We start from the raw sequence: 45,764 nt of genomic DNA, 5'->3' as shown, positions 1-45,764 counted from the left end.
GGGGGGCGGGTGGCGTCCCCGGCCGCCACCCGCCCTGTACACGAGAGGCAGTCATGCTGGTCATCGAGATACTGCAGGTCGTGGTCACCATCGCCGTCCTGGTGCTGGTGACCGAGAAGGAGGCGGCGAGACCCCTCCTGCTGTGCACCGCCGTGGGCTTCGGCACGGGCCAGGTCGTCACCGCGCTGGACGGGTCGCTGGCCGACAGTTTCTTCCGGCTCTTCGTCGCCGTGTTCGCCACGCTCGCCGTCGAACGGTGGAGGACGCGTCGCGAGGCGCCGGTCTGGGCCGCCGGGGGCCTCGCGCTGGTCTGCGGCCTCGTCCTGGGCTGGGTGGCCTGACGCCCTACGCGGTGAGCGGGCGCACCTCTCCCCGGACGTGCACCTGGTCACCGCCGCGCAGTTCGAAGCGGTCCCCGTCCGCCGCGTACGTCACCGTCCCCGGCAGCCGCACCGGCGCCCTGAACCGCGCCGTCACCGTGGCGCGCTGGGGTGTGCCGTGCGCGGCCAGGCAGCGGGCCACCGTCCACATGCCGTGCGCGATGGGCCGCCTGAAGCCGAACAGGCGGGCGGTGAGCGGGTGCAGGTGGATGGGGTTGCGGTCGCCGGATACGGCCGCGTAGCGGCGGCCGACGTCCCCGGCAAGGTGCCACTCGGCGACCGCGGGCAGCGCCGCGGGATCGTCCCCGGCCGGTCCGGGCGCCGGGCGCGTGGTGCGGTGCCGGGCCAGATACGTGCTCGTCGACTCCCATACGAGGTCCCCGCCGGCCCGCGCCTCGGTCACCACCGTGGCCTCGGTGCCGCGCCGGTGCGGCGCCAGTCCGGCGACGTGCACGGCGAGTTCGTACTCCCCGGTGGCCGGCATGGGCCGGTGCCGGGTGATCTCGATCGACGTGTGGACGAGTCCGAGCAGCGGCAGCGGGAAGCCCCGGTCGCTCATCAGCCGCATGGCCAGCGGGAAGCCCAGGACGTGCGGATAGGTCGGCGGCAGCGCGTCGGCGCCGGTCGCGAAGCCGCACACCCTCTCGTACGCCGCGAGCCGCGCGAGGTCGACGCGCAGGGCGGGCAGGACGAGCCGGGTGCGCGGGAACTCCGCGTCGGGGCTCGGGCGTTTGAAGGGTGACAGCAGGGCGCCCCGGGCGAACAGGGGCGGCAGGGAGGGAGAGCCGGTGAGGACGGTCGACATCACGCCCCCAGCAGGCTCTGGCCGCATACGCGCACGATCTGGCCGTTGACCGCGCCCGAGCCCGGGTGCGTGAGCCAGGCGGTGGTCTCGGCGACGTCGGCGGGCAGCCCGCCCTGCGCGAGCGAGTTCATCCGGCGCCCCGCCTCCCGGATGAACAGGGGGATCGCGGCCGTCATCTTCGTCTCGATGAACCCGGGCGCGACCGCGTTCACGGTCACCCCGTGCTCGGCCAGCGCCCGCGGGGCGAGGGAGCGGACCAGGCCGACGACGCCCGCCTTGCTGGCGCCGTAGTTGGTCTGCCCGGCGTTCCCGGCGAGCCCCGCGATCGAGGCGGTGGCGACGATCCGGCCGCCCGGGCGCAGGGTGCCCCGCGACAGCAGCGCGTCCGTCGTGCGCAGCACGCTCGCCAGGTTGACGTCGAGGACCGAACTCCAGCGCTCGGCGGGCATGTTGACCAGCCGCCGGTCGCGGGTGACGCCCGCGTTGTGGATCAGCACGTCCAGGCCGTCGGGGAGGGCGGCGGCGATCCGCTCGCCGGCGTCGGCGGCGGTGATGTCCAGCGCGAGGGCGCTGCCGCCCAGGCGCTCGGCGACCCGCTCGGCGTCCTGCCGGGCCTGCGGCACGTCGAGGACGACCACCCGGGCGCCGTCCCTGGCCAGCGTCTCGGCGACCGCCTCGCCGATGCCGCGCGCGGCGCCGGTGACCAGGGCGGTGCGGCCGGCGAGGGGACGGTCCGGGTCGGCCGGGACTGCGGGGGCCCCGGGGACCTCGGGCGCCGTGCCGACCTCGACGACCTGGCCGCTGACGTAGGCCGACTTGGGGGAGAGGAGGAAGGACAGGGTGGACTCGGCCGCCGAAGCGTCCGTCAGCCGGAGCAGGTTGACGGTCCGGCCGCGCCCGATCTCCTTGCCGAGCGAGCGTGTGAACCCCTCCAACGCCTGCTGCGCCGCGGCCTGGTGGTGGTCGGCGGCGTCCAGGGGCGCGCCGAGGACGACGACCCGGCCGCTGCTCGCGACCGACCGCACCACCGGGTGCAGGGCCGCGTGCACCTCGGCGAGCGTGTCGACGTCCCGTACGCCGGTGGCGTCGAGGACGACGGCGGCGGGGGCGTCCTGGCCGGGGGTCAGACCGGTGCGGGCGAGGACGGGCGCGAGGTCGAGGTCGGACTTGCCGGCGGTGAGGTGCAGCAGGGGGCCGTCCAGCGTGGGTCGCTCGGGCGACCAGCGGCGCAGGGGGGCCGGCTGTGGCAGCCCGAGGCGACCGGTCAGGAAGCGGCCCGGTGCGGTGCCGGTGAAGCGCAGATAGCGGTCGGCCATGTCCATCTCCCCGCTCGGGTCCCATGTACTGACTCTGGAGTAAGGTTACCGGAGGTAATCCTATGTCACGGGTGAGGAGCAGGTGAAGATGAGCCCCCTTGAGCCCCCTCGGACGCGTCGCGTGGCGGTCATCGGCGGCGCCCGCATCCCGTTCGCCCGCTCCGACGGCCCGTACGCCACCGCGTCCAACCAGGAGATGCTGACGGCCGCCCTGGACGGACTGGTCGAGCGGTACGGGTTGCAGGAGCCGGGCGCGGTGGGCGAGTTCGTGGCCGGCGCGGTCCTCAAGCACGCCCGCGACTTCAACCTGGCGCGCGAGACGGTCCTCGGTTCGAAGCTGGACGCGCGCACCCCGGCGTACGACATCCAGCAGGCCTGCGGCACCGGGCTGCAGGCCGTCATCGCCGCCGCCAACAAGATCGCCCTCGGCCAGACCGACGCGGCCATCGCCGGCGGCGCCGACACCGCGAGCGACGCGCCGCTGGGTGTCAACGACGAGCTGCGCCGGGTGCTGCTGGAGGCGCGGCGGGCGAAGTCGCTCGGCGGCAGGCTCCGGGCGCTGGCGAAGGTGCGGCCCGGGCACCTGGTCCCCGACATCCCACGCAACGCCGAGCCGCGCACCGGTCTGTCGATGGGCGAGCACGCGGCGGTCACCGCCCGGGCCTGGGGCGTGAGCCGCGAGGCGCAGGACGAACTGGCGGCCACCAGCCACCAGCGGCTGGCGGCGGCCTACGAACGCGGCTTCTTCCAGGACCTGGTGGTGCCCTTCCGGGGGCTGGCCCGCGACCAGAACCTGCGGCCGGGCTCGACGGTGGAGAAACTCGCCACGCTCAAGCCGGTGTTCGGACTGGACGCGCCCGACCCGACGATGACCGCGGGCAACTCGACGCCGCTGACCGACGGGGCGGCGACCGTGCTGCTGGCCTCGGAGGAGTGGGCCGAGGCGCGCGGACTAAAGCCGCTGGCGTTCCTGACGGCGTACGAGACGGCGGCCGTCGACTTCGTGCACGGCGATGTCGCGGGCGGCGAGGACGGGTTGCTGATGGCACCGGCGTACGCGGTGCCGCGCATGCTGGAGCGGGCCGGGCTCGGGCTGGACGACTTCGACCTGCTCGAAGTGCACGAGGCGTTCGCCTCCCAGGTGCTGGCCACGCTCGCCGCCTGGGAGAAGCGGGGCCTGGCGCCGGTGGACCGGGCCCGCCTGAACGTGGCCGGCTCCTCCCTCGCCACGGGCCACCCCTTCGCCGCGACCGGCGCGCGGATCGTGGCGACGCTGGCGAAGCTGCTGGCCGAACGCGGCGGACCGGGCCGCGGGCTGATCTCCGTCTGCGCGGCGGGCGGGCAGGGAGTGACGGCGATCCTGGAGCGGGCCTGAACGGCCGCGGCCCGGACGGCGGGCCGGACCTGAGCGATCCTCACGTAACCTCCGAGGTTGCACAGGCCCGGCTCCGGACCACCGCCGAACCCGCACCAACCCCCCACGAGGGCGCCGTACGATCACCGTCCTAACCCGCGGTAACTCTCCAGCCGCACACCGCCGGTGAACGTCTCGGTACGCACTGCACGTACCAACCAGCAGAGCGCGATCGAGCTGCACGCCTCAGGAGCTGCCCATGTCTCTGTCCTACCCGTCCGCGTACGACTACGACGGCGTGCCCCAGCTCGTGGAACCCGAGATCCGGCGGCTGGACGGAGAGGTGCGCGAGGCGTCGGTCCCGCCGCTCGTCCCGCCGCCGGCCTACGGCTCGCTGGCCGACCTGCCGTTCGACAACGCGGACGCGGCGCCCGACGCGCGGGTGCTCAGCCGCCGTACGCAGGACGGGCGGTGGCGGGACGTCACGGCGGCCGAGTTCGCCCAGGAGGTGCTGGCCCTCGCCAGGGGGCTGATCTCGGAGGGGCTGATGCCCGGCGACCGCATCGCCGTCATGGCGCGGACGATCTACGAGTGGACGCTGCTGGACTTCGCCGCCTGGGCCGCCGGGCTGGTCACCGTCCCGATCTACCCCACCTCCTCCGTCTTCCAGACCCGCTGGATCCTCCAGGACTCCGGCGCGGTGGCCCTGGTGACGGAGACCGCGGGCCAGGCCGCGGCGCTCGGCCCGGAGCTGAGCCACCTGCCCGACCTGCGGCACATGTGGATCGTCGAGAAGGGCCACCTGGACCGGCTGGCGGAGCTCGGCGGGCCGGTGCCGGAGCAGGAGGTCGGCGTGCGGCGCGGCATGCTGGTCCCGGACACGCTCGCCACGATCATCTACACCTCGGGCACCACCGGCCGCCCCAAGGGCTGCGTCATCACCCACGGCAACTTCCTCGCCGAGGTCGACAACGCAGTCGAACTGCTCTACCCCATCTTCAAGTCCAAGGCATCGGAGGACCTGGCCACCCTGCTCTTCCTGCCGATGTCGCACGTCTTCGGCCGCATGGTGGCGATCGCCTGCGTGCGCGCCCGGGTGCGCCTGGGTCACGCGCCGAGCCTCCAGGCCGACGACCTGCTCGCCGACCTGGCCGCCTTCCGGCCGACCTTCCTGCTGGTCATCCCGTACATGCTGGAGAAGGTCTACAACAACGCCCGGGCCAAGGCGGAGAGCGGCGGCCGGGTGAGCGTCTTCGACCGCGCCGCGAACGTCGCCGTCCGCTACGGCGAGGCGGTGGAGGCCCGCCACGCCGGCACCGGCTCCGGCCCGAGCGCGGCCCTGAAGGCGGCCCGCACCTTCTACGACCCGCTCGTCTACCGCCGTATCCGCAACGCCATGGGCGGCCGCATCCGGCACATCATCTCCGGCGGCTCCCCCCTCGGCCGCCGTCTCGCGGCCTTTTACGCCGGCGCGGGCCTGGAGATCTACGAGGGGTACGGCCTGACGGAGTCCACCGGCGCGGCCACCGTCACCCCGCCGCTCAAGCCCCGTCTGGACACCGTCGGCTGGCCGCTGCCCGGCACCAAGGTGCGGATCGCGGCCGACGGCGAGATCCTGCTCCAGGGCGGCCAGGTCTTCCGCGGCTACTGGGAACCGCACGGCGGCGGGGTCACCCCGGCCTCCTCCGACGGCTGGTTCGCGACCGGCGACATCGGGCGGCTGGACGACGAGGGCTATCTGACCATCACCGGCCGCAAGAAGGAGATCATCATCACGGCGGGCGGCAAGAACATGGCCCCCGCCCCGCTGGAGAACTGGCTGCGCCAGCACCCGCTGATCTCCCAGGTCATGGTCGTGGGCGACCGCCGCCCCTACATCGGCGCCCTGATCACCCTCGACCCGGACGGCATCACCCACTGGCGCCGGATGAACGGCAAGCACCCGGTCCCGGCCGAACTCCTGGTGGACGACGAGGAGTTGCGGGCGGTACTGCAAAGGGCCGTGGACGAGGCCAACAAGCTGGTCTCGCGCCCGGAGTCCATCCGCCGCTTCGCCGTCCTGCCCCGCGACTTCACGGAGGAGGAGGGCCATCTGACCCCCTCGATGAAGCTCCGGCGCGAGATCGTGATGCGGGACTTCGCGGCGGAGGTGGAGGCGCTCTACGAGCGGTGAGGGTGGCGTCCCGAAATCGAAACGTTTGCGTTTCGCTCCGGAACTGGCCTAGTTTGCTGTACGAAACGGTTTCGGACCGATGTGGGGAGTACCACCGTGGAAGCCATTCCGGCTGCCGCCGTTCAGGCCGCACCGCCCGGCCGGCCGCATGCCTCGCCCAAGCACCGCTGGTGGGCACTGGCCGTGATAGGCCTCGCCCAGCTGATGGTCGTCCTCGACGCCACCATCGTGAACATCGCGCTGCCCTCCGCCCAGCAGGACCTGGGCTTCGACAACAACGGCCGGCAGTGGATCGTCACCGCCTACTCCCTGGCCTTCGGCAGCCTGCTGCTGCTCGGCGGCAGACTGGCCGACCTCTTCGGCCGCAAGACCACCTTCGTCGTCGGCATCGTCGGCTTCGCCGCCGCCTCCGCGGTGGGCGGCGCCGCGGACGGCTTCGCCATGCTGGTCGTCGCGCGCGCCGTGCAGGGCCTGTTCGGCGCGCTGCTCGCGCCGGCCGCGCTCTCCCTGCTGACCACGACGTTCACCGAACCCAAGGAACGTGCCCGGGCGTTCGGCGTGTTCGGCGCCATCGCCGGCTCCGGCGCCGCCGTCGGCCTGGTCCTCGGCGGTCTGCTCACCGAGTACCTCGACTGGCGCTGGACGCTGTACGTCAACGACGCCATCGCCGTCCCCGCGCTGATCGGCGCCGCCGTCTTCATCGGCCGCTCCGTCCCGGCCGAGCGGCCCAGGCTGGACGTCTTCGGAGCGGTCCTGGTCTCCGGCGGCCTGTTCGGCATCGTCTACGGCTTCGCCAACGCCGAGACGCACGACTGGGGCAACTGGATGACCTGGGGCTTCCTCGCCGGGGGCGGGGTGCTGCTGGTGGCGTTCTTCCTCTGGCAGACCCGCGCGAAGCATCCCGTGCTGCCGCTGCGCGTGCTGGCCGACCGCGACCGCGCCGCCGCCCTGTCGACGGTGCTCATCTCCTCCGCCGGCATGTTCGGCGTCTTTCTCTTCCTGACCTACTACCTCCAGGCGACGCTGGGCTACTCGCCGGTGAAGAACGGCGTGGCGTTCCTGCCGATGGTGGGCGCGCTGATGGTGATGGCGCAGCTGTCCACCAACGTCCTGGTGCCGAGGATCGGCCCGAAGACCGTCGTACCCGTCGGCATGCTGCTGGCCGTGGGCGGCATGGTCTGGCTCACCCGCCTGGAACTGGACAGCAGTTACGCCCCGCACGTCCTGCCGCCGCTGCTGCTGATGGGCGCCGGGCTCGGCATGTCGATGCCCGCGGCGATGAGCTACGCCACCCTGGGCGTGGCGGCGGCCGACCAGGGCGTGGCCTCGGCCGCGCTGAACACCACGCAGCAGGTGGGCGGTTCGATCAGCACCGCGCTGCTGAACACCCTGGCGGCCGACGCCGCCACCGACTACGCGCGGCACCACATGACCGACCCGCTGGTCAAGGCGAAGGCGGCGCTGCACAGTTACGCGGTCGCGTACTGGTGGTCGGCCGGCTTCTTCGCCGCGGCCGTGATCGCGACGGCGCTGCTGTTCCGGACCCGGAAGGCGAGGACGGCGGAGGCGGAGGCGGCAAGTGCCGGGGACACCGGAGCCGGCACCGCGACCGCAGCCGACGGAACCACTGGGGGCGCGCGGGCCGGTGCGGGTGCCGGGGCTGTGCAGGCCAGCGAGGATGCCGGGACTGTGCGAGCCGGTGCGGGTGCCGAGACTGTGCGGACCGGCGAGGGTGCCGGGGCTGTGCGGGCCGGCGAGGGTGCCGGGGCTGTGCGGGGCGGCGAGGATGCCGAGACTGTGCGGGTCGCCGAGGATGCCGGGGCTGTGCGGGCCGGTGAGGGTGCCGGGGGCGATGGCGGGATGCGGGGGCGGGGCGGGAGCCCGGCCGCCGGTGTTACCGCGGGGGCCGTCGAGTCGCGGTCGCCCCAGGGGACGAGCCCGGCCCTCGGCGCCCGACCCGCCCTGCACGGGCAGGTGCGCGATGTGCTCGGCGCCCCCGTCGCCCGCGCCGCGCTCACCCTGCTGGACCCGGCGGGGCACCAGGTCGCCCGCGCCCTCTCCGGCGAGGACGGCGGCTACGCGGTGGACACCCCCGCGCGCGGCAGCCTCGTCCTCATCGGCTCGGCGCCCGGTCACCAGCCGCAGGTCGCCACGCTCACCCTGACCGACACGCCCCTCTCCCACGACCTCGTGCTGCCGGCCGGTGCGGGCGGACTGGCCGGCACCGTGCGGGGCGGGAACGGCGAGGCGCTGGCCGGGGCGCTGGTGGTGGCCACCGACGCACACGGCGACGTGACGGCGTCCGCCACCACCGCCGAGGACGGCGGGTACCGGCTCGGCGACCTGCCGCCCGGCGACTACACCCTCGGCGTCAGCGCGCCCGGTCACCGCCCGGCCGCCGTGACGGCGACCGTCTCCACCGACACCGCCTCCGTCGACATCCGGCTGCGGGTGGCGGCGACCCTGCGCGGCAGGGTCCGCGCGCAGGACGGGCGCGCGCTGGAGGACGCCCTGGTGACGCTGGTCGACGCGGCCGGCAACGTCGTCGGCACGCGCACCACGAGCGTCGACGGCAGCTACTGCTTCACCGATCTCTCCAGTGAGCAGTACACCGTGATCGCCAGCGGGTACCCGCCGGTGGCCACGCCGGTCACGGTCGACGGCAGCCGGGAGGGCGTGGACGTGCTGCTCGGTCACAAGGAGGCGTGATCCGCGCACACCGCATGCACACAACCGGCGTCCGCCGTCCGGGACTTCCCGGAGACGGACGCCGTTTGTGTGGATTGTGGGCTTGTTACGACAACTTCTTGACGTGACACACGGCTGCCGCTTGGCTGTCGGCAACTCGGGGCGCGACGCGGCTCCCTGGTTCGGAAGGTCCCTGCACGTGACACCTCGTACCACCCACAGGACGGCTGCGCGCCACCTCGCCACGGTCCTGACCGCCCTCTCCTCGGCCCTGTCGCTCACCGCCTGCGGCGCGCTCGACGCGGTGGGCGGCGGCGACGGCTCCGCGAGCCCGAAGGAGGGCGACGACATCACCGTCGGCCTGCTCCTGCCCGACAAGGACACCGCCCGCTTCGAGAGGTTCGACCGCCCCCTGATCGAGCAGGAGGTCGCCGCCCTCACCCACGGCAAGGGGAAGGTCGACTACGCCAACGCCGAGGCCAGTACGGCCAAGCAGAGCGCGCAGTTCCGGCAGATGATCGACGACAAGGTGGACGTCGTCCTCGTCGACGCGCTGGACGCCGAGGCCATCGCGCCGGACGTGCGCGCGGCCAAGGCCGCCGGCATCCCGGTCATCGCCTACGACCGGCTGGCGCAGGGGCCGGTGAGCGCGTACGTCTCCCACGACAACGAACTGGTCGGCGAGGTGCAGGGCCGCGCCATCCCACATGAAGGACGCCATCCGGTCCGTCGGGCTGAACGGCATCGCCGCCGTCTACTCGGCCAACGACGGGATGGCCGGCGCCGTCATCGACGCGCTCAAGCAGGCCGGGGCGACCAGGCTGCCGCCGGTGACCGGGCAGGACGCCAACCTGGACGCGGTGCAGCGGGTGGTGGCCGGGGAGCAGTACATGACCGTGTACAAGTCCTTCCGGGAGGAGGCCACCAACGCCGCGCAGATCGCGGTCGCGCTGGTGCAGGGCAAGGACCTGGAGTTCGACGCGCTGACGGAGGACACGGTCGACAGCCCGACCGAGAAGAACATCCCCTCGATGCTGGTCCCCGTGGTCGCCCTCACGAAGACCAACATCGAGGCCACGGTGATCAAGGACGGCGTCTACACGGTCCGGCAGATCTGCACCCCGGCGTACGCGACGGCCTGCGCGGAGACCGGCCTGGAGTGAGGCGGGGACCCGATCCGGCCGGAGGCGCCGCCAGGTACCGCCAGGTATAGCTGGGTACAGCTAGGTGCCGGTGGCCGTCGGGGCGTGGCACTCCGTCACCGTGTCGGCGAACGCGCGGGCCGGCGGGCTGAGGGCGTCCCAGCGGCGCACCGCCCAGCCGACGGGCAGGGGGCGCAGGGCGGGGACCGGGATCAGGCGGAGGGCGCCGGTGCCGGGGACCGGCAGCCCCGGGAGCGAGGGGACGACCGCCCGGCCCACGCCGAGCTCCGCCAGCAGGAGCGCCGTGTCCCAGTCGGCGACGCTCGGCTCGTAGGCGAACCGCAGCCCCAACTCCTCGCACGCGGCCTCCAGACGGGCCGCCGACGCGGAGTTCGGGGGCAACCGGATCAGCCGTACGTCCGCCAGCTCCGCGGCCTCCAGCCGCTGCCGCCCGGCCCACGGATCGTCCGCCCGCACCGCCAGCACCCACGGCAGCTCCACCACCGCCCGCTGCTCGATGCCCCGCACCGGCGGCCCCAGCGTGATCCACGCCAGATCCAGCGTCCCGTCGGCGAGCGCGTCGAAGCTGCCCCGGCCCGAACTGACCGTACGGAACTCCAGGGTGACCGCCGGATACCGCTGCCGGTACGCCACCACCGCGTCCGACATGAAGTGCCGTACGGTCGTCGCCCCCGTCGCCACCCGCACGAACCCGCCGGCCCCGTCGACCAGGTCCCGCAACTGCCGTACCGCGAGGTCCAGTCCGGCGATCCCCTCGGCCGCCGCCCCCTCCAGCACCCGCCCGGCCCGCGTCGGCACCACCCCGCGCGGCTGCCGCTCCAGCAACGCGACCCCGGTCTCCCGCTCCAGCCGCCGCACGTGCTGGCTCACCGCCGACTGGGAACAGCCCAGGTCCCGGGCCACCGCGCTCAGACTGCCGGCCCGGCACACGGCGACGAACACACGCAGATCATCCAGGGTCACAACACCCAAGCTAACACTTGGAGTTGGGCGTAAATCCCAAGGATTGACTGCGCCGAGCGGACGTACGACGATCCTCCCCAGGGCCCCACGGGCGGCAACCCGCTCCACCTTCCCCGCCGGATCCGGACCGGCAGGGACGACGCGGCAGCGGGTGCCGACCCACATCCCCCCGAAGGGACGTCACCGTGCCGCGGACCACCACCCCCACCCACCAAGCCACCGCGTTCCTGCGCGAGTTGGGCGCCGACCGGATCCCGCACCCCGGAGGCACGCTCCTCGCCCACCTCGACCGCGTACGCGACCGGCTCACCGCCTGGAACGCCCGCCCCGCCCTCCGGCTGGCCGGCCTGTGCCACGCCGCGTACGGCACCGACGGCTTCCCGGCCGCCCTGCTCTCCCTCGACCGCCGCACCGAACTGGCCGCCGTGATCGGCCCGGAGGCCGAGGAGCTCGTGTACTTCTACGCGAGCTGCGACCGCAGGGCCACCTACCCGGACTTCGCCACCCCCGGCTCCCGCTTCCGCGACCGCTTCACCGGGCGGACCCTCACCCCGCCCGCCCACCTGCGCCGGGACTTCGCCGAGCTCACCGCCGCCAACGAACTCGACCTCGCCCACCGCAACCGCGACTTCCGCGCCCAGTGGGGCCCCGAACTCCTCGCCCTCTTCACCCGTTTCCGGCCGCTGCTGAGCGAGGCCGCCTGGCAGGACTGCCTGACCGTCCTGGAGTCCCGGCCGGCGCACGGTTCTTGACTTCACAAGACCCCTGCGCGACATTCCGGTCCCCCTTGTCCCCGTCCGGTCGAAGGGACCCGACATGTCCACCAGCGCCGACCCCGCGAGACGCACCGGCACACCCACCCGCAGACAGGTCCTCGGCACCACGGCGGCCGCCGCCACCGGCGTCGCCCTCACCGGCGGCCGGGCCTCCGCCGCCACCCCGCCCCTCCTGGGCACCTACGACGTGGTCGTCATCGGCTCCGGCGCCGCCGGCATGACCGCCGCCCTCACCGCGGCCAAGCGCGGCCTCGGGGTCGTCGTCGTGGAGAAGGCGCCCACCTTCGGCGGATCCGCCGCCCGCTCCGGGGCCGGGATCTGGATCCCCAACAACCCCGTGATCCTCACCGCGGGCGTCCCGGACACACCCGCCAAGGCCGCCGCCTACCTCGCCGCCGTGGTCGGCGCGGACGTGCCGGCGGCCCGGCAGAGCGCCTTCCTCGCCCACGGGCCCGCCATGATCTCCTTCGTGATGGCCGCCAGCCCGCTGCGCTTCCGCTGGATGGAGGGCTACAGCGACTACTACCCCGAGCTCCCGGGCGGTCTGCCGGGCGGCCGCTCCATCGAGCCCGACCAGCTCGACGGCAACCTCCTCGGCGCCGAACTCGCCCACCTCAACCCGCCGTACCTGCCGGTCCCGGCCGGGATGGTCGTCTTCAGCGCCGACTACAAGTGGCTCGCCCTGGCCGCCGTGAGCGTCAAGGGCGCCGCCGTCGCCGCCGAGTGCCTGGCGCGGGGCACGAAGGCGGCCGTGCTCGGGCAGCGGCCGCTGACCATGGGCCAGTCGCTGGCGGCCGGGCTGCGCAAGGGGCTGCAGGACGCGGGGGTGCCCGTATGGCTGAGCACCCCGCTGACCGACCTGTACGTCGAGAGCGGCGCCGTCACCGGGGCCGTGGTCACCCGCGACGGCAGCGCCGGCCTCGTCCGCGCCCGGCGCGCGGTGATCGTCGGCTCCGGCGGCTTCGAGCACGACGCCGCCATGCGGGCGCAGTACCAGCGGCAGCCCGTCGGGACGGAGTGGACGGTCGGCGCGAAGGAGAACACCGGCGACGGCATCCGGGCGGGGCAGCAGGCGGGCGCGGCGCTCGCCCTCATGGACGACGCCTGGTGGGGCCCGGCCATTCCGCTGCCGGACCAGCCGTACTTCTGCCTCGCCGAACGCACCCTGCCCGGCGGCCTGATCGTCAACCAGGCCGGCGCCCGCTTCGTCGACGAGGCCGCGCCCTACAGCGACGTCGTGCACACCATGTACGACCGCGACCCCACCGACCCCGACATCCCGGCGTGGCTGATCGTCGACCAGAACTACCGCAACCGGTACCTCTTCAAGGACGTCGCGCCGACGCTCGCCTTCCCCGACGACTGGTACACCTCCAGGGCCGCCTACAAGGCGTGGACCCTGGACGCCCTCGCCGGCTCCATCGGCGTGCCGGCGGCGGCCCTGCGGGCGACGGTCGACCGCTTCAACTCTCTTGCCCTGAAAGGCACGGACACGGACTTCGGGCGCGGGACCAGTGCCTACGACCACTACTACACGGACCCCGCCGTCCTCCCCAACTCCTGCCTGGCCCCCCTCTGGCTGCCCCCCTTCCACGCCTTCCGCATCGTCCCGGGCGACCTGGGCACGAAGGGCGGCCTGGTGACGGACGCCCGCGCCCGGGTACTGCGCCCCGACGGCACCCCGATCCCGGGCCTGTACGCCGCCGGAAACGCCAGCGCGGCGGTGATGGGCCACAGCTACGCGGGCGCGGGCTCGACCATCGGCCCGGCGATGACGTTCGGCTACATCGCGGCCCTGGACGCGGCGGGCGTCCTCTAACGGCACTCGAAGCCCTTCAGCGGCGCTCGGTCCGGCCCGTCACGCCGGTGCCGGCGGACCGGATGCCCGCTGAGCTGTCGCTCATGCCCGGCGCACGATGAGCGCGGCCTGGCGGGTCGTCTCGTTGGCGTAGGGTTCGCGCACCGTACGGGAGACGGGCGCGAACCCGGCCTCCGCCAGCAACCCGGCCATCCGCTCCGGCCGCCACCGCCGAAAGTCCAGCACCACCGGATGCCCGAAGGGCTCTTCGAGCCGCCGGGGCTCGTCGCCGACCTGGAAGGCGAGGAGCAGATGCCCACCGGGCGCGAGCACCCGCCGGAACTCCGCGAAGAGGGACGGGAGTTCGTCCACAGGGGTGTGGATGGACGAGTACCAGGACACCACCCCGGCGAGCGACCCGTCCGGCAGGTCCAGCTCCAGCATCGACCCCTGCACGAACCGCAGGTGCGGATTCTCCCGGCGGGCGATCGCGAGCATCGACTCGGACAGGTCCAGGCCGAAGACGGACAGCCCGAGGGAGGCGAGGTGCCCCGTGATCCGCCCGGGCCCGCAGCCCAGATCGCCCACCTCCCCGCCCGCGCCCACGAGTTCGGCGAACGCGGCCATCACCGCCCGGTCCAGGGGCTTGGCGGAGATCTCCTCGTCGAACATCTCGGCGTAGTCCTCGGCGATGGCGTCGTAGAAGGTGCGGGTAGCGGTCAGGAAGTCGGTGTCCCTCATGGGGGCGGACCCTAGCCGCCGCCGCTGACAACCCGCAGAAGCGCCGCGGTGGCGGCCGCGCCCAGGACCACCGCCGCGAACGGCGCCCGGCGCCAGGCCAGTACGCCGCCCACCAGCACCCCGGCCGGGCGCTCCCAGCCCGCGAAGCCCCCGCCCTCGGTCAGCGCGCCCGTCGCCAGCAGGGCGACCAGCAGCACGACCGCCCCGGCCGACAGCAACTCCCGTACCCGGGCGGGAAGCTCCACCCGCCCGTGCAGCGCGGGTCCCACCAGCCGGAAGGCGTACGTGCCGACGGCCAGGGCCAGGATCACGGCGACCGTGGCGCTCACGCCGGGACCTCCTTGCGGCCGTACAGTGCCAGCCCCGCCAGCGCCACCAGCACCGGCACCCCCGCCGGGACCACGGGGCTGACCGCCAGTGCCAGGGCCGCGCCGAGCAGCGCGCACCGCCGTGTCCGCGCATCCGCCCGCACCGCCGGCAGGACCAGTGCCACCAGCACCGCGGGGAAGGCCGCGTCCAGCCCGTAGGCCGCCGTGTCGCCGAGCGCGCCGCCGGCCACCGCTCCGGCGAGGACGCCGACGTTCCAGGCCACGAACAGGCCGATGCCCGAGACCCAGAACGCGGCCCGGCGCCGTACGGGATCGCTCTGGGCGAGGGCGAAGGCCACGCTCTCGTCGGTGACCAGATGGGCGCCGGCCAGACGGGCGAGACGCCCCCGGCCGAGCGTGTCGGCGATCGCGAGGCCGAAGGCGGCCGTACGGGTGTTGAGCAGCAGCCCCGTGGCCGCCGCGGCGACCGGACCGCCCCCGGCGAGCAGCACGCCGACCGCGCTGAACTGGGCGGAGCCGGCGTAGACGACGAGCGACATGAGCACCGGCGCCCACACCGGCAGCCCGCCGGCGACGGCGATCGCGCCGAAGGAGACGCCGACGACACCGCCGGCCACCCAGATGAGGGAGGCGTCGCGGACCAGTTCGCCGTAGGGGACAGGGGGCGTTCGCTCTGCCGTACGCATGTTCTCTATACTGGACAGTAGTTGCCGCGTTCGTCAAGGCGAACGATCGTACTTCTGGAGCGAACGACATGTCCGACGCAGCGCCCGCCCGGCTCCCCCTCGACTGGATCGCCGCCTCCCTGCGCCGCGAACGCACCCGCGCGGGGCTGTCGCTGTCGGAGCTGGCCAAACGGGCCGGAATCGCGAAGTCGACGCTGTCCCAGCTGGAGGCGGCGAGCGGGAACCCGAGCGTGGAGACGCTGTGGGCGCTGGGCGTGGCGCTCGGGGTGCCGTTCAGCACACTGGTGGAGCCGCCCGTGCCCGCCGTACGGGTGATCCGGGCCGGCCAGGGGCCCTCCGTGGCCTCGGAGAAGGCCGACTACGCGGCCACACTGCTGTCCGCCAGCCCGCCCGGGGCGCGGCGTGACATCTACCACCTGCGGGCCGAGCCGGGGGCCGTACGGGAGTCCGAGCCGCACATTCCGGGCACGGTCGAGCACCTGATCGTGAGCACGGGGCGGGTGAAGGCCGGGCCGGCGGGGAAGGCGGTGGAACTGAACCCCGGGGACTACATGACCTACCGCGGAGACGTGCCGCACTCGTACGAGGCGCTGGCGCCCGGGACGACGTTCGTGCTGGTCATGCAGCACGTGTGAGGCCGGCAGGGTCCTGGACAGGGCAGGAGCCCCGTCGCCTTGCGGCGCGGGGCTCCTTGGGTACTGCATCCGTTCCGGATCAGAGCTTTGGGCTCGTGACCTCGTGACTCAGATGGCGGTGACGTTCTCCGCCTGCGGGCCCTTCGGGCCCTGGGTCACGTCGAAGGAGACCTGCTGGTTCTCCTCCAGCGAACGGAAGCCGTTCGCGTTGATCGCGGAGTAGTGGACGAAGACGTCGGGGCCGCCGCCTTCCTGGGCGATGAATCCAAAGCCCTTTTCGGCGTTGAACCACTTCACGGTTCCGGTAGCCATAAGCCCTCCTTGGGCCCAAAGGGTTGCCCTGCTCCAGAACCCTGCAAGTGTGAAAACAAGATGCCGCACAACTGCATACGTCTGAAAACGACTAGAGCCCGCGGTCACATGCTCCGCAGGCTCTGTACTGCAAGGGAAACCAAACTGCAACTTGCGGCGAGCCTAGCACGCGGGCAGCCGAAAGCAATAGAGGTCAAGATCACGTCACTCGGACGTTTGAAGATCGAAGAGGGGTTGACCCGGGGGTCGGAGTCCGCAGCCTACCCCACGGGGTCTAGTGTCGCGATGTGGACAATTCTCGCACCCGGCCGCGCGTCGGCCACATCCAGTTCCTCAACTGCCTGCCCCTGTACTGGGGGCTCGCGAGAACGGGCACGCTCCTCGACTTCGAGCTGACGAAGGACACCCCGGAGAAGCTCAGCGAGCAGCTGGTGCAGGGAGACCTCGACATCGGGCCCATCACCCTCGTCGAGTTCCTCAAGAACGCGGACGACCTGGTCGCCTTCCCCGACATCGCCGTCGGCTGCGACGGCCCGGTCATGTCCTGCGTGATCGTCTCGCAGGTCCCGCTGGAGCGGCTGGACGGCCGCCGGGTCGCCCTCGGCTCCACCTCGCGCACGTCCGTGCGGCTGGCCCAGCTCCTGCTCGCCGACCGTTTCGGCGTCCAGCCGGACTACTACACGTGCCCGCCCGACCTCAGCCTGATGATGCAGGAGGCGGAGGCGGCGGTGCTGATCGGCGACGCGGCGCTGCGGGCGAACCTGCTGGACGGCCCGCGCTACGGGCTGGACGTGCACGACCTCGGCACGCTCTGGAAGGAGTGGACCGGCCTGCCGTTCGTGTTCGCGGTGTGGGCGGCGCGACGGGAGTACGCCGAGCGCGAGCCGGTCATCACCCGGCGCGTCCACGAGGCCTTCCTCGCCTCCCGCAACCTCTCCCTGGAGGAGGTCGGCAAGGTCGCCGAGCAGGCGGCCCGCTGGGAGGCCTTCGACGAGAAGGTCCTGGAGCGCTACTTCACCACCCTCGACTTCCGCTTCGGGGCTCCGCAACTGGCGGCGGTGGCGGAGTTCGCCCGCCGCGTCGGCCCGACGACGGGCTTCCCGGCGGACGTGAAGGTGGAACTGCTGGGGGCGTGACGACGGGACGCCGCCGCTCGGCAGGGGGACGGATCTCCTCCGGCCGTAAGGGGGAGCGCGGAACTGCTCCGGCCGTAACCTGCATCTGACAGGTACGGGGGTACGGCGGGTACGGGGGAGGGGGATCCGCTCATGCAGCCGCTCGCGGGTGACGAACCCACCGTCGTGGGGCCCTACCGCCTGCTCGGCCGGCTCGGCTCGGGCGGGATGGGCCGGGTCTACCTGGGCCGCAGCGCGGGCGGCCGCACGGTCGCCGTCAAGATCGTGCACCCGCACTTCGCCCTGGACGAGGAGTTCCGCGCCCGCTTCCGCCGCGAGGTCGAGGCGGCGCGCAGGGTGGGCGGCGCGTGGACGGCGCCGGTCCTGGACGCCGACCCGGAGGCACCGGTCCCCTGGGTGGCCACGGCGTACGCGGCCGGCCCCTCCCTGACGGCGGCGATCGCGGACGGCGGCCCGCTGCCGGCGCATTCGGTACGGGCGCTGGGCGCGGGCCTCGCGGAGGCGCTGGCGGCGGTGCACGAACTCGGCCTGGTCCACCGGGACGTGAAGCCGTCGAACGTCCTGCTGACCCTGGACGGCCCCCTCCTGATCGACTTCGGCATCGCGCGGGCCACCGACGGCACGGCGTCCCTCACCTCCACCGGCGTCTCGGTCGGCTCGCCCGGCTACATGTCGCCGGAGCAGATCCTCGGCCAGGGCGTGACCGGGGCGGCGGACGTGTTCTCGCTCGGCGCGGTGCTGGCGTTCGCGGCGACGGGCCGGCCGCCGTTCCCCGGCGACTCGTCGGCGGCGCTCCTGTACAAGGTGGTCCACGAGGAGCCCGAACTCGACGCCCTCAGCGGTGAGTTGCGGGAGCTGACGGAGGCGTGCCTGGCCAAGGACCCCACGGCACGGCCGACCCCCGGCGAGGTGAGCCGACGGCTGGCTCCGCAAGGCGCGGCGCGGCTGGTCGCGGGCGGGTGGCTGCCGGGGCCGCTGGTGGAACAGGTCAGCCGGAGTGCCGTACAACTGCTCAACCTGGAAGCGGGGGAGGCGGTTTCGGGGCCGGTGGGGTTCAGCGGGGTGTCGGTGACGGAGGGGGAGTTCGGGCCGGGGGTGGGGGAGTTGGGACCGGGGGCGGGGGTGGGGGAGTTCGGGCCGGGGGTGGGGAAGCTTGGACCGGCGGCAGGTGAGTTTGCGCCGGGGGTGGGGGAGTTCGGGCCGGGTCGCTCGGCAGGCGCTCCGGCGGCAGGTGAGTTTGCGCCGGGGGTGGGGGAGTTCGGGCCGGGTCGCTCGGCAGGCGCTCCGGCGGCAGGTGAGTTTGGGCCGGAGGCTGGGGAGTTCGGACCGGATCGCTTGCCAGACGCCCCGATGGCCGGTGAGTTCGGGCCGGCGCCCGTGATGGGCGCGCCGACGGTCGTCCCCGAGGCCCCCGAACCCCGTGACGCACCGCCCGTGCAGGACGACCGCCCCGGCAGAGTGTCCGTGTCCGTGGCGGCGACCTCCGCGCCGGGGGACGGCGGGCGCGGACGGCGCCTGAGCTGCACGGTCGTCCTGGCCGTCGCGGGCGCGCTGGCCGCGGTGACCGTCGGCTCGGTGCTGCTCTTCGACCTGCTGCCGGGCGGGGGCGACGACACGAGCGCGGGGGGCGGCGACACGGGCTCGTACGCGACGCCGTCCACGGCCCCCTCGACGACGCCGGCGCCCGGCACCGGGACCGCCGTCCCCGCCTCCTACCTCGGCACCTGGGAAGGCCAGGGCCTCGCCCTCGACGGCACCCTCCCGGTGGGCACCTTCCGGCTGACCGTCCACCGGGCGGACGTCGGCGAGGAACTGGGCCGACTCCGGCAGACCGACCAACTCGGCGGCGTCTGCAACGACGTCCTCACCGTCAAGTCGGTGACACCCCGGCAGATCGTCGCCACGTCGACGGGCGCCGAGTCCAACCACGAGGGCTGCAACCCGACCCCGCACACGGTGCGGTTGTCACGGGTCGGGGACGACCTGAAGTACGCGTCGGACAGCGAGGCGGAGGGGCGGCCTATGGCTCGGATGTCGAAGGTGAAGTAGACCGGCCCGGGCCGTACTTGATCAGAACGGCGATCAGTGCGGCGGTCATGACGACGGTGGCGAGCAGACCGACGATCCACACGTACGGGTAGTTCTGCTGCACCCAGCAGGGACTGCCCCGGCTGCCGCAGCCGCTGAACCCGTGCTTGGACGGCACGACCGAGAAGATCACCCCCGCCACCAGGTATCCGACCGCCAGACCGGGCAGCGACGCTGCCGCCCGGCCCAGTGAGCGGATCCTGCTCCGCTTCCATTCCATCCGCGCCAGCGGAGCCGCGAAGGCCACGAAGACCAGCGGCGCGACGGCACCGACGGACCCGGCGAAGGCGTAGGGTCCGCCGGGCCAGGACACGGCCAGGTCGCCCCAGATGTCGTAGCCCCACGTCATCGCGACGGCGGCCACCGGCAGGATGACGGCGAGGAAGCCCAGCGGGAACAGCAGGCATCCGAGCATCCAGCCCCGGTCCTTCTTGGGCTTCCCGCCTCCCGGCCGCCCCGGCAGGTGCGCGTACCGCAACCCCGCCGGCGCCGCCTTCGGCCGCTTCGGCCTGGCCGATCCCCCGCTCATGTCTCTCCCCCGTACCTACTGCTACAGCGGCGTCGTGACCGTGACGTGCTCGCCGCCGCCCAGGTGCAGCATGCCCTTGCCCGGGGTGACGGAGCCGCCGACCATGCTGCGGTTGGTGCGGATGCCGATCAGTTCGCCCGCCGAACTGTCCTGCGGGGACAGCAGGATGCCCCGGCGGGCCTTCTTCATGTCGACCTGCCAGCCGGAGAAGCCGTCGCAGATCTCCTCCTCGTCACCGGCGATGACGACGGCCAGACCCTCCTCGGCACCCCGCTCGACGATGCGCTTGAAGACGTCCTCGGCGTCGCAGTCGTCCAGCACCTCCGCGTCGTCGACCAGGACGACGACCGGCTGCTCGGTGCTCGCCGAGCCGACCAGCTCCTCCATCTCGTCCTCGTCGATGTCACGGCCGGTGAAGACCTTCAACACTCCGTCCTGGCCTTCCAGTTCACGCAAAGGCGACGGGCGGGGGGCGGCGAGGACCAGGCGAACGCCCTGTGCGAGGTAGGAGCGGGCGAAGTTGAGCAGGACGGTGCTGCGTCCGGACTTGGCGGGGCCGCCGACCACGAACGTCGGGATGCCCTGGCCGAGGTCGGGGCCGAACGCGGTGAGCTCGTCGCCGCCGACGCCCACCAGGGCCCACAGCCGGGAGGCGCTGACCGCGGGGTCGCGCATCGCCCAGGCGTCGGCGAAGGAGATCCGGCTCGGCAGGACGTCGACGCGGAAGGGGCGGCGCGAGCGCGGCACGGCGGCGTCCCGCGCGGCCGCCGCGTCGCCGATCGCGACGAGCGCGGCCGCCTGCCGCTGGCCGCTGGTGTCCTCGGCGAGCAGCGCGAACTGCGTCTCGGTCGCCGTCTCGCTGCGGAAACCACGCCCGGGCGGGATCTCCTCGGGAACCTTGCGCGCGTTGATGTCCAGCATCGAGAAGTCGCTGCGGTCCGCGAGACGCAGACCGTACTTGTCCTCGGTGAGCGAGGAGATCCGGCCCGTCAGCAGCTGACGGTCACCGGTGATCACCAGGTGGATGCCGACGCTCGCGCCCTCACGCATCAGCGCCATCAACTGGTCGGTGAGATCGCCGTGGTTGTACTCGCCCAGCGTGGGCAGCCAGCCCTCCCAGCGGTCGAGCAGCACCACGAGGTGCGGCAGCCGCTCGTCCTCCGGCGCCGAGGCGCGCTGCTCGCCGATGTCGGCGTACCCCTTGTCGGCCAGTAGGTCCTGGCGCCGGGTGAGTTCACCGGTCAGGCGGCTGAACAACCGCACCACACGCTCCAGTTGGTTGCGGCTGACGACCGCGCCGCAGTGCGGCAGCCGGGTCAGCGCGTTGAGCGCGCCGTTGCCGCAGTCGATGCCGTACAGGTGGACGTCGGCGCAGGACAGCGTGCGGGCCAGCGAACCGGCGATCGTCCGCAGCACCTGGGAGCGGCCGCTGCGCGGGGCGCCGGCGACGAGGAGATGCCCGAAGGTGGCGAAGTCCACGGCCACCGGACGCCGGGCCTGGTCGGCCGGCAGGTCGGCCACACCGTACGGGGCGGCCGGCAGCGCTCCCTCGCCGCGCACCGCCGGGATGTCGTCCAGCAGCAGCGTCTCCTCCAGGGCGGGCAGCCACGGGGAGTGCTGGGCGGGGATGCCGAGCGCCTGGTTGGCCTCCCGGACGGCGTCCACGAGCACCTTGAGGTCGGTGATCTCGTCGTCCTCGCGCGCCTCGGACTTGGGCTTGGTGAGCGCGGCTCGGCCCAGGTCCTGCCAGGTCAGCGGACCGGCCCAGGGGGCGAGCGTGGCCGGATCGGCGGCACCGGGGCGCCGGCCGCCGACGCGGCCGGACTGGAAGGGGATGAGCGAGGCGTGCCCGAGCCGGACGTAGGCGCGACCCGGTGTGCTCTTGGCGATGTGCCCGGCGTCCGGGGCGTCGATGACGTCCGTCGACTCGCCGGCGTCCGTCACGCGCAGCGCGATACGGAGGTTGGTGTTGGCGCGGATCTCGGGGGAGACGACACCGGAGGGCCGCTGGGTGGCGAGGAGCAGGTGGATGCCGAGGGACCGGCCTCGCTGGGCGATGTTCACCAACCCCGTGACGAAGTCCGGCAGGTCACGCACCATCGACGCGAACTCGTCGATGACGATGAGGAGTCGGGGGACGGGCGGGCGCGACGGATCCCGCCTCACCAGGTCCTGATAGTCCTCGATGTCCTTGGCGTCCGCGGCGGCCAGGATGTGCTCGCGCCGGTGCAGCTCGGCACCCAGCGACTCCAGGGCCCGCTCCACGAGGTGGGCGTCGAGGTCCGTCACCATGCCGACGGTGTGCGGCAGATGGACGCAGTCCTTGAACGCGGCGCCACCCTTGTAGTCGACGAGGACGAAGGTCATGTTCTCCGGCGTGTTCGCCACCGCCAGCGCCGCCACGATGGTCTGCAGCAGCTCCGACTTACCGGAACCCGTCGTACCGGCGATGAGTCCGTGCGGGCCGTCCCGCCGGATGTCGATGCCGAACGGGCCGTCGTACGACTCACCGATGACCGCCATCGTCGACTGCCCGCCCATCCGCCACCGCGCCGCGATCGCGTCCGGCGTCGGCGGTTCCAGCTGCAGGACGTCGAGCAGCCGGCTGGAGCTCGGCAGCGCGGAGTCCTCGGTCTCGCCGCTGATGTCGCGCAGCGGCGACAGCGCCCGGGACAGACGCGCGCACCACGCGGGCGAGACGAAGTCGGGCCGTACGTCGAGCATGCGGCGCGCGCCGCTCTGCTGCACCCGCAGCCGCAGTTCGAGCGCCTGCTGCCGGTCGTCGTACGACGTCTGCTCGGCCGCCTGGTGCCAGGCGTGGAAGGAGGGGAAGCCGCCGGCCGCCTGCTGCACCACGGGAGTCGCGGAGCCGCTGTCCTCGGTGCGCCGGGGCTCGGCGACGACGACGCCCTGGCACTCGCCGGGCAGGAACCGCTCCTCCTCGTCGAGGCAGATCGCGTAGATGGCGACCGCCGGGCCCTCCCGCAGCAGTCGTACGACACCCGGCATGGACCGCAGCCGCCGCGAGCCGTCCCAGACGACCACGACGTCCGGTTCGGAGAAGGACGGTCCGTCGCCCCGCCCCTTCCCGGACTCCTTGATCGCCTTCTGCCGGGCGTCGAGGAGCTGGGTCAGCTCGCCGACGCGCGCGCCGACGGTCTCGGAGTCGGTGCCGATGAGGACGTTGACGTCCTGGCCGCCGGAGGGGTGGGTGTGCGGCAGCCAGCGCACCCAGTCCCAGCGCTCGTGCGCCTCGTTGTCCGTGAGGACGTAGAACTGCACGTCCATGGGGCTGTGCAGGACCGCGGTCTGCGCCACGGCCCAGCGTCCCAGGGCCTGTTCGGAACCGCCGGGTCCGGCGATGCCGACGACACCGAGATCCTTCAGCGGCAGCGCGACCGGGGCGTCCTCGATGTGCCAGACGACCTCGCGCTTGTGCTCGTCCTGCTCGGGGTCGTCGAGCACGACCTCGGAACGGACCCGGCCGGTGCCGACCCGGATCAGCAGATGGTCGGCGTCGGTGCGCCGGCGCTCCCACAGGCGGGTACGCGGGCCGGTGCCGATGGCGAGCACGGCCGCGGGGTCCGGGACGGCGGTGCGCCGGTCGAGCCGCTCGGTGCGCAGCGCGTCCTGGGCGTCCTTCTCGATCCGCTCCTTGGTCTCCCGGTACTCCTTGACCTGCTTGGCGTGGGACTTGCGCCCGGTCTTCTTGTCCATGAAGTAGTTGCCGAACATCATGACCGGGCTCATCAGCGCCATGATCATGTAGTACCAGCGTCCGAAGACCAGGGAGGAGACGACGGCGCCGACCAGCGGCAGCAGCGCCATCAGCCAGGGCAGCGGCCGGGCCTCGTACTCGCCCGGCGGGTTGGGCAGCCGGAAGCGGGTGCGGCGCTCGGCCGGCCGCAGCCGGGGCGGACGGTTGTAGTCGAGTCCGACACCGTCCTCGGACCACTTCAGGGCCGCGTCCGGCGCCGCGTACGCGATGATCTCCAACAGGCTGTTGCCGAGGGCGAGTTGAGCACCGAGGGGCCAGTCGCCACCGTCGCCGCCGTCGAGCTCGGCACCGTCGAGGCGAGCGCTCTCCTTGTCCTCGTGCACGGTGACCTTGCAGGTGCCGTCGATGGCGATGGTCAGGGTGGCGGCGCGGGCCGGGAGTTCGGGGTCGTCGATGCGCAACTGCGCGGCGGGGCCGCTGCCGATGTCGTAGCGCCCCACGCCGAGCCGGTGCACGGCACCGGCCGCCGGGCCGCCGGCCACGCGGAACTCCACGATGCCGGTGGGCTCGCCGAGCACGCAGCCGGCCGGGTCGTGCAGGCTGACGACGGCGCCCTCGCGCAGGGGCGAGCCGACGACGTTGGCCGCGGGGTCGAGGGGGTAGCCGTCGACGTACGCGACGGGTGCCCCGCCGGTCGCTCCGCCGGTGGCCCTGTGGTGACCGATGGGGATGATCTGCGCGCTGTCGCCGAGCCCGACCTGGCGGGCCAGCTCCCGGGTGATGTCGCCCACCGTCGACTCCGGATCGGCGTCGAGCACCACGTCGGCGCTGACGCCGGCGAGCGGGTCGACGACGGTCAGACTCAGGCGCACGTTCGTCCTCCTCGCGAGGCCGAGGCCGCCCCCGGCACGCTCAACTCAGTGGAGTGACCTTAACCGCCCCGGCCTTCACCGTTGCAGCGGGATGTGCACTGGTTCACCAATCCCTTGCAGAACCGTGCTGTGGTCCCACGTGCCTCACCCGTAAGATCTTTGCTCATGCGGACGCCCGGCGGCCCGCCGGGGGAAGCGCCGCTACGTCAGCCACGGGGGCAGGCCCTGCGGCGATCAGAACGGGAGGGAGCCGTCATGGCCAAGGACACCGACCTTACATACTCCGAGATGGAGAAGAAGGCCAACGACCTCATCAAGGCGATGCACGAGATGGAGAGCCACCTCAAGGGCATCGAGAAGGGGGTCGAGGAGCTGGTGCAGAACGGCTTCACCACGCAGAAGGCCTCCGGCGCCTACGACGACGCCATGAAGGACTTCACCAAGGGCGCGTCGAAGACCATCCAGGGCCTTGAGGGCCTGTCCAAGTTCCTGACGAACGCGAAGAAGGCGTACGAGGACCTGGACGAGCAGCTGGCCAAGGGCGTCAAGGGCTGACCTGACCGGTTCGGAGTCCTGTGGTAGCGGCGGGATCCGCGCGTCCCGCCGCTACTACCTTGGTTCTGCCAGCCCGGCCTGAAGGCCGGCGAGATACACATCGATGGGGGCGCTGTGGCCGGCGAAGGTGATCGCCAACGGCTTGATCTCGAAGTGATCGAGAGCATGGGCAAAGGGTTGAGCAGCATCAAGAAGGCGTTCGACGGGATGGGGAAACTCGACCACTACTCGGACGACTTCGGAAACGACCATCTCGCGGACAAGTTCAAGGACTTCGCCGACAACTGGAAGATGAGTCGGGAGAAGCTGACCGGAGAAGTGGACGCGCTCGCGAGTATCGCGAAAGCAGCCGCGAAAGCCTACCAAGACATCGACCACGAGCTGGCCGAGGCCATTCGGGGTGCCCAGGCCCCGAAGGGGAAGGGGAAGTAGGCAGTGGGAGGAAGACCACGCGACTGGCATCCGGTGGCGGACCGGGATCCGGTCCCCGGAGACCCCGACCGACTGGCGTCGTTGGGTAGGACCCTGCGTAAAACGGCCGACGAACTCGAACGTCAGATCAAGAACCTGAAGGCGATCGCCGAAGTCGACGCCTGGGATAGCAAGGCGGGCAAAGAGTTTCGGGAGAAGGCAAAGGGCAACGTCAAGAAGCTCGAAGCCGCATTCAAACGTTACGACACCGCGGCGACAGCCATCGGCTCCGCAGTGGTCGAAGAGGGCGGCACCTACGAGGACAAGGTGCATGCCCCGGCCCGGGACTACGCATCCGATCTCAACCGCGCGCAGGAGATCGCTGACGCGGCTCTCAAAGACGCCCAGGATGCCGATCAGCGAAAAGGGGCAGCGCAGAAGAGCCTCGACGGTCTGTCCGGCAGCGGTCGTAAGAAGGAAGACGTCGACAAGGACCGCAAGGACATCGAGGCCAAGCGGGATGCGGCCAAGGACGAGATCGAGACCGCTCGCGAAAAGATCAACCAGGCCAAGAAGATTCGTGACAACGCGGCCAAACGTGCCGCGGATTCCATCGACGCCATTGTTAACCACGACTCCCTAAAAGATGGCTTCTGGGACAAACTGGTCAAGCGGATCGCAGACGTTACATCCTGGATCGCCACAGTCTGCGGAATCTTGTCCCTGGTGGTCGGATGGATTCCGGTGATCGGCCAGGCATTGGCCGGAGTCCTGGGCGCTATCGCGATGATCGCCACCATCGTGAACTTCGTGGCGACGTTCGTCCAGGTCTTGCAGGGCAACGCAGAGTGGATGGACCTGGGTATCGCGGCTCTGGGATTCCTCATGATGGGCGTCGGAAAGGGCTTTTCCAAGATCGCAGGAAAGTTCGCCAAGGGATCCCTGGGAAGGCTGGGAAAGGCCGGTATCGCTCGCACCGCGCGTCAGGTCAGCCGAGCCAACAAGAACCTCCGAAGGTTGTCCGGGAAGCAGTTCAAGCTGGGCAAGGGAGACGTCTGGGGGTCTCTCAAGGAGCCCTTCACCGAGCCGTTTTCGAAGGGCGCGTGGAGCAGCAACCTCAAGGCCCTGAAGCCTGGGAGCGGAAACTACAGCGCGGCTTGGAACGAACTGCGCACACGAGGCGGTGGAAGCCTGCTCAAAGGCATTCCCAAATCGTTTTCCATGGCCGACCCGGGAGTGGCGTCCGACCTTAAATCCGTGAAACTGGGAACGGCTGCTCTGAGCGGTCAGTTCGACTCCAGCGCTCTGAACAAGATCTCGAAGACGGCCAGCCGCATGTCGGTGGTGGGGGCGGGGATTACGCTGGGCGGGCTGGGTCTGGACGGAAACCTCGACCCGCTCCTCGGCTGAGCGGACGGCTACGCGCCGTTGAAAGGAAACGAGACGTGAGCACATCGAGCGAAGGCGCTCCGCTGGCTGAGACCTTCGAGTGCACCTTCGGCTTCCAGCCCGGCTGGATCGACCTGACGCTCCAAGAAGGGACGAAGGCCGAGGCCAAGGCCCTGGCCACAGAAGTCGTGAATGGCCTCAACCCGCTCGGTCTGGAGATCGAGAAGAGCGCGGTCTTCGACGACATGGTGGATCGAGCCCTCGACCTCAACGACGACGTACCGGTCCTCGCGGCGGCGTACTACTCGGAGACCGGGGAGGCGCTCGCCAACCTCATGGTCGACGGCTACGGCGACGAGGGCGTGGCCCGGCCCGGCGCCGAGGAAGTCACCCCGCTGCTGCTGGAGTGGGGCAACGCTCAGGTCGCCGGTGAACCCCAGATCACCAGCCTTGAGCTTCCTGCTGGGCCCGCGGTGCGAGTCCAGGCCATGCTGCAGGTAAAGCGCATGCTGGGGTTCGGCCGCAAACTGACCGAGTTCATCCGCTACGCCGTCTTTCCGCCCGGTATGCAGACCCTGGTGGTCGTGACAGTGACCTGGGAGAAGGTCGCTCTCACCGAAGAGATCACGCAACTGGCCGACGATGCCGTGCGCTCCATGCGGATCACTCCGCTCTCCACCGGGAACTCGACCGGCTCGACCGACGGAGAAAGTGAATGAAGACGGCAGAGGAGTTCTCCTCACCGCCCAAGGACTACCGCGTCATCGTGCCGGACGGCTGGTTCCAGGTGGCGCTCGATCCGCCGGACGACCGTGACCGCGCCATCGTGGCGCTGGCGGATCTGACGTTCCGCGGTGTGGACAACGCACCCCATCTCAAGAAGCAGTTCATGCAGGACCTCCAGCGGAAGGCGAAGGACGCCTTCAGGGTCGGCGGCACCGAACTCTACCTGTCCACGCTCTCCCTGGGGCCAGTGCCGCTGGCCTCCTCATTGCTGATCAGCGTCCCGGCACCGGACGAGTGGCCGCGCACCTCCGATGCCGGGGAGCTCGCGGAGCACCTGACCGGAAGCGGCTACGGCAGTAACGGTGAAGTGAGCGTCGTGAAGCTTCCCGCAGCCGGCAAGGGGGTGCGGATCCGGCACAGGGAAGAAGCGGTCCCCGAGAAGCAGCTGGGCAACACCATGCCTACGACGACTCTCGCCTACTACCTGCCGATCCCGGCCACCGAGCGCTGGTTGATGCTGAATTTCTCCACTCCGATCGATCCGCTCGCCGACCAGATGGTGGAGTTGTTCGACGCGGTGGCCGGCACGTTGCACTGGGAGTGACGCTTTCTCGCAGCGTCGGCGGAGCAGGAAAGGCCGGATGGTGCATGCGGCTGTGCTTCACGCAAAGAGGGTCCAGAGGGACTGAGAAGGAGACGGCCGGTTCGTCGTTGTCGCACTCCCCTGCGGCGGGCATCGCACGGTCCGCTACAAATCCCCGGGCTGCGGTTTGGCGGCTTCGCCGGAAGGACCCATCAGGATCGAGTGGGTTTCGAAGACGTCTTTGGACGCCTTCGACGGGACACGAACCTCGACCATCACGATCCCACTCGGGAGACGGGTGAGGAGCGGAGGCTGGGCGTCCGCCGGGAGTTCGGCGAGGAAGCGCGTCAAGCGGTCGCGCTGGCCACTGGACAGTTCGCTCTCCGGAACGGTGCGGGCCGTTCCGGCAAGCACCTGGCACAGACGCTCGGCGCTGTCGGGGTTGCCGGTGAACAGCCGGATCCAGGACTGGTCGGTGAACGTCAGCCGTACGTCCGCTTCGACTTCGCTGTACGTCATGCGCTTCGCTCCGGCGATGGAATCGCGTGGGAACTCGGCGAGTACGTCCGCCTTGTCCAGCGTGCCCGTCCGGGTGCCGAGGAAGAGCAGGCGTCGGCTGGTGAGGACGAGGTCGGTGGAGTAGTCCTTGGGGCGGCGGGCCGGATCGAGCTGCCAGGGGACGGTACGCGCGAGGGTGCCGGGAGCGGCCCACATGACGGGAAAGTCCTGGACTTCGTTCTCCGGCTCCTCTGGCTTGCCCCGTACCGCCACGTCGCCGAAGGGCGAGCCGGCGGCCCCGCCGATGTTCGCGATGATGTTGGCGATGATGGGGATCCCGACGAGGAAGGCACGCCCGGTGCGTCGGGCGACCCGGTCCCCGGTCGGGTGCAGCGAGTAGACAGGGCCTTCGGGCCAACTGGGCAACTCGCGCTGGATGTCGTTGCGATCCGGGTCCCGGAACCATCGAGATCCCGCCACCGCGGGGGCGATACCGCTGGCGAACTTGGCCGTGGTCCTGAGCAGCAGATCGTCGTCGGCGCTGGGATACCAGTCCATCAGTACGTCACTTCTCCAGGGAGGAACTCGGTCCGGTCAGTCTTGGCGCCCATCGGGGTCGGCCGGTGACGTAGATTCCACATCGGTGCTGTTCATGCTGCGCTCAGCTCCTGAAACCGAAGTAGTTCTTGGCGATGAATTAACCCTTGAAGACGTCGAGGCCACGGCCAATTCGTGCAGCTGCTGGATGACGCTGTCCACCGTGATGGCGGTCTTGGCCAGTTCGTCGCTTCCCTTGCCGGTCCCCGCCTCGGCATGCCGTCGGCAAGAGTTGTGGCCTGGCGGGTGCGGCAACAGCGTGATTATAGAACTCTTCCCAGCACTCCGTGGATGCCGTGTGAAGGGTGAAGATGGCGGCGTACGGGCCCGTCGGGAACGGAACATGAACCTCAATCTGCTCAGTCAGAGGCTTCTTGGGCTGGCCGTCCGCGGTGATGGAGGGATTGATGCTCAGTTCGCGCAAGGTCACGCAGGAGGCTGCCGGACCGCAGGGGAGGTCCATCCAGCGGGTGTCGTTCACGGGGTCGCGACTGAGCGTGGCAAGGATGCCCTGTGCCGCGATCTCAGGGTCGGTCTGGTTCGTTTGGACAGCGGCCACAGTGAAAGCGCATTGGGCGACACCGCCGTCGTCCGTGGAGAACAGGCCCAGTGCGGAGTACACGAGACCGATATTGGACAGATATTCAGCGATCGCTTCCCTGGGGCGCAGTCCTACGTCAGGGGTGGGTCAGAAGTCGTCGGGACTGGAGGGCGCGTCCAAGCCATCGAAACGCATCAAGTGCGTAACGGAGACGGGTTGTCCGGATGGAGGGAAGGCATCCGGCGGCAACAGTTCGACGAGGGAGTTGCCGCTGGGGTGACGGGTGATAACGGGGGGATGGCCGAAGCCATGCTTCACGAGCAGCGGGTCAACTATCCTACGCTGACCGAGTGTCAGAACATCGAGATCGGTGAACTCGTATTCGACGACCAGGTAGCGGAACCAAGCCCCGGAGCGCAAGTGCAAACGAAACTGGGAATCGTCCGTGAAGCGTAGGACGGTGTCCGATGCATCGCGACTGTATGCCTTCCGCTCCACCGCCGCGATGTTGCTGCGCTCGCATTCCCACAGCAACTCGGACTTGTTGCGCCGTCCGTCCGGATCGCCGATCACGACGATGCGTTGGTCGGTTACGAGCGCGGTGGTGCAATATGCGGCCGGGCGGCGATCGCGGTCGAGTTGTCGCGGGAGCCCGCGGGCCATGGCAACCGGAGCAGCCCACATCACCGGGAAATCCTCGACTTCGTTCTTCACATCCTCGGGCGATGCGTTCACCGAGGAGGGCCCCTTCAGGGCCTGCGTGTAGTTGCTGAACGCCTTGGGCCGATCTTGATACCTCCGTCAATCCGCAGCGAAGCTTGCTGAAGGGATCGGGACGACGAGGGCTTCGTACTGCCGGTATCGGCCCCCGCGATCTTGTCGTTGGCCGTCGAGCTGTCGTCCCCACCTCAGCATGCCGTCAGTGCAGGGCTGCGGTCGCGGTCAGTGCGGCGGCAGCGGGCAATGGCGGCGCTTCACTGTGGTGGGCTCCCCGTGAGACTCAAGTTCGTCAAAGACGCAAACGGTATCGGTGGGGTTCCGCGTTTCGCCAGAGCGAACTTCCCTGGGGACGCGTGCAATTGGCGATGTAGCGGACTCGTAGGTAATGGGGTGTTCTGCCTCTCGGGCACGTCCATGGCTGCGGATACGCCGAGGCGCGTGGCACCGGTTCCGTTCGGCCGCCGTTGGTGGGAGACCGTTGGTGGCTGCAGGGGCATCAAAGATCTCGGCCGGAGTAGCCTGGCAGGGGCGGCTGCGGTGGCCTCCGCCATTGACTTGGCCGACAGAAAGTAATCTGGAAACCCAATGGACAAGCTCTCGGCACGGACGCGCTCGATGACGGGCTGTGGAGCGCGACCGGGATCAAGGACGCTTGGACGACGATAATGGCTGATCGACCCGGCGACGAACCCCCCACTCCGGCGCACGCTCTGCGGCCTCGGAAAGCACCGGCTTACGCCGTCGACATCGTGCGGTACGCGCGCGTCTACGGACGGGGCAGCGAACTGGTCGTCAGGGATCGATACCGACGCGAGCGCCGGTACTCAATCGGCGATGGCGGAATCGTCCGTGCAGTTCACACCGTGCCGACTGACACCGAGACAGGTGCGAGCAGGTCCCCCGGTGATGCGTGGGGCGCTGTCGAATTCCAGGGATCGGACGGGCAGCCAATCCTGCGGGTTCCGCTGAGTGAATGGCTGCCAGAGACCGGGCTCATCGGATTGCTTGAACTGAGCCCGGAGGAATGTCTGGAGCGCACCGGTATGCGATTACTCGTCAGCCATCTGCGTATACCGTGGGGTGAGGCCGAAACGACAGCGCCGTCCGGGCGGACGAACAAGGAGAACCCGGGCCGCCCGGACCGGGCGATTCACCAGGATCTCCCGGTCTGGCACAACTGGGTCAGAGGCATCGGCATGCTTCTCTGGTTCACCTTCTTCCTGTTGCTGCCCATGGCCGGAGCGGGGAGCGGATGGACCGTGCTGACGGCGATCACCGGGCTGTTCCTCCTCCCGGGAGCGGATCTCCTCGTCCGTCTGCTCCTGTGGTCCCGTCGCCGAAAGGACGTGTCGCTTGAGGAAGCGGAGGTGATCGTGCCGTCGCCCGAGCCAGGCGCAGGCGCGACACGCCGATTCTGCGACACGGCAGCAGTGCGCGTCCTCCCGGGAGATGTCGTATTGACGAACACCGTGGGCGAAGAGCGGTGGCTTCCCAGGCACACAGCCCAGGGGGTGACCCACCTCGCGCGGATGCTGGACCCGTCGTCGGGAACGGTGCTCGGTGTGGAACTCCGGGACCGTGCCGGCGCGGCACGTGCCCTTCTACCCTGGCAGTGGTGGTTCGTCGGGCCGTCAGGCCCACAGAACTGGAATCGACTCGTCGCAGCGCTTGACGTACCTGTGTCCGACGAGAAGGCGCAGCGTTCTCAGCCGGGGAGCCACTGGTGGACGGGCCACCTCATGGCGGCCGACGCGCGACAGATGGCACCGATCGACGCCAAGGAGGCGCGTCGGGAGACGAGTTGGCATTCGGCGGTCGTAGGAGACGGTGAAGTGATCGTGGTCCCGATCTTCAGCCTGATCCCGTTGGCCGGGTTTGGCTCTGGTCACGCACTGGCCCAAGCAGCCGCTTCCCTGGCCGCGTTGACCATACTCGCCGAACTTGTACCAGTGATCAGCCACCGCTTGAACAGCCGATGCAGGCTTGACCGCCCCATCGATCCGGAGTCCACGTGACCGAGCTCTCCGAGCGCGAGCCGCCGTCCTCGCCACCATCGGACTATCACCTGATACTGCCCGACGGGTGGTTTCGAATTCCCCTCGAACCTGGACGCCGAGAGCGATCCGTCGAAGCCTGGGTCAACAGGCGTTTCATAGGAGTCGACGACGCACCGCAACTGCGTCAGCTCATGCGGCCGGAGTTGGTCGAATACGCCGCCGAAGCGTTCGAGAAAGGTGGCATCGAGCTCTAATCAGCCTTCAACAGGCCGGCCCGCTGACGATCCCCGCCTCATTGCTGGTCACCACGATGCCTCCACCGACTCCCGAGCGCCCCTTTCTTCCTTGCCGGACTTGGCGGAGAGCCTCGGCGGTGAGGGACGTATCGTCTCGATACTCGATAGTCGAGTTCACCGCGGGGACGGCTGTGCGACGCCGACTCGACCCCGGGACGGAATCCGCCAGCCGCCATCGCGCCTTGATGATCGACTCACCGATGACGCAGTCCGGGCACTGCTGCCCGGGCGTACTCGTGGTGCTCGCGGGTCCGGTTGCGCTCGTTGTTGTGACGGCCCGGAGAAACGATCTCCATGGACTTGGGTACTCCGATGGAGTGGCTCGCTCGATGATCTCGGCCCGGTGGTTCTCGGCGAGATCATCAGTCTGGGTGCTGGCGCCACTGAGGCAAGCGATATCGGAAGGCCAGGGCCAATCGTCCTGATGCAGCGGTGCTCCAGTAGATCATCCGAACGAGTGATCGCTGCTGACCGGGGTGGGCGGTGCCATGATGTCTTCAGGAGGTGAGCTTCCGTGTCCATCATGAGTGACCTGATCGAGCGGGGCGGTATCCCTGAGGGCTTCAAGGTCGAGGTCTTCGACGGAAGGGTGATCATGACCCCGCAGAGCCCGGAGCAGGACTGGACCGTCTCCGACGTCAAGGACGCGGTGAAGGCCGCTGGGATCGCGCGGGAGCGGGTCTTCGGTGACGTACTCATCACCTTCCCGGGTGAAAACGATGCCGCGCCTGACCTCACGATCGTCGGATTCGACGCCGAGCGACGGAGGAACAGCTACTCCTGCATCGATGTGCTGGCCGTGGTCGAGGTCCCTTCCGAGCCGGACGACGAGAAGGACTACGTCCGGAACGTCCGGAAGTACGGGCGCTTCGGGATCGACTTTTACATGATCGCCGATCCCTTCAAGAAGGCGGTTACCTTGATGTCGGAACCCCATGCTTCGGGATACGGCCGGGCCGTTGAGATCCCTTACGGTCAGCCGGTCACCTTCACCCTGGCCACGGGGGAGCGCGTAAAGATCGACACCAGTACGTTCCCCACGCGGGACGCGAGTGAAGGGTGACCTTGGTGATGGCCCGGCCGCCTTTCACACCGGCACGACGTGCTGCCGCTTCCCATGGCGGAGTGGAGGTCTCGCCCAGTGTCGCCCAGCATCCGGCAGCAGCGACCTGTACCCGGCGGCCGACCACTCCCCGTGCTCGGTCGGCACGTTGACGTACTTACCGCACGCGCTGAGCGGGCACAGCTTGCTGTCGTTCGCTTCGTCTACAGCACAAGGCGTGACATGCGATGGTGTGGTCCGAATTCCGGTTGTTCTGCAGCGCCAGGGACTTGAGCTCTTGACGACCGATGTGGTCGGCTCCCGGTCATCCTCAAGCGGACCTCACATGGAACGGGAGAGTTCATGGCCTCTGATCCAGGGCCTGAGGAGCTGGAAGGCGAGCGTTCTCAGCGCTCTTTGGTCGGAAACGTTGCCTTCGGCGCAGGTCTGGTCCTCGTCATTACGGCCATGGTCGTCGGCGGCTTTCTGGGTATTGCCCTGCTCCTTGCTCTGGCCGACTCTCTCCCTTCGTCTCCTCATCCCGTCGCCAGCGCAGAGTTCCGGCCACCGCATGGAAGAGCTCCACCAGCGCGTCCGCGATCGGTTCGAGCGGGGTGCTGAACGTCAGCATCAGAACGTCGTCACGCCCTGGAACCGGTACGAAGTACTCGACGATGGTGTCCTCGAACTCGGAGCCCAGCTTCCGTGACTCTCTCGTCCGCTCGCGGCCTTGCCGCCGGGCCACCCGCCCGGCAGCGGGCAATGCCACGGGGGCGACGTCTCCCGGGCCCGGCCAGCGCGGCGACCGCATCAAGGCCGTCGAACTTCTCGTCCACGCGGGAGATCAAAAGGAAGCAGACAAGGGGATGCCGCCGGCCTCCAGGAATGCGGTACCAGTCCTCAGGCGTGATCAGGCCGAACGTAGGCGGGTGCGTGCCTGGTTTCGCTGGTGATGCCGGTGCAGATGTCTGGGTTGCTGTCGTGCGCGACGGCAGCGGGCACAGTGCGGCGCTTCACAGCTGTGGACCCCCGTGAGACTGAAGTGCGTCGAGGACGCGAACGTTATCGCAGAGGTTCGTGTTCTCGCTAGACCAAGCTCAGCTGTAAACTTGTGCAATCGAGGGCGTGATGAAATCCGATGCGAGCGAAGTGACCGCTGATTGTGCGCAGATAAGTAAAAGCATCGATCACGTTCGAGTGGAGAGTCCCTGCTGTCGGATGAGGGCGTCTGCCATCATCGGTCGTGTCCCGTTCACTCTTAAGTGGTCGAAGAGTCCGGCGCCTCGCCGCGCAGCTCTCCGAGCGGATCCATGAAAGAGACGGTTTGGAGAATGGCTGACAGCATGCGGTAGATCTCGGCCCAATGATCCATCGATGCTGTGTGGAGCGTGAAAACTGCGATGAATGGCCCTGTGGGGAACGGGACATAGACCTGTATTTGCCCGGTGAGGAGCTTTATATCCTCTCCGTTCGCTGCTATATCAGCGCCGAATGAGTACTCGCGTAGTGTGATGCACGAAACAGCGGGGCCGCACGGCAGGTCAAGCCAGATGGCGTTGTTGTATGGGTCGCCAGAAAGGGCAGCGAGCATGCCCTGGGCGACGGAATCGGTGTCCACGCTGCTCTGATCCGTGGAAGTAATGGCCACTGTGAGAGCACACTGTGCGACGCCGGCGGACGGTTCGTTTCTGATCGCTTCGGCATCAGACGCCTCGTCGTCCCCCGCTGTGGAGAACAGGCCCATCGCGGCATAGGAAATCCCCGAGTCGCCCATGAGCTGTGCTATCGCGGCGTAGTAGGGGGCAGCGGGCTCCCAGAGACTCTCGTCGCCTCTGGAGTACAACTCCCTCACGAATGAGCGGGCGCTCTCAGTTCGATCTTCTGGTGTCGTGGCAAGAGGAAGAGTGAAGAAACCTTCTGGGACGAGGAACCACAGAGGCGGCAGGTTTCCATTGGCGGGATCGATGCGCAGGGTGTTTGCAGGGTCAGCAGCAAGGTTCATCTGGAATAGGGGACCGTTCTGGTTGTTTGCGGGCAAGCGTCAGGTCAGCAGGTCTTCTTTATGGCTGTCCATGAGCTTGACTTCTTTCCCGTTTTTACCCATGACCGTGTTCAGGCCGGAGTGGCCGAAGAAGGCATGAATATTGCTTGGAGCGAAGACCTCGATCCGGAGACAGCCGCATGGATTGCGTTTCACCAGGGGCGCTTGAGCATCTGAGGCCTGCGCTACCGCGAAGGCCTCTGCAGTGCTTCGTTGCGCCGGGGTCAGAGACTCCAGTGGGATGAAGTCCAAAGGCTCGATCAGGTATCGGGTGAGCCTCTCTCGATTGGCGCTACTCACTCTGCACCACGAGCCGTCGGTGAAGATGAACTTGGCGTCGTTTCCGATTCTGAAATCGCGAAGTTCGACACTCGCAATGCTCGAACGCTGAATTTCCCAAAGGACTTCGTCATTGATTTCTTTGTCGTGTCCTTTGACGTAAGGGAAGCCGACGATCAGGACTCTGCGGTCGGTGATGACAGCGTGCGTGCGGTATTGCTTAGGCGACGTCCGTCCTGGATCCAGTTGCCAGGGAAGAGTGCGGGCAATGGTCCCGGGTGCGGCCCACATTACCGGGAAGTCGTCGACCTCGTCTGCCTCGTCATATGAGGTTTCCGTGCCGGATTTTGAGGATGGAGTCCCGCTGATGCTGCCTCCGTGGGAAGAAAGGAAGCCCATGAGGAGTGCACCTGCAGCGAGCGCAGCACCTTTAACGGTGTTTCGTGCTGCAGTATCACCGGCGGATCGAGCAGTATATGACGGCCCCTCAGGCCATCCCGCCAGCTGACGCTGAATATCTCGGCGTTCGGTGTCGCGGAACCATCGCATTCCTTTGACGCGGGTTGCCGTGCCCGTGGCAAAGGTGATCGGGGCGCGAGCAATCAGTGTCTCGTCCGATGCGGGCTGCCAGACAGCGCTCATATCAGGCTCAGCCTCCTTCAAGGTGATGATACGGTCGACGCCGTCGCGCTTCACCTTGCCGTGTCCTGTCCGGCGGCGAGCTGATCGAGGCCGATCCTGAACTATTCATCGGCGAAATGTCCGTAGATCTTGGGTGCGATCTTGAGGCCACCATCGAGGACTCTGCCGCCCAGGCTGAGTGGATTGATCTTCAGGCCGAGTGCATTGGCTCCTTTCGAGCCGATCAACTGGCCCGGGATATAGCCTTGGACCGTGAGTCCGCCCATGCGAGACATGAGACCGCTGGTCGAGTGGGCGACCTGATAGACGTCGTCGGACATCCCCCCGATCTTTATCAGACCGGCCTTGCCGAGCCCTCCTGCGATGTTCGCGGAGTCCTTTCCGAACGACAGGAAGACGCGCGCGTTTCCAATCTTGGCGGCCTCGAAGCCCTTGCCCAGTTTGGCCGCGGTGGCGATGGCTTCGGTCCGGCCAACCACCTTGGCGCCCTTGCCGAACATCCCGATACCAGGCAACAGCCCCACCGCGTCGAGCCCGACCGTCATCCAGCTCACGTCCGCACCGGCAGCCTTGGCCAGACCATGAGTGGCCAGAGTCAGCCCGCTGCCGATGAGAGCGGCTGTGCCGAAAATGGCCGCGAGAGGGGGAAACGGAAGCGTGACGATGGCCAGCATGCCCAGCACCGCAGTGATGTCGCTGAGCACGTCGCCGATCATCTTGATCAGGTCGGCGTGTTCTTGCAGCCAGTCGCCGGTGGCGTCCCAGGCGTTCTCGATGCTCTTGCCGAGCTTGTCCCAGAAGCCGGGCTCGTCGGGGGCGATGTCGCCGGCCTTGTCGAGTTCTTTGCTGATCTGGCGGGCAGCCTGGCGGTATTCGTCTTCCAGGTCGTGGACCTGCTGGATGACGCCGTCCACCGCGCTGGACGCCTTGGCCAGTTCGTCGCTGCCCTTGCCGTTGGCCTTGCCCTCTGCCTTGGCCTTGGCGTCGAGCTTGTCGCCCGCGGACTTCTCCAGCCTGTCGGCGCGTTCCTGGAAGTGCTGGAGTTCGCCGGCCCAGCGGTGCAGGGCGCGGGATGCCTTGTCGAAGGAGTCGTGACTCTTGCGTATGAGGGGAGTGACGTCCTTGCCTATGTACTCGCTGAAGGCGACCGCGGTCTTGCCCTTCCAGGCGCCGCACTCGATGCGCTCCAGCTCGCTCAGCGCCGTGCCGAGCTCGCCCGCCAACTTGCCGATCTGCTTGGCGAGTTCCCGGGTCTCCTCGACGCTTCCCGGGGTGGGGTCCCAGCCTATGTGAGGGAAAGCGGGCCGTTGCCCTGCCACGTCACTTGTCCTTCTTCTTCGGGGCCTTCAGGGACTGGGCCAGGTCCAGGTCGAGCTTGCCGAAGCTCTCCCCGATCTTGTTGATCATCTTCACGGCGCCGTGGGTGTGCTTGCCGAGCTGCTTGATGCCGTAGGCCCAGTCGTCGGCGAAGTCGTGGACGTCGTCGACGAGTTTGCCCTCGCCGACGGCTGAGGCGTCCGTGCCCTTGAGAGTGCGGCGGGCGGTCTCCATACGGTCACTTATGGAGGAGAAGGTCTTCTTCAGGTCCTGGAAGACGGTGTCTTCGAGGTGGAGGTCGCTCATGTCCGGTTCCGGTTCTACGCGCCGTGGGCGGCCCGGTTTCGGCGGGCCCCTTGGGCTGGTCAGCGGTTGACGGCTTGGATCTCCTGGACGGTGACGTCCTGGGTAGTGCCGAAAGTCCCATCCGGCAGGTCTCCGCCGGCGCCGCCGGTGCCCGTCCAGCTGATCCGCCAGGTGATGGTGGCTCGTAGTTTGAAGGTGCCGTTGTCCGAAGATCGGAGGTACTTGATGCCGCAGGGAGGAGTCTCGTCGGCCTTCCCGTCGGCGTAAGGCTCACCGATCGAGTCATCGGCGTTAAGAGTGCACACCCCGGAGGCCGGATAGGTGTCGGAGTCGCTCGTGCCTGGCTCCAGCTTCAAAGAGACCGGCTTTGCGACCGTGGTGGCCTGGATATTGAGACCCGCGACGTCGAGAGCTGCGGTGACGGAAACCTCCTTGAACTTGGCCTTGTCGAGCCAGGCCCAAGTGGGGAGGTTTACCTTGGTGGTGTTTGTCGGCGCGAGAGTGACCTTGGTGCTGGGCAACTGAATCGCATTGTAGGCGGCTTCGGCCAGGACCTTAGGCGTGACAGCCTGGTCGACGCCGGGGTCGGCGTTGTTCTCCACCCAAAATGGCAACTTGTCGCATTCCCAGCTGGCGGGGTCGTCCTCACGGTCGGGATTCTGAACGGCGACCCACCAGTTCCCCTTGTCGGCGTCCTTCTTGTTGTAGTCCTTGTAGTCGCCGTCTTTGTACATGTTCCGGAATTGGCCAACCGCTTCCTTCGCGTAGTTAGCCTGGCCGGGTGCGTTGATCGTCTCCTTGTACATCGACTCGACGTAGTCCTCGAACTCCGCGACCGAGCGAGGCTCGTACCAACATGCTGGTGGGGTCCAGTTGGTGACAGGCTGGACGGCAGTGCCGCTGCCAGAGCGCACGGAACCGGAAAAGGTAACCCGGGAGGTCAGGGTTCCAGCGCGAGAGCTGCCGGTCTGCTTGGTGTTGCCCTGGGTACCTTCAGACGGTGGCCAGGTTGCGGACGCCGTTCCCGGCAGGGCAAGGGCAACCGCTCCTGCGAGCAGAGTTGCCACGAGGAACCGGCTGCGAGATGTCACGGCGTGCACGACTTGCTGCCCCTTTCCGAGGTGAGCTTGGTCGTCTGCCACACGCCCTGCTTGGTCTTCTCCACACGAGTGGAATAGAGAACGTATGAGTCGTCGTTCACTTCGGTCTTGTGTACCTTGCCCGACTTGCGATCCTTCGCGAACGCCTTGCTCTGGTCCTCGCAGTAAACGACTCCCGACGATGCCGAATCAAAAACGTCGATCTTGGCGTTGTAATAGCGGTTGACACCGGTGATGGAGTAACCGTCCTTTGCCAGGGACGCGACCCAGTCTTTGGCGTCGGCCAAGGCGCCACCCTTGTAGTAGAAGGTAAGCGCGGGCATGTTGGGATCGCCCTGCGTGATGGCGTAGTTGGTCGCGTCGATTCTCGCAGCGACATCTGCCAGGACTGCGTCCTTTGTCGCGTCGCCGGTTTTCCAGCCCTCGAAGGTGTCGGTGAGGTCACTCGGTAGAGTGATCTTGGGGCGGCCGACCGAACTGCTGTCGCTCGGTGACGCCGTCGGTGTTGCGCCGGAGTCAGCCCCAGCGATCTTGTCGTTGGCCTTCGAGCTGTCGTCCCCGCCCCCGCATGCCGTCAGCAACAGGGCTGCGGTCGCGGTCAGCGCGGCGGCAGCGGGCAAAGTGCGGCGCTTCACTGTGGTGGGCTCCCCGTGAGACTCAAGTTCGTCAAGGGCACAAACGGTATCGGTGGGGTTCCGCGTTTCGCCAGAGCGAAGTTCCCTGCGAACCGGTGCAATCATGGACGTACCGGGTTCGGCGGTGTGTGGGTTGTGTGCTGAACGAGCCGATGCGTGCGTGTTGTTCGTGATGGGGTTTCGGTTCGCTATCGACTCCGGCTTGGGTGGCGGATTCCGGGGCGACCGTCCTCGCTCGCGGCGCTGCACTCACTCTTCCGCATGTGAAACGACCCTCTCCCTGGGCTCTCCCTGGGCTTGTACTGCCGGGGATGGCGAAAGCCGCTGACGGTGCCCCATGTGACGGCCTCGACCATGGTGGTGATGCCGATGGCCGTGATGGCCACGGCGAAGGTCGCCCAGGAGGGACTGGACAGGCACGGGCGGTGCGCGGAGGTGAACCCTTTGCTCAGTGCTCAGTGCTCAGTACGTAGGCGCTCGCGAACGACGCCGTCAGGTTGCCGTACAGCGCGGGGAGGAGCAGGAAGGCGTCCGAACGCCAAGGCGATCGCACCGCGGCAGGTGGCGCCGGTCGGGGTTCGGACGTCCCCTCGTTCACCCGACCGAGGGGCTTGGGGCGTGTGTGGCCGGGTTCACCGCGTTGGGCGAGTTCGGGAAGTCGTCTCGTCTCGCTCAGGCCAGCTTCGCGTTCTGCGCCTTCACGATCGCCGTCGGCAGTTTCGCGTCGCTCGGTCGGCTGTCCGCGATCGCCGTTCCGTTGACCGCGAAGTAGACGGCGACCAGGTCACCGCTGCGGACGGCCTCCGTGTGCAGGGTGTGGGGCACGCCGCGGAAGGTCATCGTGGAGCGGAAGGCCAGGGAGGCGTCGCCGGCCGTGGCGACCGGCTTCTCCGCAGTGACGGAGTCGTACGTGCTCGTGCCGCCGCTTCCCTTGGCCGTGAAGCCGCCGCCGCATGACTCGATCGCCTTCGACAGGCCGGACATCGCGGACTCGGCCGCGGTCCGGGTGTCGTACGACGCGAGCGTGATGTATGTGATCGCCGAGCCGTAACCGCCCACCACCGAACGCGTCAGAGACGCCTGCGTGGTACCGAGGGGGAGTTGGTTCATCGCGTACGCCAGGGGAGCGCAGACCGCCTTGTCGAGCGTGACCTCGTCCTGCGACGTCGCGAGCAGGTACTCCGTGCTCAGCTTCTTCACGGTCTTGCCGGACGCGTCCGCGTCCGTGATCACCAGCTGCGCCAACCGCTGCGCCGGGCTCACCCGCTTCTCCGCCGCCGTAGTGAACCCCGGCCCCGACCCCGTCGGCTTCGCGTCTGGCGAGTCGCTGCCGGAGCAGCCCGTCAGTACGGCGGTCAGGGACAGGGCGGAGGCGGTGGCAGCCAGTGCTGCGCGCTTCATGGGAGACCTTCCGGCGTAGTGAGGGCGTACGTCGTGGGGGGCGTACGCGACCGCTGCGCGGCGAGCAGAGATCATGTCACGGTGCCTCGACAGTCTCGTGAGCGATTCGTGCAGGCATGATGGGCGAGTCGTGCGGCTCGTCCCGGTTGGGGCGGGTTGTCGGTGCGGCGGTGGATTCGCTGGCGCACAGGTGACGGAGCCGTCCGAGAGCCCGCGCAACTGGGATATCCGCACGTCAAGTTGCGAGTGGATAACAGTGGGCGCGATGCGGTCCGGGAGTCGGGACGCGCCTTGAGGGGCTTATGTGCTGCTGATACGGTGCCATGGCTTGACACTCACTTCTGTGCTGGATATTCAGCCGGTTCGGACCCTGAACCAGCGGTCGAGAAGCGTGAAGTGTCCTAATTGGTAGGCAATTTCTTGGGTGTACGGGGAGCGGTTGCGTGAAGATCCAAGAGCGTACGGGGGCGGGCGCGGGACGTTCCGCGGCTCCGGCTCAACCGTCGGTCGGCGACCGGCTTCCCACTCCGCCTCGCGAGCGCAAACCCGCGTTGGCCGCGCTGGCCGTACTGCTGATCCTGCTGGGCGCCCTCGGCGCGACCATGCTCGTCCTCCAGGTCGGCGACCGCGTCGAGGTCGTCAAGGTGACCCAGGAGATCCCCGCGGGCGGGTCGGTCACCAGCAGCAACGTGACCTCCGTCATGGTCGCCAGGGACAGCAGCATCCACTACGTCGAGTGGTCGCAGCTCAGCGCGCTGAAGAGGCTGAAGGCCCTCAACACCATCCCCGCCGGCGCCGTCGCCGTCGGCGAGATGTTCGGCGACCAGGCCGGCGTCGGCGAGGGCAAGGCCCTCGTCGGTCTCTCCCTCAAGGCCGGCCAGTACCCGACCAACATCGACACCGGGGACATCGTCGCGGCCTACCGCGTCACCAGCGACACGGGTTCGAGCTCCAACTCGTCCTCGTCCTCCTCCAGCAACTCGCTGATCGTCGACCGCGCCACGGTCACCCAGGTGCCCAAGGCGGGCGACGACCTCGTCAGCAGCACCAACAAGGCGATCACGGTGAGCGTCGACAGCGACAAGGCCGCCGAACTCGCCCAGGCCGCTTCCAACGGCGAGGTCGCTCTCGTGCTCGTCTCCAGCAAGTAGAAGGCGGCTCAAGAGACATGGCTCTCATCGCCCTCGCCGCCGACAAGGGTTCCCCCGGCGTCACCACCGCGGCCGTCGCCCTCGCCGCGGTCTGGCCGCGTCGTGTTCTGCTGGCCGAGACCGACCCGGCCGGCGGCGACCTGGTCTACCGCAGCGCCGCGGCGCACGGCGGCCCGCTCAACCCCAACACCGGCATGCTGTCCATCGCGGCCACCGCCCGCCGCGGTCTCGTGCCCGACCAACTCTGGGACCACGTCCAGCCGTTGAGCGGCGGTCTCGAAGTCCTCGTCGGTCTCGGCATCGCCGAGCAGGCCGCCGGTCTGGCCGGCCTGTGGCCCACCCTCGGCCGCGCCTTCGCGAGCCTCGCCGACTCCCCGAACGCGCCCGCCGACGTCATCGCCGACTGCGGACGCATCAGCGGCGACACCCCGGCCGCGGAGCTGTTCCCGCACGCCGCCTTGGTCCTGCTCGTCTCCCGTACCGAGCCCGAGGCCATCGCCCGCGTCCGCGACCGCGCCGCCGCGCTCTCCAACAAGCTGCACGGCGGCCCGCGCGGCGCCGCCAGCCTCGCCACCCCGCTGATCGGCGTCATCCTCGTCGCCGACCCCGGCAGCGCCGGCAAGCTCGCGGGCCAGGTCAACGACATGCTCGTACACGCCCAGACCGGAGCCCGCGTCGTCGGCACCATCGCCGACGACCCCGCCGGAGCCGACCAGTTGGCCGGCCGCAAGCGCGGGCGCCTGGACAAGTCGCTGCTCATCCGCTCGGCCCGCAAGGTCACCGCGGACCTCTACCAGCAGTACGGCGCCGCCTGGGCCGTACCCGCCCACGGTCAGGTCAACGGGCATGCGGGGGCCGCGGGATGACCGCTGTCGACCACCAACTGGTCAAGCGGTTCCGGCAGGAGGCCGGTGACCGTATCGCCGAACAGCGCCGTCTGGACCAGGCGAACAACGTCACGCCGATGTCCAACGAGGACGAACGGCAGTACGCGCGCGCGGTCATAGCCCAGATCCTGGAGGAGTACGCCCGGACGGAGATCAACGCCGGCCGCACTCCGCTGGACGCCGAGACCGAGGAGCAGTACGCCGCCGCCGTGCACGCGGCCCTCTTCGGCGTCGGCCGGCTGCAGCCGCTGCTCGACAACCCCGAGGTCGAGAACATCGACATCAACGGGTGCGACCAGGTCTTCGTCGGATACGCCGACGGACGGGAGGTCAAGGGGGAGCCCGTCGCGGAGACCGACGAGGAGCTCATCGAGCTGATCCAGGTGCTCGGCGCCTACTCGGGTCTGTCGTCCCGGCCCTTCGACTCCGCCAACCCCCAGCTCGACCTGCGACTGCCCGACGGCTCGCGTCTGTCGGCCGTCATGGACGTCGCCCGGCGCCCCGCGCTCTCCATCCGGCGCGCCCGCATGGGCAAGGTCTTCATCTCCGACCTCGTCGGCAACGGCACCCTGACCCCCGAGGTCGCCCACTTCCTCGCCTGTGCGGTGCGGGCCCGCAAGAACATCATGATCGCGGGCGCCACCAACGCCGGCAAGACCACGCTGCTGCGGGCCCTCGCCAACGAGATCCCGCCGCACGAGCGCCTGATCACCGTGGAGCGGGCGCTGGAGCTCGGCCTCGACACCTTCCCCGACCTGCACCCCAACGTGGTCGCGTTCGAGGAGCGGTTGCCCAACTCCGAGGGCCAAGGCGCCATCACCATGGCCGAGTTGGTGCGCCGCTCGCTGCGTATGAACCCCTCCCGCGTCATCGTCGGCGAGGTCCTCGGCGACGAGATCGTCACCATGCTCAACGCGATGTCGCAGGGCAACGACGGTTCCCTGTCCACGATCCACGCGAACAGCTCCAGCGAGGTGTTCAACCGTATCTCCACCTACGCCCTGCAGGCCTCCGAGCGACTGCCCATCGAGGCCAGCCAGATGCTCATCGCGGGCGCGGTGAACTTCGTCGTCTTCATCCAGCGGCGCAACAACTACCAGACGGGCGGCCGCCTGCAGCGCATGGTCACCTCGGTCCGCGAGGTCAACGGCGTCGACGGCCGCGTGCTGTCCAGCGAGGTGTTCGCCGAGGCCCCCGACGGCCGGGTCGTCCCGCACGCGCCCATCTCCTGCCTGGAGGACCTGATCGCCCAGGGCTACCGGCCCACGGGAACGTGGGGGTGACATGACGTACGAGGCTCTCGGCTCGCTCGGTTCGATGGGCGGCCTGTTCTCCACGACCGTCCTGTACTCGATCGGCTGCGGTGTCGCCGTCGGCGGCGGACTCGCGCTGCTGATGATCGCCGTACGCGGACTGCCCGCCAAGCCCGACCACGAGAAGCAGAAGGCCGCCGAACGGGCGAGCGAGCTCGTCCGGTTCGCCGGGCAGCGCGGTTCGCTCGCCGCCATCGTCGGCCTGGTCGTGCTGCTGCTGACCCGCTGGGCGGTGGCCGGCATCGCCGCCGGCGTCCTCGTCTTCTTCTGGGACCGCCTCTTCGGCGGCGCCGCGGAGGAACGCGCCGCCATGCGCCGCGTGGAGGCCCTCGCCTCCTGGACGGAGTCCCTGCGCGACACCATCGCGGGCGCGGTCGGCCTGGAGCAGGCGATTCCGGCCTCCGCCCGCGCGTCCGCCCCGGTCCTGCGCCCCCATCTCGACGCGCTCGTCGACCGGTTGCGGGCCCGCACCCCGCTCCCGGACGCGCTCCAGCAGCTCGGCGACGAGATCAACGACGCGTCCGCCGACATCATCGTCGCCGCGCTCATCCTCAACGCCCGCCTGCGCGGCCCCGGTCTGCGGCAGGTGCTGGGCGCGCTGGCCAAGTCGGCGCGTGAGGAAGTGGACATGCGCCAGCGCGTGATGGCCCAACGCGCCTCCACCCGGCGGTCGGTGCAGATCGTGGTCGCCGTCTCGATCGCGTTCGTGCTCGGGCTGTCCATCTTCAACCGGGACTTCGTGGCGCCCTACGGCACCGCGCTCGGTCAGCTCGTACTCGCCTGCGTCTGCGGCCTGTTCGCGCTCGGCTTCTGGTGGCTGCGCAAGCTGTCCACCATCGAGACGCCCGAACGCTTCCTGGTCAAGGACGAGTCGG

General features: G+C 69.4%; 40 protein-coding genes and 2 pseudogenes. 22 read left to right on the top strand and 20 right to left on the bottom strand.

Going from position 1 to position 45,764, the window contains the following annotated elements:
- Positions 1–341, top strand: a 341-nt coding sequence (locus ACYF6T_RS38255; RefSeq protein WP_461702447.1) for a hypothetical protein, incomplete at its 5' end; no start/stop codon positions are given.
- 4 nt (positions 342–345) lie between these two features.
- Here ACYF6T_RS38255 and ACYF6T_RS38250 read toward each other — a convergent pair.
- Together ACYF6T_RS38250 and ACYF6T_RS38245 are read right to left on the bottom strand one after the other, a co-directional pair.
- Positions 346–1,185 carry a MaoC family dehydratase gene (locus ACYF6T_RS38250; RefSeq protein ID WP_461702446.1) on the bottom strand — a complete coding sequence of 280 codons (840 nt, stop codon included), beginning with the start codon at positions 1,183–1,185 and terminating at the stop codon, positions 346–348.
- Entirely contained in the window at positions 1,185–2,501 is a 1,317-nt protein-coding gene (locus tag ACYF6T_RS38245) for a 3-oxoacyl-ACP reductase (RefSeq protein WP_461702445.1), read from the bottom strand. Before ACYF6T_RS38245 ends, ACYF6T_RS38250 begins: the two co-directional genes overlap by 1 nt.
- An 88-nt stretch (positions 2,502–2,589) precedes the next feature.
- On the opposite strand from ACYF6T_RS38245, the gene ACYF6T_RS38240 reads away from it, so the two are divergent.
- The 4 genes and pseudogenes from ACYF6T_RS38240 to ACYF6T_RS38225 all read left to right on the top strand — a co-directional run bounded on the left by ACYF6T_RS38240 (position 2,590) and on the right by ACYF6T_RS38225 (position 9,879).
- Positions 2,590–3,876, top strand: a complete 1,287-nt coding sequence (locus tag ACYF6T_RS38240; RefSeq protein WP_461702444.1) for an acetyl-CoA C-acetyltransferase — start codon at positions 2,590–2,592, stop codon at positions 3,874–3,876.
- 238 nt (positions 3,877–4,114) lie between these two features.
- On the top strand, positions 4,115–6,028 hold the full coding sequence (locus ACYF6T_RS38235) for an AMP-dependent synthetase/ligase (protein WP_461702442.1): 1,914 nt from the start codon (positions 4,115–4,117) through the stop codon (positions 6,026–6,028).
- A gap of 96 nt (positions 6,029–6,124) precedes the next feature.
- The gene (locus tag ACYF6T_RS38230) at positions 6,125–8,737 is read left to right on the top strand and encodes an MFS transporter (protein ID WP_461702441.1); all 2,613 of its coding nucleotides are present in this window, start codon (positions 6,125–6,127) and stop codon (positions 8,735–8,737) included.
- 178 nt (positions 8,738–8,915) lie between these two features.
- Positions 8,916–9,879: pseudogene (locus ACYF6T_RS38225) on the top strand (substrate-binding domain-containing protein).
- Between the two features lie 60 nt (positions 9,880–9,939).
- Here ACYF6T_RS38225 and ACYF6T_RS38220 read toward each other — a convergent pair.
- Positions 9,940–10,842: a LysR family transcriptional regulator gene (locus tag ACYF6T_RS38220; protein WP_461702439.1), complete on the bottom strand. Its 903-nt coding sequence runs from the start codon at positions 10,840–10,842 to the stop codon at positions 9,940–9,942.
- Positions 10,843–11,027: 185 nt separating this feature from the next.
- Here ACYF6T_RS38220 and ACYF6T_RS38215 point away from each other — a divergent pair, with 185 nt between their 5' ends.
- Both ACYF6T_RS38215 and kstD read left to right on the top strand, forming a co-directional pair.
- The gene (locus ACYF6T_RS38215; RefSeq protein WP_461702437.1) at positions 11,028–11,594 is read left to right on the top strand and encodes a DUF6817 domain-containing protein; all 567 of its coding nucleotides are present in this window, start codon (positions 11,028–11,030) and stop codon (positions 11,592–11,594) included.
- A 64-nt stretch (positions 11,595–11,658) separates the two neighbouring features.
- Positions 11,659–13,437, top strand: a complete 1,779-nt coding sequence (gene kstD / locus ACYF6T_RS38210; protein ID WP_461702436.1) for a 3-oxosteroid 1-dehydrogenase — start codon at positions 11,659–11,661, stop codon at positions 13,435–13,437.
- Positions 13,438–13,518: 81 nt separating this feature from the next.
- On the opposite strand, the gene ACYF6T_RS38205 is transcribed toward kstD, so the two are convergent.
- Genes ACYF6T_RS38205 through ACYF6T_RS38195 form a run of 3 tightly spaced genes read right to left on the bottom strand, consistent with a single transcriptional unit; the run spans position 13,519 to position 15,172 of the window.
- Positions 13,519–14,157, bottom strand: a complete 639-nt coding sequence (locus tag ACYF6T_RS38205; RefSeq protein ID WP_461702435.1) for a class I SAM-dependent methyltransferase — start codon at positions 14,155–14,157, stop codon at positions 13,519–13,521.
- Positions 14,158–14,168: 11 nt separating this feature from the next.
- Positions 14,169–14,486, bottom strand: a complete 318-nt coding sequence (locus tag ACYF6T_RS38200) for an AzlD domain-containing protein (RefSeq protein WP_461702434.1) — start codon at positions 14,484–14,486, stop codon at positions 14,169–14,171.
- Positions 14,483–15,172 (bottom strand): AzlC family ABC transporter permease, encoded by a 690-nt coding sequence (locus ACYF6T_RS38195; RefSeq protein ID WP_461702433.1) that lies wholly within the window; start codon positions 15,170–15,172, stop codon positions 14,483–14,485. The genes ACYF6T_RS38200 and ACYF6T_RS38195 overlap by 4 nt, the downstream gene beginning before the upstream one ends.
- A 68-nt stretch (positions 15,173–15,240) precedes the next feature.
- Between ACYF6T_RS38195 and ACYF6T_RS38190 the strand changes: the two genes are divergently transcribed.
- Positions 15,241–15,807 (top strand): helix-turn-helix domain-containing protein, encoded by a 567-nt coding sequence (locus ACYF6T_RS38190; protein ID WP_461702432.1) that lies wholly within the window; start codon positions 15,241–15,243, stop codon positions 15,805–15,807.
- Positions 15,808–15,915: 108 nt separating this feature from the next.
- On the opposite strand, the gene ACYF6T_RS38185 is transcribed toward ACYF6T_RS38190, so the two are convergent.
- The gene (locus ACYF6T_RS38185; protein WP_043442843.1) at positions 15,916–16,119 is read right to left on the bottom strand and encodes a cold-shock protein; all 204 of its coding nucleotides are present in this window, start codon (positions 16,117–16,119) and stop codon (positions 15,916–15,918) included.
- 287 nt (positions 16,120–16,406) lie between these two features.
- On the opposite strand from ACYF6T_RS38185, the gene ACYF6T_RS38180 reads away from it, so the two are divergent.
- Positions 16,407–17,255: a menaquinone biosynthetic enzyme MqnA/MqnD family protein gene (locus tag ACYF6T_RS38180; protein ID WP_461702431.1), complete on the top strand. Its 849-nt coding sequence runs from the start codon at positions 16,407–16,409 to the stop codon at positions 17,253–17,255.
- A 132-nt stretch (positions 17,256–17,387) separates the two neighbouring features.
- Positions 17,388–19,304, top strand: a complete 1,917-nt coding sequence (locus ACYF6T_RS38175) for a serine/threonine-protein kinase (RefSeq protein WP_461702429.1) — start codon at positions 17,388–17,390, stop codon at positions 19,302–19,304.
- Here the strand turns inward: ACYF6T_RS38175 and ACYF6T_RS38170 are convergent.
- From ACYF6T_RS38170 to ACYF6T_RS38160, 3 genes and pseudogenes are all read right to left on the bottom strand, one after another.
- The gene (locus ACYF6T_RS38170) at positions 19,276–19,872 is read right to left on the bottom strand and encodes a hypothetical protein (protein WP_461702428.1); all 597 of its coding nucleotides are present in this window, start codon (positions 19,870–19,872) and stop codon (positions 19,276–19,278) included. The two genes, ACYF6T_RS38175 and ACYF6T_RS38170, sit on opposite strands and share 29 nt — an antisense overlap.
- A 21-nt stretch (positions 19,873–19,893) precedes the next feature.
- Entirely contained in the window at positions 19,894–21,393 is a 1,500-nt protein-coding gene (locus tag ACYF6T_RS38165; RefSeq protein ID WP_461702452.1) for an FtsK/SpoIIIE domain-containing protein, read from the bottom strand.
- Positions 21,394–21,882: 489 nt separating this feature from the next.
- A pseudogene (locus ACYF6T_RS38160) lies at positions 21,883–22,395 on the bottom strand (FtsK/SpoIIIE domain-containing protein); the annotation flags it as partial.
- Positions 22,396–24,717: 2,322 nt separating this feature from the next.
- On the opposite strand from ACYF6T_RS38160, the gene ACYF6T_RS38155 reads away from it, so the two are divergent.
- The 5 genes from ACYF6T_RS38155 to ACYF6T_RS38135 all read left to right on the top strand — a co-directional run bounded on the left by ACYF6T_RS38155 (position 24,718) and on the right by ACYF6T_RS38135 (position 28,147).
- Positions 24,718–25,017, top strand: coding sequence for a WXG100 family type VII secretion target (locus ACYF6T_RS38155; protein WP_461702426.1), 300 nt, complete (start codon positions 24,718–24,720; stop codon positions 25,015–25,017).
- 114 nt (positions 25,018–25,131) lie between these two features.
- Entirely contained in the window at positions 25,132–25,449 is a 318-nt protein-coding gene (locus ACYF6T_RS38150; protein ID WP_461702425.1) for a hypothetical protein, read from the top strand.
- An 81-nt stretch (positions 25,450–25,530) separates the two neighbouring features.
- Positions 25,531–26,838 (top strand): hypothetical protein, encoded by a 1,308-nt coding sequence (locus tag ACYF6T_RS38145; protein ID WP_461702423.1) that lies wholly within the window; start codon positions 25,531–25,533, stop codon positions 26,836–26,838.
- Between the two features lie 35 nt (positions 26,839–26,873).
- On the top strand, positions 26,874–27,536 hold the full coding sequence (locus tag ACYF6T_RS38140) for a hypothetical protein (RefSeq protein WP_461702421.1): 663 nt from the start codon (positions 26,874–26,876) through the stop codon (positions 27,534–27,536).
- Positions 27,533–28,147 (top strand): hypothetical protein, encoded by a 615-nt coding sequence (locus ACYF6T_RS38135; protein ID WP_461702420.1) that lies wholly within the window; start codon positions 27,533–27,535, stop codon positions 28,145–28,147. Before ACYF6T_RS38140 ends, ACYF6T_RS38135 begins: the two co-directional genes overlap by 4 nt.
- A 144-nt stretch (positions 28,148–28,291) precedes the next feature.
- Here the strand turns inward: ACYF6T_RS38135 and ACYF6T_RS38130 are convergent, their stop codons facing one another.
- From ACYF6T_RS38130 to ACYF6T_RS38120, 3 genes are all read right to left on the bottom strand, one after another.
- Positions 28,292–29,182: a hypothetical protein gene (locus ACYF6T_RS38130; RefSeq protein WP_461702418.1), complete on the bottom strand. Its 891-nt coding sequence runs from the start codon at positions 29,180–29,182 to the stop codon at positions 28,292–28,294.
- A 139-nt stretch (positions 29,183–29,321) separates the two neighbouring features.
- Positions 29,322–29,843, bottom strand: coding sequence for a hypothetical protein (locus ACYF6T_RS38125; protein WP_461702417.1), 522 nt, complete (start codon positions 29,841–29,843; stop codon positions 29,322–29,324).
- A 66-nt stretch (positions 29,844–29,909) separates the two neighbouring features.
- Positions 29,910–30,497, bottom strand: a complete 588-nt coding sequence (locus ACYF6T_RS38120; RefSeq protein ID WP_461702416.1) for a hypothetical protein — start codon at positions 30,495–30,497, stop codon at positions 29,910–29,912.
- An 848-nt stretch (positions 30,498–31,345) separates the two neighbouring features.
- Here ACYF6T_RS38120 and ACYF6T_RS38115 point away from each other — a divergent pair.
- The 3 genes from ACYF6T_RS38115 (at position 31,346) to ACYF6T_RS38105 (ending at position 33,838) form a co-directional block, all read left to right on the top strand.
- The gene (locus tag ACYF6T_RS38115; RefSeq protein ID WP_461702414.1) at positions 31,346–32,497 is read left to right on the top strand and encodes a hypothetical protein; all 1,152 of its coding nucleotides are present in this window, start codon (positions 31,346–31,348) and stop codon (positions 32,495–32,497) included.
- On the top strand, positions 32,494–32,733 hold the full coding sequence (locus ACYF6T_RS38110) for a hypothetical protein (protein WP_461702412.1): 240 nt from the start codon (positions 32,494–32,496) through the stop codon (positions 32,731–32,733). The genes ACYF6T_RS38115 and ACYF6T_RS38110 overlap by 4 nt, the downstream gene beginning before the upstream one ends.
- A 565-nt stretch (positions 32,734–33,298) precedes the next feature.
- Positions 33,299–33,838, top strand: a complete 540-nt coding sequence (locus ACYF6T_RS38105) for a Uma2 family endonuclease (protein WP_461702411.1) — start codon at positions 33,299–33,301, stop codon at positions 33,836–33,838.
- Between the two features lie 1,237 nt (positions 33,839–35,075).
- On the opposite strand, the gene ACYF6T_RS38100 is transcribed toward ACYF6T_RS38105, so the two are convergent.
- From ACYF6T_RS38100 to ACYF6T_RS38070, 7 genes are all read right to left on the bottom strand, one after another.
- Entirely contained in the window at positions 35,076–35,819 is a 744-nt protein-coding gene (locus ACYF6T_RS38100) for a hypothetical protein (RefSeq protein WP_461702409.1), read from the bottom strand.
- Positions 35,820–35,858: 39 nt separating this feature from the next.
- Entirely contained in the window at positions 35,859–36,833 is a 975-nt protein-coding gene (locus ACYF6T_RS38095) for a hypothetical protein (protein WP_461702408.1), read from the bottom strand.
- Positions 36,834–36,880: 47 nt separating this feature from the next.
- On the bottom strand, positions 36,881–38,098 hold the full coding sequence (locus tag ACYF6T_RS38090) for an enoyl-CoA hydratase/isomerase family protein (RefSeq protein WP_461702406.1): 1,218 nt from the start codon (positions 38,096–38,098) through the stop codon (positions 36,881–36,883).
- 1 nt (position 38,099) lies between these two features.
- Positions 38,100–38,402 carry a hypothetical protein gene (locus tag ACYF6T_RS38085; RefSeq protein ID WP_461702405.1) on the bottom strand — a complete coding sequence of 101 codons (303 nt, stop codon included), beginning with the start codon at positions 38,400–38,402 and terminating at the stop codon, positions 38,100–38,102.
- Positions 38,403–38,461: 59 nt separating this feature from the next.
- Positions 38,462–39,460, bottom strand: coding sequence for a hypothetical protein (locus tag ACYF6T_RS38080; protein WP_461702450.1), 999 nt, complete (start codon positions 39,458–39,460; stop codon positions 38,462–38,464).
- A 29-nt stretch (positions 39,461–39,489) separates the two neighbouring features.
- Entirely contained in the window at positions 39,490–40,137 is a 648-nt protein-coding gene (locus ACYF6T_RS38075; protein WP_461702404.1) for a hypothetical protein, read from the bottom strand.
- 672 nt (positions 40,138–40,809) lie between these two features.
- The gene (locus ACYF6T_RS38070) at positions 40,810–41,538 is read right to left on the bottom strand and encodes a hypothetical protein (RefSeq protein ID WP_461702403.1); all 729 of its coding nucleotides are present in this window, start codon (positions 41,536–41,538) and stop codon (positions 40,810–40,812) included.
- Positions 41,539–41,981: 443 nt separating this feature from the next.
- Between ACYF6T_RS38070 and ACYF6T_RS38065 the strand changes: the two genes are divergently transcribed.
- From ACYF6T_RS38065 to ACYF6T_RS38050, 4 genes are all read left to right on the top strand, one after another.
- Positions 41,982–42,689 carry a hypothetical protein gene (locus ACYF6T_RS38065; protein WP_461702402.1) on the top strand — a complete coding sequence of 236 codons (708 nt, stop codon included), beginning with the start codon at positions 41,982–41,984 and terminating at the stop codon, positions 42,687–42,689.
- Positions 42,690–42,706: 17 nt separating this feature from the next.
- The gene (locus ACYF6T_RS38060) at positions 42,707–43,555 is read left to right on the top strand and encodes a hypothetical protein (protein WP_461702401.1); all 849 of its coding nucleotides are present in this window, start codon (positions 42,707–42,709) and stop codon (positions 43,553–43,555) included.
- Positions 43,552–44,859 carry a CpaF family protein gene (locus ACYF6T_RS38055; RefSeq protein ID WP_461702399.1) on the top strand — a complete coding sequence of 436 codons (1,308 nt, stop codon included), beginning with the start codon at positions 43,552–43,554 and terminating at the stop codon, positions 44,857–44,859. The genes ACYF6T_RS38060 and ACYF6T_RS38055 overlap by 4 nt, the downstream gene beginning before the upstream one ends.
- Before the next feature lie 34 nt (positions 44,860–44,893).
- On the top strand, positions 44,894–45,764 hold an 871-nt coding region (locus ACYF6T_RS38050; RefSeq protein WP_461702448.1), incomplete at its 3' end, for a type II secretion system F family protein.

The organism is Streptomyces sp. 7R007 (assembly GCF_054850255.1).
The sequence above is the reverse complement of the archived record's forward strand: the minus strand, read 5'-3'. Positions and strand labels throughout refer to the sequence as shown.

Bases quoted from the DNA above. Each gene is read 5' to 3' on its own strand.
- ACYF6T_RS38250 (WP_461702446.1), bottom strand. From the start codon at position 1,185: ATGTCGACCGTCCTCACCGGCTCTCCCTCCCTGCCGCCCCTGTTCGCC.
- ACYF6T_RS38245 (WP_461702445.1), bottom strand. From the start codon at position 2,501: ATGGCCGACCGCTATCTGCGCTTCACCGGCACCGCACCGGGCCGCTTC.
- ACYF6T_RS38240 (WP_461702444.1), top strand. From the start codon at position 2,590: ATGAGCCCCCTTGAGCCCCCTCGGACGCGTCGCGTGGCGGTCATCGGC.
- ACYF6T_RS38235 (WP_461702442.1), top strand. From the start codon at position 4,115: ATGTCTCTGTCCTACCCGTCCGCGTACGACTACGACGGCGTGCCCCAG.
- kstD (WP_461702436.1), top strand. From the start codon at position 11,659: ATGTCCACCAGCGCCGACCCCGCGAGACGCACCGGCACACCCACCCGC.
- ACYF6T_RS38205 (WP_461702435.1), bottom strand. From the start codon at position 14,157: ATGAGGGACACCGACTTCCTGACCGCTACCCGCACCTTCTACGACGCC.
- ACYF6T_RS38195 (WP_461702433.1), bottom strand. From the start codon at position 15,172: ATGCGTACGGCAGAGCGAACGCCCCCTGTCCCCTACGGCGAACTGGTC.
- ACYF6T_RS38190 (WP_461702432.1), top strand. From the start codon at position 15,241: ATGTCCGACGCAGCGCCCGCCCGGCTCCCCCTCGACTGGATCGCCGCC.
- ACYF6T_RS38185 (WP_043442843.1), bottom strand. From the start codon at position 16,119: ATGGCTACCGGAACCGTGAAGTGGTTCAACGCCGAAAAGGGCTTTGGA.
- ACYF6T_RS38175 (WP_461702429.1), top strand. From the start codon at position 17,388: ATGCAGCCGCTCGCGGGTGACGAACCCACCGTCGTGGGGCCCTACCGC.
- ACYF6T_RS38170 (WP_461702428.1), bottom strand. From the start codon at position 19,872: ATGAGCGGGGGATCGGCCAGGCCGAAGCGGCCGAAGGCGGCGCCGGCG.
- ACYF6T_RS38155 (WP_461702426.1), top strand. From the start codon at position 24,718: ATGGCCAAGGACACCGACCTTACATACTCCGAGATGGAGAAGAAGGCC.
- ACYF6T_RS38135 (WP_461702420.1), top strand. From the start codon at position 27,533: ATGAAGACGGCAGAGGAGTTCTCCTCACCGCCCAAGGACTACCGCGTC.
- ACYF6T_RS38130 (WP_461702418.1), bottom strand. From the start codon at position 29,182: ATGGACTGGTATCCCAGCGCCGACGACGATCTGCTGCTCAGGACCACG.
- ACYF6T_RS38105 (WP_461702411.1), top strand. From the start codon at position 33,299: ATGAGTGACCTGATCGAGCGGGGCGGTATCCCTGAGGGCTTCAAGGTC.
- ACYF6T_RS38100 (WP_461702409.1), bottom strand. From the start codon at position 35,819: ATGAACCTTGCTGCTGACCCTGCAAACACCCTGCGCATCGATCCCGCC.
- ACYF6T_RS38085 (WP_461702405.1), bottom strand. From the start codon at position 38,402: ATGAGCGACCTCCACCTCGAAGACACCGTCTTCCAGGACCTGAAGAAG.
- ACYF6T_RS38070 (WP_461702403.1), bottom strand. From the start codon at position 41,538: ATGAAGCGCGCAGCACTGGCTGCCACCGCCTCCGCCCTGTCCCTGACC.
- ACYF6T_RS38060 (WP_461702401.1), top strand. From the start codon at position 42,707: ATGGCTCTCATCGCCCTCGCCGCCGACAAGGGTTCCCCCGGCGTCACC.
- ACYF6T_RS38055 (WP_461702399.1), top strand. From the start codon at position 43,552: ATGACCGCTGTCGACCACCAACTGGTCAAGCGGTTCCGGCAGGAGGCC.